Source organism: Clostridium sp. ATCC 25772, assembly GCF_001573875.1.
Classification (GTDB): Bacteria; Bacillota; Clostridia; order Clostridiales; family Clostridiaceae; genus Clostridium_J; species Clostridium_J senegalense.
In genome coordinates this window covers 1-46,277 of the sequence record NZ_LFRG01000032.1, presented here as the reverse complement: position 1 = coordinate 46,277, position 46,277 = coordinate 1, and the positions used below count along the sequence as shown (strand labels likewise).

General features: G+C 28.6%; 18 protein-coding genes. 16 read left to right on the top strand and 2 right to left on the bottom strand.

Translation table 11 applies throughout. From position 1 onward, the window contains the following. The first annotated feature begins 1,066 nt into the window (after positions 1-1,066). Both AZI32_RS11945 and AZI32_RS11940 read left to right on the top strand, forming a co-directional pair. On the top strand, positions 1,067-2,473 hold the full coding sequence (locus AZI32_RS11945; protein ID WP_061996059.1) for a cell wall-binding repeat-containing protein: 1,407 nt from the start codon (positions 1,067-1,069) through the stop codon (positions 2,471-2,473). 142 nt (positions 2,474-2,615) lie between these two features. Further along, positions 2,616-4,016: a cell wall-binding repeat-containing protein gene (locus tag AZI32_RS11940; protein WP_061996058.1), complete on the top strand. Its 1,401-nt coding sequence runs from the start codon at positions 2,616-2,618 to the stop codon at positions 4,014-4,016. Positions 4,017-4,049: 33 nt separating this feature from the next. Here the strand turns inward: AZI32_RS11940 and AZI32_RS18450 are convergent, their stop codons facing one another. Beyond that, positions 4,050-4,202 carry a hypothetical protein gene (locus AZI32_RS18450; RefSeq protein WP_010293700.1) on the bottom strand — a complete coding sequence of 51 codons (153 nt, stop codon included), beginning with the start codon at positions 4,200-4,202 and terminating at the stop codon, positions 4,050-4,052. Between the two features lie 447 nt (positions 4,203-4,649). On the opposite strand from AZI32_RS18450, the gene AZI32_RS18445 reads away from it, so the two are divergent. The 6 genes from AZI32_RS18445 (at position 4,650) to AZI32_RS18440 (ending at position 14,529) form a co-directional block, all read left to right on the top strand. Beyond that, positions 4,650-4,805, top strand: coding sequence for a hypothetical protein (locus AZI32_RS18445; RefSeq protein WP_157450902.1), 156 nt, complete (start codon positions 4,650-4,652; stop codon positions 4,803-4,805). 365 nt (positions 4,806-5,170) lie between these two features. After that, complete coding sequence (locus AZI32_RS11935) at positions 5,171-6,124, top strand: aromatic acid exporter family protein (protein ID WP_010293699.1); 954 nt, start codon at positions 5,171-5,173, stop codon at positions 6,122-6,124. A 1,232-nt stretch (positions 6,125-7,356) separates the two neighbouring features. Continuing rightward, complete coding sequence (locus tag AZI32_RS11930) at positions 7,357-9,360, top strand: aminopeptidase (RefSeq protein WP_061996057.1); 2,004 nt, start codon at positions 7,357-7,359, stop codon at positions 9,358-9,360. Between the two features lie 153 nt (positions 9,361-9,513). Then, the gene (locus AZI32_RS11925; RefSeq protein WP_061996056.1) at positions 9,514-10,920 is read left to right on the top strand and encodes a cell wall-binding repeat-containing protein; all 1,407 of its coding nucleotides are present in this window, start codon (positions 9,514-9,516) and stop codon (positions 10,918-10,920) included. Positions 10,921-11,516: 596 nt separating this feature from the next. After that, positions 11,517-13,544, top strand: a complete 2,028-nt coding sequence (locus tag AZI32_RS11920) for a urocanate hydratase (protein WP_010293691.1) — start codon at positions 11,517-11,519, stop codon at positions 13,542-13,544. An 841-nt stretch (positions 13,545-14,385) separates the two neighbouring features. Next, positions 14,386-14,529 carry a hypothetical protein gene (locus AZI32_RS18440; protein ID WP_157450901.1) on the top strand — a complete coding sequence of 48 codons (144 nt, stop codon included), beginning with the start codon at positions 14,386-14,388 and terminating at the stop codon, positions 14,527-14,529. Positions 14,530-16,037: 1,508 nt separating this feature from the next. Here the strand turns inward: AZI32_RS18440 and AZI32_RS11915 are convergent. Beyond that, positions 16,038-16,706 (bottom strand): sigma-70 family RNA polymerase sigma factor, encoded by a 669-nt coding sequence (locus AZI32_RS11915; RefSeq protein ID WP_061996055.1) that lies wholly within the window; start codon positions 16,704-16,706, stop codon positions 16,038-16,040. A 586-nt stretch (positions 16,707-17,292) separates the two neighbouring features. Here AZI32_RS11915 and AZI32_RS11910 point away from each other — a divergent pair. The 8 genes from AZI32_RS11910 to AZI32_RS11870 all read left to right on the top strand — a co-directional run bounded on the left by AZI32_RS11910 (position 17,293) and on the right by AZI32_RS11870 (position 45,929). After that, positions 17,293-18,150, top strand: coding sequence for a formate/nitrite transporter family protein (locus AZI32_RS11910; RefSeq protein ID WP_061996054.1), 858 nt, complete (start codon positions 17,293-17,295; stop codon positions 18,148-18,150). A gap of 376 nt (positions 18,151-18,526) precedes the next feature. Next, complete coding sequence (locus AZI32_RS11905; RefSeq protein ID WP_061996053.1) at positions 18,527-19,561, top strand: hypothetical protein; 1,035 nt, start codon at positions 18,527-18,529, stop codon at positions 19,559-19,561. A gap of 2,055 nt (positions 19,562-21,616) precedes the next feature. Next, positions 21,617-25,084 carry a cell wall-binding repeat-containing protein gene (locus AZI32_RS11900; protein WP_061996052.1) on the top strand — a complete coding sequence of 1,156 codons (3,468 nt, stop codon included), beginning with the start codon at positions 21,617-21,619 and terminating at the stop codon, positions 25,082-25,084. A gap of 1,715 nt (positions 25,085-26,799) precedes the next feature. Beyond that, complete coding sequence (locus AZI32_RS11890) at positions 26,800-30,207, top strand: cell wall-binding repeat-containing protein (RefSeq protein ID WP_061996050.1); 3,408 nt, start codon at positions 26,800-26,802, stop codon at positions 30,205-30,207. A 2,044-nt stretch (positions 30,208-32,251) separates the two neighbouring features. Continuing rightward, positions 32,252-36,262 carry a cell wall-binding repeat-containing protein gene (locus AZI32_RS11885; RefSeq protein ID WP_061996049.1) on the top strand — a complete coding sequence of 1,337 codons (4,011 nt, stop codon included), beginning with the start codon at positions 32,252-32,254 and terminating at the stop codon, positions 36,260-36,262. An 886-nt stretch (positions 36,263-37,148) separates the two neighbouring features. Then, a complete protein-coding gene (locus AZI32_RS11880; RefSeq protein WP_061996048.1) occupies positions 37,149-37,511 on the top strand; it encodes a four helix bundle protein in 363 nt (120 codons plus the stop codon). Between the two features lie 252 nt (positions 37,512-37,763). Further along, positions 37,764-40,748, top strand: coding sequence for a cell wall-binding repeat-containing protein (locus AZI32_RS11875; protein WP_061996047.1), 2,985 nt, complete (start codon positions 37,764-37,766; stop codon positions 40,746-40,748). 1,593 nt (positions 40,749-42,341) lie between these two features. After that, positions 42,342-45,929: a cell wall-binding repeat-containing protein gene (locus AZI32_RS11870; RefSeq protein ID WP_061996046.1), complete on the top strand. Its 3,588-nt coding sequence runs from the start codon at positions 42,342-42,344 to the stop codon at positions 45,927-45,929. Positions 45,930-46,277 lie beyond the last annotated feature (348 nt).

The window sequence follows — 46,277 nt, the reverse complement described above, 5'->3', positions numbered from 1 at the left end:
CCTATTATGTTTGATTAACAACTTCATAATACAAGGAGGTGCATTTTTTTGCAAACTCCGTTTTAAATAATAAACAGAAATGTTCTTAACTCTTAACTCTTAACTAGAAAAGTCCCTCTTGTGATGGAGGCAGAACTTTGAGTGATTGCTTGCTTAGTTGAGGTAGAGAGTTTGGAAAAATTGACAATGGACAAAGGACAATTGACAATGTTGGTTGAAACTGGACTACCAGTTTCTTTGAATTAGAGGGAGTAAATTTTGAGTTTGAGGGATAAAATTAGCCAAAGCTAAATTCAAGGTATACAGCCGTAACAAGAAGGACAGGCGTATCAAAGTATATTTTCCATAAGTGATTGTCACAGTGAAATCGAAAGGTTATCAATAAAATCTAAAGAAATCAAAGCCGGTCCTTAAGATAGTTAATAGTTAAGAATTAATAGTTAAGAGTTCAGGATGAAACTGGATCACCAGTTTCTTTGAAATAAAGTAGCTTTGCTACGTAGAGGTTAGGGACTGGCTTTGATTTATTAGTGGAAAAATAAAAAAAATAGGAGAGCATCAAGTGTTAGCGAAGAAAATAAATTTATCGTGCCTGTCCCATTTGTTATGGAGCTAAGATTATAATTTATTGCTTACTTAGATTTTGTTAGTAAAACTAGATTCAAAAATACGTTGAGAATTACTAGGAACGAAGTGAGTAGTAATAACCACAACTGTTAACTATTCACTCTTAACTCTTAACTGAAAAAGTCCCTCTTGTGATGGAGCCAACACTAGGGGTAATTGCTTGTTTGAAAATTTTACTAAAACCAAAATAGGGGTACTGGTTCTTTGATTATTTTGTTATGGGAATAAAATAAAAAAATTAAGGATTAAGAATTATGAATTAAGAATTCAGGATGAAAGTGGTAACCACTTTCTGAAAATGATTTAAAAAAGAATGTAATTTGTTTTATAATTTATACAAAAAGTTCTTTATTAAAGCTATCAATTTCATTTACATAAGTTGTAAATTTTGTTAACATATATTTATGATCATATAAGGTATAAAAGGGGTGGTTGAGTCATGAAGAAAAAGATAACTTGTTTATTGATAAGTGCTATGGTTGCAGGAGTTTGCTCTACACCTATCAATGCATATGCTGCTAATAATAGAGTTACTAGAATAAATGGTAGTGATAGATATGGAACATCTATTGAAATCGGAAAAAAATTTGTAGGAGATGAAAGTGTAGATGCCGTAATACTTGCAAGTGGAAAAGATTATCCAGATGCATTAACAGGTTCTATACTTTCTAAAAAATATAATGCTCCTATAATTTTAGTTGATTATGATCCTAAAACTAGTATGGAGCAAATAGCATTTATTCAATCAAGATTGAGCCCTAATGGAAAAGTATATCTATTAGGTGGAGAAAAAAATATAAACAATAATTATATTAACTATTTAAAACAAATAGGATATAAAAACATAGAAAGAATTGGTGGAGTAGATAGATATGAAACCAATACAAAAATAGTAGAAAAGGCTGAAGTAAAGGAAGGAACACCAGTTATAATAGCTAGTTCTAAAAGCTTTGCAGATGCATTAAGTATGTCACCAATATCAGGGGCTAAGCAATATCCAATATTGTTAACAGAAAAAGATACTTTGACAAGTAGTGCAATTAAACAAATAGAAGAAATAAAACCTAAAGAAGTATTCATAGCTGGTGGAGTAGGCGCTATAAGTGATGAAGTACAAAATGAAATTAAAGATATAATAGCCAATACAAAAGGAAATGAAGTTATACGTTTATCTGGAAAAGATAGATATGAAACATCTATGGAAATATTAAATCACTTTAGTAAAGAATTGAAAGATGACAGTATTTTTATAGCTAGTGGAAAAACTTTCCCAGATGCATTATCAGGAAGTGCATTAGCATCAAAAACAGAATCACCAATACTTCTATCTAATTCACAAACTATTGTTGATTCAAAACCAGAACTAGATAATTATAAATCAGTTAATATACTAGGTGGTAAATTTTCAGTAGAAAAATTTACAGAACAAAGATTAAATAATGAAGAAAGCTTCTTATTTTATATAAATTCCGCATCTAAAGAAGATGAAAAGAATTATATTGTTGGAAATTTTGAAAAGTTTAGCACAGATATAAAAGAAGTAGACGAGTATTGTAAGTATTATAAAATACCTACAGCTATAGTTAATGAAAAGGGTGGAAAAACCTATATACTTGATGGTGGACAAGATATACCAATTAGTACTTCAGCAAAAATAGAAGTTAGTGATGATGTAGATATAAATGTTATAGATTGGAATAAAATGGGTGATGGAAATGTAATGGCTACTAAAAAGATAACATTTGACAACCTAAAAAATAATCAAGGATTTAGAGGAAGTAGTATTTTCAATATAGAATTTAAAGATAATAAAATAGTAAAAATAACACAAGAATATAGACCTTAAATAAAAAAGAAAAGAACTAAAATGATTAGTTCTTTTCTTTTTTGCTTAAATTGCAAAATTATTACAAGATAGAAACATTTGTTACATAATTTTCTATATATGATAACATATAGATGAAACATAAATTAAAGGAGGTTTAGTCATGAAAAATAAAATAAATTATTTATTAATAGGTGCTGCAATCTTAGGAATATGTTTTACACCTATTGATGCTATGGCTGAAAACAATAGGGTTAATAGAATAGGGGGAACTGATAGGTATAAAACATCTATTGAAGTTGCTAAAAAATTTATATCTGATAAAAAAATGGATGCTGTAATACTTGTAAGTGGAGAAGATTATCCAGATGCTTTAAGTGGTGCAATACTTTCTAAAAAATATAATGCACCAATAATTTCACTTGATTTTAATCCTAAAGATAGTATGAAACAAATAGAATTTATCAAAGAGAATTTAAATACTAGTGGGAAAATATATTTATTAGGTGGAGATAGAATAATAAGTTATAGTTACGTTGAGGAATTTAAAAAACTTGGGTATGAAAATATAGAGAGAATTGGTGGAGGAGATAGATATGAAACTAACACAAAAATAGTAAGAAAAGCTGAAGTGAAAGAGGGAACACCAGTTATAATAGCAAGTTCTGAAAGTTTTGCAGATGCATTAAGTATGTCACCAATATCAGGGGCTAAGCAGTATCCTATATTGTTAACAGAAAAAGATACTTTAGAAATTAGTGCAATTAAGCAAATAGAGGAAATAAAGCCTAAAGAAGTATTTATAGCTGGAGGAGCAGAAGCTATAAGTGATAAGGTTGAAAATGAAATTAAAGATATTATAGCTAATACAAAAGGAAGTGAAGTTATACGCTTAGCTGGTAACAATAGATATGAAACATCTATGAAAGTGTTAAATCACTTTAAAGAAGATTTAAATGGTGAAAATATATTTGTTGTTGGTGGGAAAACTTTTCCTGATGTATTATCAGGAGCGGCTTTATCAGCAAAAACAGAATCGCCGATACTTTTATCAGAATCACAAGGTATAGTTGATTTAAAACCACAATTAGATGATTATAAATCAGTTAATATAATAGGTGGAAAGTTTTCAGTAGAAGTTTTTACAGAACAAAGATTAAACAATGAAAAGGAATTTTCATTTAATGTAATGACGTTTTATGAGAATGATGGTAAAAAAGGTATGTTTGGAAATTTCAATAAATTTAGTAATGACATCAAAGAAGTAGAAGAATATGCTAGATTTTATAAATTTGATTCAAACATAGTATATGAAGAAGGTAGAAAACCATGGATGCCAAATCTTGGTCAGGATATACCAATGAGTGAATTAGTAGATGTAGAAATTAGCGATGATGTGGAAATAAAAGTAATAGGGAATGAAAATTTAGATTCGAATGGCTTTCTTGGAACTAAACCAATAACTTTTGATGAATTAAGAACTAATTGGTCAGGAATACCAATATTTAGAGTTGAATTTGAAAACAATAAAATAGTAAAAATAACACAAGAATATAGACCTTAAAAAAATAGAGAAGATGGGGAAAACCCGTCTTCTCTATTTTTCAGTATAGCCTTTACCGCCACATTCAGGGCAAGCATGTTGACCAGAACCTCCGCAGCAAGTACAATGATTTTTAACACAATCAGTTGTGCAATCACATTTAACTAATTTTTTTCCAGCGCATAAAGAACAAACTTGTTTACTCATAAAAATACCTCCTTAAAATCAAAATAAAAGTACAGGTATATACTACTGTACTCTCTAATTAATATCCAAAAATAAAAATAATAAACATAAAATGAAAGAATACAAAGAAATTATTTAAAAAAATTAAAAATAAATAAAAAACAAAAGAAATAATAAATGATATAATACATAATATATAAATTGCATTAATTATTTAGGAATTGACAATGCACAAAGGATAAAGGACAATTAAAAAAATTAAGGATTAAGGATTATGAATTAAGAATTCAGGATGAAAGTGGTAACCACTTTCTGAAAATGATTTAAAAAAGTACGTTTAGCATTACTAGGAACGAAGTGATTAGTAATAACCATGACTGTTCACTTTTAACTTGAAATATGTAATATTTTCAAAATGTGCAGCCATAACAAATTATGTAATTGACAATGCACAAAGGACAATTGACAATGTCGGTTGAAACTGGACTGCCAGTTTCTTTAAAATTGTTCGGGACTGGCTTTGATTTATTAGTTAAAAAATATAAAACTAGGAGAGTATCAAGTGTTAGCGAAGAAAATAAACATACCGTGCCTGTCCCATTTGTAATGGAGTCAATACTGTAAGGAATTGATTGCTCAGGTGTGTTACTAAAACTGAATAATGGGGACCGACTTTGAGCATTATTGAAGAAAAGCTAAAATCAACAAAAGCATTTATACCAAAGTATAGAAAAGTAGCCAATTACGCGTCTGTCCCTCTTGTGATGGAGGTAGAACTTTAAGAGATTGCTTACTTAGAAGTTTTACTTTTGTAGATTCAAAATACGTTGAACATTACGATGAACGAAGCGAATAGTAATGTTCAACATATTTTTAACTAGCAAAGCGTTGCAACTATTCACTTTTAACTAAAGAATCCCATAACTATAAAAATATTTTTATTATGAAAATGAAATTATAATACATATGACTTAAAAGGTGGTGTTAATTTGAAAATAGGAAATAGAACATTAAAAACAGCTATAGGCACAGGAATTTCTATGTTAATTGCTCAATTCCTGGGGTTGAAATTTTATGCATCAGCAGGCATTATTACAATACTTAGTATACAAAATACAAAACGTAAATCTTTTAAAGTTGCTTTGCAAAGGATAGGGGCCTGTATTATAGGATTATTAATATCAGGAATATTAATGGAACTTCTAGGGTTTAATCCAGTAGTATTTGCTCTTTTTATGCTTATATTTATACCTGTTGCAGTAAAATTAAACATTTCAGAAGGTATTGTAATGAGTTCAGTTTTAGCTACACACTTTTTAGGTGAAGGAGCAATAACTAAAGAACTAATTATAAATGAATTAGGATTAATAGCTATAGGTGTTGGTGTAGCTTTATTATTGAATTTATATATGAAAAATATGGAAGAATACATAATAAGAGATAAAAAATACATAGAAGATGCATTAAAAGATATATTTATAGATATGTCTAGAGCATTAAGAGAGCTTTCAGTTTCGCTGCAAGAAGACAAAAAATTTAATGATTTAGAAAAAAAGTTATATGCAGCTAAAAAGAAAGCGTACATAAACTTAAACAACTATTTTATGTCTGATGAAAGTTATTATCTTGAGTATATGGAAATGCGAATAAAACAGTTTAAATGTGTAAAAAGAATGCGTTCACATTTTGAAAAATTCTTTATGACCTATGAACAGACTGAGATGATAGCAGATTTCACTAAAAAAGTAGGAGAAAATTTAGCAGAACAAAACTCCTGTGAAATGTTATTAAAAGACTTAAAAGAACTAAGAGAAAAATTTAAAGAAAGCGAATTACCAACAACAAGAGAAGAATTCGAAAATAGAGCTATGCTATATCAATTTTTAAATGACTTAGAACAATTTTTAGAAATAAAAAATGAATTTTACTATGAACAACCATAAATATATAGTTGTTTCATTGGAAGAACCAGTACTTGAGCAAATTTGTCAGGTACTGGTTCTTTGCTTATTTTGTTATGGGAATAAAATAAGAAAAAATTAAGGATTAAGAATTATGAATTAAGAATTTAGGAGGAAAGTGGCAACCACTTTCTTTGAAATTGTTGGGGACTGGCTTTGAGTTATTGTGTTAGTAATATAAAGTTAGGAGAGCATCAAGTGTTAGCGAAGAAAATAAACTTACCGTGCCTGTCCCATTTGTGATGGAGGTAGAACTTGGTATAATCGCTTACTTAGTTGAGGTAGTTCTTTGGAAATTGACAATGGACAATTGACATTTGACAATGTTGGTTGAAACTGGACTACCAGTTTCTTTGAATTAGAGGGAGTAAAATCTGAGTTTAGGATATAAAACAAACTAAAACTATATTCAAAATTCACAGCCGCAACAAATGGGACAGGCACGACTAATGTAGTTCCATAAAATAGATAGTAGCTCTTATAATTTAGTTATATAAATAAAAAAGTTAGCCAGTCCCCAGGTAGCTACTATGTAGCGTAGTTGTTCGGGACTGGCTTTGAACTTTTAGATATAAGTATAAAGTTAGAAGAGCATCAAGTGTTAGCGAAGAAAATAAACTTATCGTGCCTGTCCCATTTGTGATAGAGGTAGAACTTGGTATAATCGCTTACTTAGTTGAGGTAGTTCTTTGGAAATTGACAATGGACAATTGACATTTGACAATGTTGGTTGAAACTGGACTACCAGTTTCCTTTGAATTTAAAGGAGTAAAATTTGAGTTTAGGATATAAAACAAACTAAGGCTAAATTTAAGGTGTAGCGCCATAACAAGAAGGACAGGCGTACCTAAGTATATTTTCCATAAGTTATTTTCAAAGTGAAATCGAAAGGTTATCAATAAAACCTAAATTAATCAAAGCCGGTCCTTAAGATAGTTAATAGTTAAAAAGTACGTTTAGCATTACTAGGAACGAAGAGAGTAGTAATAACCATAACTATTAATTATTAACTCTTAACTCTTAACTGAAAATATATAATATTTTTAAAGTGTACAGCCGTAACAAATGGGACAAACTAATTTAGAATATGCAACTTTTTATAAAAAAATAGTTAATATTTTATAAAATTTTCTCTAAATATTGAAAGTGTTTTTTCACAGTGATACGATATATTTATAATTGTAAGATTATGCCTAATAAAAGGGGGAAGTTTTATGGAGTTCAAATTTGACAAAGAAAATTATAATTTTACGGTAAAAGAAGTATCTGAAATTGCTAATAAAAAGTATAAAGAAGAGCCAAAAAAATTTAAAAAGTTCTTACAGAGCCAAGCAAGGTTTGCAAGTAAAATGTGTAATTTAGAAAAACAACTAGATAACAAATATTTTAATAAACCATTTGAAGAGCTTTTAAAAGATAATCACAAGCTTTATGAAGATATAATAGGAGAAAAGTATAACACTAGTTTTTGTAACCCAGCTTATGCAGTAAAAGTTTTCGGTGAAGAATTAGGGAAAATAGCCACTTTTTTATACAATATATCTAAAAAATATATAACATATGCATTTTCTCACAACTTAAAAATGATGCATTTTTATAACGAACATTTTTTAAGTATTTATAATTTTGTTGAATATAACAATAATGAAAACCCAGAAGATATAAGAGAACTATTAAAAGAATTAAACTTAAATAATCAAGAGTTTTTATGTAAACACAACTTAAAAGACAGACTAATAAATAAAGAAAGTCATGTTAAAAATATAATAGAAACGTCTAACTTAGATGATTTAAGATATCTTTTTAAATATGGTTACTATATAAGTGATAACGAAATAAAAACAGCAGAGTTTTTAAATAAATATGAAAATATAGATTTAATTGCAGATACTGTATGTAATGGTTATATAGAAGGATTTAAAAGAGATAATAAAGATTATAACAACAAGTCTACCTCAAGAATTGTTGCTAACGTAGGACAAGAAAGAATTATAAAACTTCTTATAGAAAGACTAAGAAGATACTCATTAGAACCTATAATAGACCAACTTGTATATACATCACCAAATAAACAATTTGATTACGATCATAGATTCGATATAGGATTATTTTACGATGAAGAAATAGGACAATCTAAACTAAAAGCTAATGAAAAGCTATTTCAAAAATATAAAAAGGAGTTAAAAGATTATAGCGGAATACTTTATTTTGAAAAATTCGGAGAAACTCCTTTTGCACCAGAAAGCAAAAAAGAAGCACTAAAGTTAAATGAAGAACAAGGTAAAATATATCAAAAATATCAATCAGCAATGGCTATAAAACAAGATAAATATATTCCAATGTCAGAAGTTAGCTTTACAATCATAGCTTTCCCAACTCCAGAAATAGGAGATAATTTTGAGGAAATATTTGAAGATACATTAAAAATTAATTTGTTAGACAGCAAACAATATGAAAAAATACAAAAATGTATAATAGATGTCCTAGATAAAGGTGAATATATCCATGTAAAAGGCTTTGGAAATAACAAGACTGATATAAAAGTAAAAATGCATGAAATCAAAAATCCAGAAAAAGAAACTAATTTTGAAAACTGTGTAGCAGATGTAAATATACCAGTAGGTGAAGTATTTACATCACCAGTATTAAAAGGAACAAATGGATTACTTCATGTAGAAGAAGTATACTTAGATGATTTAAAGTATAAAAATTTAAGCTTGACATTTAAAGACGGATATGTAGAAAAATATAGTTGTACAAACTTTATAGATGAAGAAGAAAATAAAAAGTATATCGAAGAGAATCTACTTTTCCCACACAAAACATTACCATTAGGAGAATTTGCTATAGGAACAAACACTTTAGCGTATGTAATATCTAAAAAACATGAAATAGTTAATATATTACCCATTCTAATAGTAGAAAAAATGGGACCACACTTTGCAATAGGTGATACTTGCTTTAGCCAATGTGAAGATGTAAAAGTATATAACTCAGATAAAAAAGAAATAATAGCAAGAGATAATGAAAAGTCTATGTTAAGAAAAACTGATATAGAAAATGCCTATACTAGTTGTCACACGGACATAACACTTCCATATGATGACATTGAGTTAATATCTGTAATAACTAAAGAAGGAAAAACTATAGATATAATAAAAGATGGAAGATTTGTAGTAGAAGGAACAGAAGAATTAAATAGACCATTAGAAAACTAAATATAAATAAAAAAACTGGTTATTCCAGTTTTTTTATTTATTGTACTATAAAGATCACAATTAGAACCTAAAAATTTTTAAATTTATTGGAATAATTTATGAATTAAATTAATATATTTAAAATGATGAATAATAATTTAAGGATGGTTGATTGTGAATAAAAAAATAACATGTTTATTGATAGGTGCTATGGTTACAGGAATGTGCTTTGCACCTATAAATGCGTATGCTGCTAATGATAGAGTCACTAGGATAAGTGGTAGTAATAGATATGAAACATCTATTGAAATTGCTAAAAAATTTATATCTGATAAAAAAATGGATGCTGTAATACTTGTAAGTGGAGAAGATTATCCAGATGCACTAGCTGGTTCTATACTTTCTAAAAAATATAATGCTCCAATAATTTCACTTGATTTTAATCCTAAAGATAGTATAAAACAAATAGAATTTATCAAAGAGAATTTAAATACTAGTGGAAAAATATATTTATTAGGTGGAGATAGAATAATAAGTAATAGTTATGTTGATAAATTTAAAGAACTTGGATATGAAAATGTAGAGAGGATTAGTGGAGGAGATAGATATGAAACTAACACAAAAATAGTAAGAAAAGCTGAAGTGAAAGAGGGAACACCAGTTATAATAGCAAGTTCTGAAAGTTTTGCAGATGCATTAAGTATGTCACCTATATCAGGAGCTAAGCAATATCCTATATTATTAACAGAAAAAGATACTTTAGAAATTAGTGCAATTAAACAAATAGAGGAAATAAAGCCTAAAGAAGTATTTATAGCTGGAGGAGTAGAAGCTATAAGTGATAAAGTTCAAAATGAAATTAAAGATATGATAGCCAATACAAAAGGAAGTGAAGTTATACGTTTAGCTGGCAAAGATAGGTATGAAACATCTATGAAAGTGTTAAATCACTTTAAAGAAGAATTAAATGATGAAAATATCTTTGTTACTGGTGGAAAAACATTTCCAGATGTACTGTCAGGAGCAGCTTTATCAGCAAAAACAGAATCACCAATACTTTTATCAGAATCACAAAGTATAGTTGATTCAAAACCAGAATTAGATAATTATAAATCAGTTAATATATTAGGTGGAAAGTTTTCAGTAGAGGTTTTTACAGAGCAAAGGCTAAATAATGAAAAGAAATTCTCATTTGATGTAATGTCATTTTATAAGAGTAATGGAAAAAAATATATGATTGGAACTTTTAATAAGTTAAGCAGAGATATTCAAGAAGTAGAGGAATATTGTAACTTCTATAAATTAGAATCTAAGGTAATAAATAAAGGTGGTAAAAAACCATGGATGCCAGATGGATACCAAGATATACCGATGAGTACATTAATAACAGTAGAAATTAGTGATGATGTAGAAATAAAAGTAATAGAGGATGAAAAAATAAGTCCTGATAATTTACTTGGAACTAATCCAATAACTTTTGATGAATTGATGAATGGAATTAATTGGACAGGACGCCCGGTATTCCAAGTTGAATTTGAAAATAATAAAATATCAAAAATAACACAAGACTATAGACCTTAAAATAAATTATTAAGTAGAACCAGTACCTGAGATGCAAAGAAGCATATCAAGTACTGGTTCTTTCGTTATCTTAAGTTATAAGTTAAAACAATATCTTTAACTAAATTAAAATTTTTATTAAATATAAAAACCTAAATACATTTAAAATTAAAGTATTTAATTACAGAAAAATATTAACAAAACAGTTAATATTTTTTATAAAATTTAATTGTATATCCTATGATTTTTTAGATTCTGGCTTTATCGTGCTAATTTATTAACAAAAATAAATTGTTAACAAAATTTGAACTGAAAAGGAATTTTGAAAATTATAAAGAATATTTTTATATAGGGATATTAGTCATAAAATATAACATTTTTATTCAAAATGTGTGTTAAGTGTATTTTATAAAATAATATTTGCGTATTCTTGTCAAATTTTGCATAATACATAATTTTGAAAAAGACACTAAATATTATTCTTTATACAAAATATACTGAATCTTTTTAATATTAATTCGAATATGTCTTATAGTGGGGAAAGATTTTTACTTAAGGATATAATATTTAAATTTATTTATCATATACAGACTAAATTTTAAGGGGGTTATTTTATTATGATGGAAAATTTTAAAATAGAAGATGCAATGGTAATCAAATTAGATGACAAACTACCAGAAATGCCTAAATTTGTAGAAGGAATAAGAAGAGCTCCAGACAGAGGATTCGATTTAAACGAAGCAGATGCAAAACTTGCTGTTAAAAATGCTTTGAGATATATACCGGAGAAATACCATGAACAAATGGCTAAAGAATTCATGGAAGAGCTTGTTACAAGAGGAAGAATTTATGGATATAGATTCAGACCAGAAGGAAAACTTAGTGGTAAGCCTATAGATAACTATAAGGGTAAATGCTTACAAGGTAAGGCTTTCCAAGTAATGATAGATAATAACTTAGATTTTGATGTTGCATTATATCCATATGAACTTGTTACTTATGGAGAAACAGGACAAGTATGTCAAAACTGGATGCAATATAGATTAATAATGAAATACTTAGAAAATATTACAGAAGAGCAAACATTAGTAGTAGAAAGTGGACATCCATTAGGACTATTTAGAAGTTCAAAAAAAGCACCAAGAGTTATAACAACTAATGGACTTATGATAGGTATGTTTGATAACGCTGATGATTTCCACAGAGCAACTCAATTAGGAGTAGCAAACTATGGACAAATGACAGCTGGTGGTTGGATGTATATAGGACCACAAGGAATAGTTCATGGAACATTTAACACATTACTAAATGCAGGAAGACTAAAATTAGGTGTTGCTGATGATGGAGATTTAAGAGGAAAAATATTCGTAACATCAGGACTTGGTGGAATGAGTGGAGCTCAGCCAAAAGCTATAGAAATAGCTAATGGTGTAGGAATAGTTGCAGAAGTAGACTATTCAAGAATACAAACAAGATTAGATCAAGGTTGGGTTGCAATGGCATCAGATAACCTTGAAGAAGTAATAAAAGTAGCTCAAGAAAAAGCTGCAAAAGAAGAAACTATATCAATTGCATATCATGGTAACATAGTTGACTTACTACAATACATGGTAGATAACAATGTAAAAATAGATTTATTATCAGACCAAACATCTTGTCATGCCCCATATGATGGAGGGTATGCTCCAGTAGGAATAAGCTTTGAAGAAAGAACTAGACTATTAAAAGAGGATAGAGAAAAATTCAAAGAATTAGTAGATGAAACTTTATTAAAACACTACGAATTAATAAAAATATTAGTAGATAGAGGAGTTTACTTCTTTGACTATGGTAACTCATTTATGAAAGCTGTATATGATGCAGGTGGAAAAGACATAGCTAAAAATGGAGTAAATGAAAAAGACGGATTCATATATCCATCATATGTTGAAGATATAATGGGACCAATGTTATTTGATTATGGATATGGACCATTTAGATGGGTATGCTTAAGTGGTAAAGAAGAAGACTTAATAAAAACAGACCATAAAGCAATGGAATGTATAGATCCAAATAGAAGAGGACAAGACAGAGATAACTACATCTGGATAAGAGATGCAGAAAAGAATAAATTAGTAGTTGGAACTCAAGCAAGAATACTATACCAAGATGCTGGTGGAAGAATGAAAATTGCACTAGAATTCAACAAAATGGTAAGAGAAGGACTAGTAGGTCCAATAATGCTTGGACGTGATCACCATGACGTAAGTGGAACTGATTCTCCATTTAGAGAAACATCAAATATAAAAGATGGAAGTAATATAATGGCAGATATGGCAGTCCAATGTTTTGCAGGAAATGCAGCAAGAGGAATGAGCTTAATAGCACTTCACAACGGTGGTGGTGTAGGAATTGGTAAATCTATAAACGGTGGATTTGGACTTGTTCTTGACGGAAGTGAAGAAGTAGATGTAATAATAAAATCAGCTATGGCATGGGATGTAATGGGTGGCGTAGCAAGAAGAGCATGGGCAAGAAATGAACACTCAATAGAAACATCAATGGAATACAACCAAGACAACAAAGAAACTGACCATATAACAATACCATATATAGCAGATGAAGACTTAGTAACAAAAGTAGTAAAAGAAGCTTTAAACAAATAAACAAAGCTTTAAAATAAATTCTCACTATAAAAAAACTGGCTATTAGCCAGTTTTTTATTTAAATTATTAATGTTTATCTAAAATAGAGGTACTGGTTCTTTACTAATATTTTTGTGGAAATACTACTTTAAGTAGTTAAAAGTTAAGAGTTAATAGTTAAAAGTTCAGGAGGAAAGTGGCAAACACTTTCTTTTTTAATCTATAAATATAATTTGCCTTGCAAATTTATATAAAAATACGTTTAGCATTACTAGGAGCAAAGCGAGTAGTAATAACCACAACTCTTAACTCTTCACTGTTCACTTTTAACTTGAAATATGTAATATTTTTAAAATGTGCAGCCGTAACAAATTATGTAATTGACAATGGACATTTGACAATGATGGAGGAAACTGGGCTGCCAGTTTCTTTTAAATTTAAGGGAGTAAAATCTGAGTTTAGGATATAAAACCAAATAAAATCTATATTCAAAGTTTACAACCGTAACAAATGGGACAGGCACGGATAGTGTATTTCCATAAAATAAAAAGCAGCTCTTACAATTTAATTACCATAAATAAAAAAAGTTAGCCAGTCCCTTAAATAGTTAAAAGTTAAGAATTAATAGTTAAGAGTTCAGGATGAAACTGGAATACCAGTTTCTTTTGAATTTAAAGGAGCAAATTCTAATTTTGTGATATTAAATTAAACAAAGTTATATTCAAAGTGCACAACCATAACAAGAAGGACAGGCGTACCTAAGTATATTTTCCATAAGTTATTTTCACAGTGAAATCGAAAAGGTATTAACAAAACCTAAAGTAATTAAAGCCGGTCCTAAAATAGCAGCTTTGCTGCGTAGATGTTCGGGACTGGCTTTGATTTATTAGTTGAAAAATATAAAATTAAGAGAGCATCAAGTATTAGCGAAGAAAATAAACTTACCGTGCCTGTCCCATTTGTGATGGAGCCAACACTAGGGGTAATTGCTTGTTTGAAAATTTAACTAAAACCCAAATAGGGGTACTGGTTCTTTGCTTAACTTGTTATGGGAATACAGCAATTGTGGAATCTACAGTTTAAACTAAGAAAGTAGCCACAAATGAACCTGTCCCACTTGTTATGGAGCTAATACTGTAAGGATTTGATTGCTTAGGTGTGTTGCTAAAACTGAATAATGGGGACCGACTTCGAGCAGTATTGGAGAAAAGCTAAAATCAACAAAAGCATTTATACCAAAGTATATCAAAGTAGCCAATTACGCGTCTGTCCCTCTTGTGATGGCGTGAAAATTTTGGATAATTGCTTATTTAGATTTTTAGATAACTTTTTAAAAGATTGACAATGGACAATTAATTAGGAATTGACAATGGACAATTGACATTTGACAATGGTGGAGGAAACTGGATTCCAGTTTCTTTGAATTAGAGGGAGTAAAATTTGAGTTTGGGAGAGAAATCTAACTAAAGAGATATTCAAAGTTTACAACCGTAACAAATGGGACAGGCACGAATGGCTTATCTATATAAAATAAAAAGTAGCTATTACAATTTAGTTATATAAATAAAAGAAGTTAGCCAGTCCCTTAAATAGTTAAAAGTTAAGAATTAATAGTTAAGAGTTCAGGATGAAACTGGATTACCAGTTTCTTTTGAATTTAAAGGAGCAAATTCTAATTTTGTGATATTAAATTAAACAAAGTTATATTCAAAGTGCACAACCGTAACAAGAAGGACAGGCGTACCTAAGTATATTTTCCATAAGTTATTTTCACAGTGAAATCGAAAAGGTATTAACAAAACCTAAAGTAATTAAAGCCGGTCCTAAAATAGCAGCTTTGCTGCGTAGATGTTCGGGACTGGCTTTGATTTATTAGTTGAAAAATATAAAATTAAGAGAGCATCAAGTATTAGCGAAGAAAATAAACTTACCGTGCCTGTCCCATTTGTGATGGAGGTAGAATTTTGAGTGATTGCATACTTAGGAGTTTTACTTTTGTAGATTCAAAAATACTTATATAAATAGGTTTCAAAATTAAAGATACACAACAAAATAAAGTTAGATTTATGGTTCACATCCGTAACAAGAAGGACAGGCGTACCAAAGTATATTTTCCATAAGTTATTTTTACGGTGAAATCATAAGATTATCAATAAAACTTAAAGCAATCAAAGCCGGTCCTAAAAAAATACGTTGAGAATTACTAGGAGCGAAGTGAGTAGTAATAACCACAACTATTAATTATTAACTTTTAACTCTTAACTGACAAAGTCCCACTTGTTATGGAATAAAAACTTAGAGATATTTTTTACTTAAATTTTGTTAGCAAAATTAGATTCAAAAATACGTTCAGTATTACTATGAATGAAGTGATTAGTAATAACAATAACTATTAACTATTCACTTTTAACTCTTAATTGACAAAGTCCCACAACTATTCACTCTTAACTAAAGAGTCCCACAACTTTCAACTAATTTCTTATAAAAGCCAGTATTATCAACGTTAATAAACTTTTACATCAATAAATGTGACAATCTTCTAAAAATCCTATCTTTCCTTCTAAGCAAGGTTCTATAATTAACTCCTTTAATTTTAGCAAGGTCTTTTATTGTTGCTTGCTCTGTTACATAACAATAGTATATTAAATCTCTATCATCTTTAGGTAAATCATTTATCAAATCGACAAGCTGTTTACCTCTACATTTATTTAAAAAATTCTCTTCTAAATCAAAAGAATCAATAACAGTATCAACTAAAGTTACACCTTCACCAATTGGAGAAGATAAACTGCTTACAGAATTATTCTCAGCTTCCTTTTTTATTAGGGCATTAAAATTTAGTTTAATAGCTCTCATAGTATAGTTTAGGAAAGCCCCTTGGCATGGAGTGAAAAATTCAATACATTTAAGCACACTTTCATACCCAACCATGATTAAATCTTCAATTTCATAACCTCTTATAAAAACACCTTTAGCTAAAGTTATAATATAAGGTTTAAATCCTAATATTAGTGTTTCTTTTGCTTTTTCATCACCTTGTTGAGCAGATTCTAATAGCTTGTCCAATAATTCCTTGTTTTTTAACATATCTATACTTTTGTGATAGTTTGAAGAACCATTGTTTTCATTAGCTGCTTCCCTAAACACCTCCTTAGTTAGTAAATCTTTATCATTTTTAGTCATAACGAAATACCTCCAAGAATTATTTTAGTTAACTAACTAATAAATTAGAAACATTATAAAAGTTATTGTCAAATAAACCTTTATTGTGTTTCTTTATGTACACCTTATCACAACATAATCTAATACTTAATAAATAATTAATTAAAAAAGTGTAAATGAAAATTATTACACAATTATAAAGAACAATTAAAGAAAAATAAAAAGTTCAATGTGAAAATATATTTATTTTAAAAATACTACATAAAAATAAATCAAACTTAAAATAAATTGTAATTCTATAAAATATTAATTATAAAAATAAAAACCACATCAATAAATAGATTAAAATTGAATAAATGGAATAATAATGTAAACTTATAGCATTTATACAGTTGACTTTTATATAGCTGCTAAAATATAATGTTTTTTGTCGTGAAAACATTGAATATGACTAAATAATAAGATTAAGAAAATAATGTAAAACAATACTTATGAATGAATAATAAATAAAATTTGAACAATATAAATAAAGTGTTAAAAAAGTTGCAAAACTTAAAATAAAATACAAACAAATGGATAAAAATGTATTTAAAAAGGGGGCAAAGAAATGAGTAAAAATATGTTATCACCATTGGAAGTAACAGAATATGTTGAAGAAGTAGGGGTGAAAAAAGCTAAGAATAAATCAATACAAACTTTATTCTTAGGAATTTTAGCAGGTGCTTATATAGCACTAGGTGCTTTTGGTTCAGCAGTAGCTTCACATAGCGTTACTAATTTTGGGTTACAAAAGACTGTAGCAGGATTAGTTTTCCCAGTTGGATTATTACTAGTTTTAATTTGTGGTGCGGAATTATTTACAGGAAATTGTTTATTATCAGTTGCAGTGGCTCAGAAAAGAATATCAATAAAAGACATGGCTAAAAATCTACTTATAGTTTTTATAGGTAACTTTATAGGTACAGTATTAATAGCATTTCTTGTTTATGGAGCAGGACTATTAGATTTTAATTCAGGGGCAGTTGGAGGATATGCAATAAAGGTTGCAACAGGTAAAGTTAATCTTACAGTGAGCCAAGCTTTATTTAGTGGAATACTTTGTAACATAATAGTTTGCTTAGCAGTTTGGGGCTCTTATACAGCAAAAGATATTTCAGGAAAAGTGTTAATGGGGTTCATTCCTATATTTGTATTTATAATATCAGGGTTTGAACACTGTGTTGCTAATATGTACTACTTAACAATAGGTTTACTAGCAAAGGGAAACCCAGTATATGTAGAAGCATCACATCAAACAGCTGAAAAGTTAGCAAACTTAAATGTAATGGGAATAATTCATAACTTAATACCAGTAACAATAGGAAACATAATTGGTGGATCTGTTTTGATAGGATTAACATATTGGTTTATATATAAGAAATCTGAAAAAAATAAAGAAATAATAAAAGAAAATAAAGTAGCATAAAAAACTGGCATTAGCCAGTTTTTTCTTTAAATTTTTTTAGTTCTGTATCTATTTTGTAACAATACTGATATGTATATGAATTATAATTAATATAATGGGAATATAGATATAAAAATGTAAAAAAATTCAAAGATAAATATATGTAAAAAAGTTCAAAAAATACTAACATAAATTTCCTTAAAAAAATTGTAAAAAATGTTTTTTTCTTTATTGAATGTACAATACTAAAGGAGTATAATTATCTAGGTTATTCTCGTAATTTGGTAATTTATATATAGTATGAATAAGTTTTCATATGCCTAACATAATTACATATAAAGATATTAATCTTTAATTAAATAGGGTATTTTTAAAATCGTTTGTTCGGGGGTTGGAAGTGAGAATGAATATTGGAAAAGGACTTAGAAAAAGAATATTTTCAAAAGTTACATTGCTATTAATAGTGATGATAACATTGCTTTTAGTTGGGTGTAATAGTGCAAATGTAAGCCTTTCCGATAAAAAGCACTTAAAAGCAGTATTTGAAAGGCAAAATAAGATTTACTATTATGATGAAAAGAAACAAGAGATAAAAGAATTAGGTGAAAGTGGTACGCTTAAAGAATTATTATCAGTAAGCCCCAATAATGAAAAAATTGTTTATCAAATTAAAACAGACGATACTTCCAATAAACAGCCAGAAATTGTTGTAGAGAACTTAAAAAATGGAAAAATAGAAAAAATGCCAATAAACAATGAAGAATTTAAAATCATAACTGACATAAAGTGGATAAATGATGAAAGAATATTGATAAAATCACATATAAATCCGTCAGTACTTGCTTATGGCGTTTATGATATAAATACGAAAAAAGAAGTGAATTTTGTAAAAGGAAACTCGCTAAACACATATAATGATGGAGATAAACTGTTATATACTAAAGAAGTTAAAGATACAGAAGGTACTAAATCATATATATACATAAATGATAAACTTGTTTATGAATTAGAGAATGCAGATGAGCAAATACAAGAAACAGTTCTTTCAGAAGATTTTTCTAAACTTGCATTTAAAACATTTAAATTTGATATAACAACAGGGGAAGTAACAGATACTATTTACTTAGCTGATTTTGATAAAGAATATAAATTATCTAACATAAAATCAACTACAGTACCACAAATTATAGTAGGTTCATTAATGTTAGATAACAATCAGTTATATTTATCAAACCATGATGTGACTTATAAAGTAGAAAATGACCTGTTCACTGAAACAGATCTAAAAAAACCAGAACTAAATACAGAAAAACCAAAAGAAGAACGACTAGCAAAATTTAAAGAAATTTTAGCCAAACAATTTCCAAAGGAATTTGTGGCTGATTACTTAGAGTTAGAAGAATTACAAATATATAATATAAAATTTTTCTAAAATAAAATAAAAGAAGATAAAAGATAATTTAAAAATTACCTTTATAAAAACTGGCGTTAGCCAGTTTTTTTATTTGAAACAAAAACTGTTAACTGTTAACTGTTAACTAGAAAAGTCCCATTTGTGATGGAGGTAACATTAGGGGTAATTGCTTGTTTAAGTTTTTAGATAAAACTATTTACATTAAACATAAATTTTATGTTTTCAAAATAATCCACAAAAATAAAACAATTCTCCGAATTATCAACAAAAGACACATAAAACAAAAGCAAATTGGGGATAAAATTTCAAAAAATACAAATTGAGTGAAAAGTTATTAAATAACATGTGGATAGTTTTAAGTGGATTTTTAGAAATCCACAATGAACAAAGGACAATGGGCAATTAAAAAAATTAAGGATTAAGAATTAATAATTAAGAATTTAGGAGGAAACTGGATTAGTCCAGTTTCTTTCAACTTAAGGGAGTAAAAATTGAGTTTTAGAGACAAAACAAACTAAAACTATATTCAAAATGTACAGCCGTAACAAATGGGACAGGCACGACTAATGTAGTTCCATAAAATAAATAGTAGCTCTTATAATTTAGTTATATAAATAAAAAAAGGTTAGCCAGTCCCTTAGTTAGTTAAGAGTTAAGAATTAATAGTTAAGAGTTTAGGATGAAAGTGGCAACCACTTTCTTTTAAATCTAATCATATAATTTGCTTTGCAAATTTATATAAAAAAGTACGTTTAGCATTACTAGGAGCAAAGCGAATAGTAATAACCATAACTGTTAACTATTCACTATTAACTTTTAACTAAAAAAGTCCCATTTGTGATGGAGCCAACACTAGGGGTAATTGCTTGTTTGAAAATTTTACCAAAAACCAAATAGGGGTACTGGTTCTTTACTTATCTTATTATGGGAATAGAGTATTTGTGGAATCTATAGTTAAGCGAAGAAAATAGCCACAAATGAACCTGTCCCTCTTGTTATGGAGGTAGAACTTTTGGTGATTGCTTGCTTAGTTGAAGTAGAGAATTTGGAAAAATTGACAATTGACAATGGACAATCCGACAATTAAAAAATTAAGGATTAAGAATTATGAATTAAGAATTCAGGATGAAAGTGGTAACCACTTTCTGAAAATGATTTAAAAAAGTACGTTCAGTATTACTATGAACGAAGTGATTAGTAATAACCATAACTATTAATTATTAACTCTTAACTCTTAATTAAAGAAGTCCCTCTTGTGATGGAGGTAGAACTTTGAACGATTGCATACTTAATTGAGGTAGAGAGTTTGGAAAAATTGACAATGGACAAAGGACAATTGACAATGATGGAGGAAACTGGGCTGCCAGTTTCTTTTGAATTTAAGAGAGTAAATTCTAATTTTGTGATATTAAATTAAACAAAGTTATATTCAAAGTTTACAACCGTAACAAATGGGACAGGCACGAAAGGTGTATACCCATAAAATAAAGAGTAGCTCTTAAAATTTAATTACCATAAATAAAAAAAGTTAGCCAGTCCCTTAAATAGTTAAGAGTTAAAAATTATAGGTTAAAATTGAACTTCAATTTCTTTTGAAATTAATAGATTTTCATCAATTAATAGAAATAAGAAATATGTCGAATAATGTCTTGCAAAAACGAGTAAAATGTCGAAATGTATTAAAATATTAAAAAATAATTAAAAAACAATAATTAAATTTAAAATATTCTGTAAACATCATTGACAATAGATAAAAATTCTGCAAAAATACAAAATATACAAAAAAGTAGATAAATTTACGTATAAATATAAATTTTTATAAATAAATATTCATACAAAAAGATTCTAAATATTATAAAAAAAGAATTATAAAGTATATAAAATTTCCACTAGGCTATGGTATGGTTAATTAATTCTTAGGCATAACTATTAGAGTATAACTATATATTGTGTTAAAAATTTAAAATTCTAGGATATTGTTGTAAAGATTATTCAACATGAAAAATCATAAGGCTATATTCTATGTAATGCCAAGAATATTATATAAAATAACAGAAAAGGGGAGTAAAGAGAATGAAAAAAAGTTCAAGAGTAGTTTCAACTTTATTACTTGGTGCTACAGTTGCATCTGCAAGCACAGGAGTATTCGCAGTTGAATCAAACAAAGTAATTCAAGAAAAATTAGCTGGAGAAACTAGATTTGAGACAGCAGTTCAAGTTAGTGAGAAATTTGGAGAGGCAGAAACAGTAGTTTTAGTTAACTACACTGGAATAGCTGACGCATTAGCAGCAACACCACTTGCTAAAATGAAAAATGCTCCAATATTACTAACAGAAGCAGGAAGCTTAACAAAAGCTACAGCTGACCAAATAGAAAAATTAAAAGCTAAAAACATAATAATCATTGGAGGAACTACAGCAGTTTCAGAAAATGTAGAAAAGCAATTAAAAGAATCAGGAAAAACAGTTGAAAGAATTGCAGGGGAAGATAGATATACTACAGCAGTAGAAGTTGCTAAAAATATGGGTGATGTTGAAAAAGTTGCTGTTGTTAATGGAATAAATGGTCTAGCTGATGCACTATCAATAGCAGCACCAGCAGCAAAAGAGGACATGGCTATAATTTTATCTAATGGACAAAATGTAGAAGAAGGAAAAGAAATTGTAGACAAAGCAAAAACAAAATATGCTGTAGGTGGACAAACTGTTCTTTCAGATGAACTAGTTAATAAAATTGGTGCAGAAAGAATAGCAGGAGACAATAGAAACGACACTAATGCAGAAGTTTTAAATAAGTTTTATAGTGAAACTGAGTTAGATAAAGTATATGTTGCTAAAGACGGTGTAGGAAGTGCAAATCACACTAGTTCATTAGTTGATGCACTAGCAGCAGGTCCATTAGCAGGCAAAGAAGCAGCACCTGTAATGCTAGTTGGTTCTGAATTAGCTAATAGTCAAGAAGCATACTTAAAATTAAGAACAGCTCAAACATTAGTAGAAGTAGGTAATGGAATAAATCAAAATTCAGTACAGGCTATAATAAAAGCTCTAGAAGTTAAAGATGTAGAAGAAGAAGCAAAAATAGTATCTGCAAAAATTATAAATGCTGGACAAGTTCAAGTAAACTTTAATAAAAATGTGGATAAAGATTCAGCTGAAACAATAGATAAATATACTTTAAAAGGCAGTGAAGATGGAAATCTAGTAGTTAAATCAGCTAAAGTTAAAAATGATGGAAAAGCTGTTATACTTACTTTAGATGAAGGTAAAACTTATAAAAATCAACAAAATATTGATATAAAAGTTGAAAATATCTTAGCTGCTGATAAAGTAGAAAAGTTCCCTAAATTTGAAACAACAGAAAGACTACTTGATACAGAAGTACCAGTAATAAAAGAAGTTAAACAAGTAGGACCAAGACAATTTGATTTAGTATTTAATGAGCCAGTTAAAGAAGGAGCTAAATTCGATATACAAATAAAACAAGGAAACAATGTATACACAGTAGCAAATAAAGAATTTAATTATGCTGAAAACACTGTAACAATAAATACAGGAGTAGACTTAGCAGATGGAGCTTATAATTTACAAGTAGGTGAGGGATCCTTCGTAGATTTTGTAGGACTAAAATCAGATGCTATGGAAAAAGAATTAACAGTTAAAAAAGATACTTCAGAAGTAGTTATGAGTGAAGCAACTTCAATTGGAAACATAGCAACTATAAACTTCAATAAAAAAGTTAAAAACTTTACAAATGCTAATGTAAAATATTACTTAGATTATGTAAATGAAGCTAATGAATTTGTTGGACAAGTTCAAACAGCAGAAGGAACAACTGATAAAATAGATGTTAAATTTAATAAACTAATAACTCCAGGAAAGCATAAAGTTATTGTAAAATATGCAGATGAAAATGAAGTTAAAATAGAAGACTTATGGGGAAATAAATTAGCATCTGGAGAAATAGCATTTGAAGTTGAAAATGATACTAAAGCACCAACAGTATCAAAAGTTGAATATAAAGATAGTAATAAAATAGAAGTTGACTTTAGCAAAAATGTTAAAGGTGCAGATGATATTAGCGCTTATGAACTTAAAAACTCTAAAGGTGAAAAAATAGCTATATCAAATGTTAAGTATGATGCAAGTGCATATAAGGCAACTTTAACAGTTGGAAAAATTGAAGGAGTTCACAATTTAGTAGTAAAAGGTGACAAAATCATAGATACAACAATAAATGAAAATAAATTAGCAGAAGTTTCATTTGAAATAGTAGCTCCAGATAAAACACCAGCAACAATTAAAAAAGCTGTAATCGGTGGAGAAAATCAAAATAAAATGACTATAGAATATAGTGAAGCTATGAAAACTAGTGGATCAGGTTCAATACTTGATAAGTCACTATATGAAGTTAAAATTGGAGGACAGTGGATTAACTTAAATACAATAGATGATGCTAAAATCGAATTAATAGGTTCAGATTCATCTAAAGTTAAAGTAACATTACCAGAAGAAAAACAATTAGACGTTACAACACCAGTAAGAGTAGGACCAGTTCAAGACTTAGCTGGAAACACTGCGCCAATAGGTGAAACAGTAACAATAGAAGCTGTGGAGAAAGATGCAGTAACTATAGAAGATGAAGCTAATGTAGTAGATAAAAATAAATTAGAAATAATTACAGAAGCAACTATAAAAGACGTTTCAAAAATAAAAGTTACAAAAGATGACGATACACAATTAAATATAGCAAGCTATGATGTATCTAAAACTGACGAAGGAAAAACAAAATTAACTTTAACATTTACTAAGGTTGATAATAATGATAACTTTACAACTAATCCATCAGGAAACATAAAAGTTAAATTTGAGGACGGAGCAGCTATTACAGAGCTTGGAACAAGCAAAGGATTTGATGAATTTAAAGCATTAGCTTTAGTTGATAAAATATCTCCAGAGTATGTAAAAGATTCTGCAAAAGCTATTAAAAATGCTGAAGGAAAATTAGAAACAGTAGAATTATCATTCTCTGAAAAATTAAAAGGCGTAAATGAATTCTCTTTTGAAGTAGAAGGATTCAAAGTAAAAGAAGCTGCATGTGATGAAAATGGAAAAGTTATATTAACTTTAGACACTAAATCACAAGAAGAAGCAACTAATTTAGATAAAGTTGTTGTTAAGCAAGTTGCTAAGATAACTGATGCTAATGATAATGAAATAAAAGGATTTACAGCAGAAGCAAAAGTTGAAGCAAAAACTGAAGAAGCAGTAGTAACTACAGTAGAAGTTGCTGGACAAAGTAACATAACAATTCCAGAAGCAGATAATGTATCAGAAACATATATTGCTACAGTAAAAGATCAAAATGGAGTAACAATCTCTGGACAAAATGTAATATGGTCAGTAACTTCAGCTACTGGAGTAACAATTAATCCATCAACAGGAGAATTAACTGTAGATAATACAGCTATAGCTGGAACAATAACAGTAACAGCTACAGTAGGAACAGTTACAGGAACAATCACAGTGACTTTAGCATAAAAGCCTATAAACTTACCATAAATTTATCATAATTAAAGTTAACACAATATCCTATTAGGTTTTACTCCCTAAAGGGTAGTTATTAAATATAATAAATAAAAGGAAACTCAATGATTAAAAATCATTGGGTTTCTTTATGCTGAAAATAATTATGAAATAAATTAGAGGTTGATTAGTTAAAGGTTAAGAGTCCAGTTTCTTTTAAATTGTTCGGGACTGGCTTTGATGTTTTAGATAGAAGTATAAAATTGTGAGAGTATCAAGTGTTAGCGAAGAAAATAAACTTACCGTGCCTGTCCCATTTGTTATGGAGCTAAGGCTATAATTTATTGCTTACTTAGATTTTGTTAGTAAAACTAGATTTTAAAGATACGTTGAGAATTACTAGGAGCAAAGCGAATAGTAATAACTACAACTATTCACTATTAACTTTTAACTAAAAAAGTCACATTTGTGATGGAGCCAACACTAGGGGCAATTGCTTGTTTGAAAATTTTACTAAAACCCAAATAGGGGTACTGGTTCTTTACTTATCTTATTATGGGAATACAGCAATTGTGGAATCTACAGTTTAAACGAAGAAAATAGACACAAATGAACCTGTCCCACTTGTGATGGAGGTAGAACTTTGAACGATTGCATACTTAGAAGTTTTATTTTTATAGATTCAAAAATGTTTATATATATTAGAGTTTAAAGTTAAAGAGATAAAACAAACAAAAGATATATTCAAAATGTAGAGCCGTAACAAGAAGGACAGGCGTACCAAAGTATATTATCCATGAGTAATTTTTTCAGTGAAATCGAAAGGTTATCAATAAAACTTAAAGCAATCAAAGCCGGTCCTAAAATAGCAGCTTTGCTGCGTAGATGTTCGGGACCGACTTCGATTTCTATTGGAGAAAAACTAAAATTAACAAAAGCATCTATCCCAAAGTATAGCAAAGTAGCCAATTACGCGTCTGTCCCTCTTGTGATGGAGGTAGAATTTGGAGGAATTGATTGCTTGGAAGTTTTACTTTTATAGATTTAAAAAGTACGTTTAGCATTACTATGAACGAAGTGATTAGTAATAACCACAACTATTCACTATTCACTTTTAACTCTTAACTGAAAAAGTCCCTCTTGCGATGGCGTAAAAGTTTTGGATAATCACTTGCTTAGGTTTTTAGATGTCTTCTTAGAAATTAAAAATGATGGTTGAAACTGAACTTCAATTTCTTTGAACTTCAATAGATTTTCTTCAATTAATAGAAATAAGAAATATGTCGAATAATGACTTGCAAAAATAAATATATTGTCGAATAATAATATAAAAAGGAATAATTTGAAGAAAATAATAATTAAATTAAAATTAAATCAAAAATAATACGAAAAATCGTTGACAATGAAAAAAAAATCTGTGAAAATACAAAATATAGGAATGGTTAGCTATAAAATTTAGTTATAAAAGTAAAATTTTATAACTAATCCAATACGCAAAATAATATTCTAAATATTAAAACTTTGGAATAAAAAAATAAGTAAGTTTCATAATTTCAAAATTAGCTAACATAATTTCTAGGTATCAATATAGAACATAGCTAGATAAATCAGGTTTAGGGAGAATTAAATTCTAGGATATTGTGTTAACGAATAAATGTGAAGACTCTAGCCCTATGTTCTATATAATGCCAAGAGCATTATATAGAATAGTAGAAAAGGAAGTGAGCCTAGTGAAAAAAAGTTCAAGAGTTATCTCAACATTTTTAATAGGTGCTAGCTTAACAAGTATAAATGCTAACGTATTTGCACTTGAATCAAATAAAATTGTAAGAGAAAAATTAGCAGGAATAGATAGATTTGAGACAGCAGTTCAAATTAGTGAAAAATTTGGGAGTGCTGATACTGTCGTTTTAGTTAATTACACAGCTATAGCTGACGCATTAGCAGCAACACCACTTGCTAAAATGAAAAATGCTCCTATACTATTAACGGAAGCAGGAAGCTTAACAAAAGCTACAGCTGAGCAAATAAAGAAATTAAATGCTAAAAATATAATAATCGTTGGAGGAACTACAGTAGTTTCTGAAAACGTAGTAAAAGAATTAAATGCTATGGGAAAAACAGTTAAAAGAATATCAGGAACTGATAGATACACTACAGCTGAGGAAGTTGCTAAAAATATGGGTGATGTTGAAAAAGTTGCTGTTGTTAATGGAATAAATGGTTTAGCTGATGCACTATCAATAGCAGCACCAGCAGCAAAAGAAAACATGGCTATAATTTTAACTGATGGACAAACTATAGAAGCAGGAAAAAAAATTATAGATAACGCTTCAACAAAATATATAATCGGTGGAGAAACTGTTGTTTCTGAAAATTTGAAAAATCAAATAGACGGTGAAAGAATAGCAGGATTAAATAGAAATGAAACTAATGCAGAAGTATTAGAAAAATTTTATAACCAAAGTGAATTAGAAAAGATATATGTTGCTAAAGACGGTGTAGGAAGTGCAAATCACACTAGTTCATTAGTTGATGCACTAGCAGCAGGCCCATTAGCAGGTAAAGAGGAAGCCCTTGTAATGTTAGTTGGTTCTGAGTTAGATAATGGACAAGAAGCTTATTTAAAGGAAAGAACAGCTGAAAAATTAATAGAAGTAGGAAATGGAATTAATCAAAATGCTGTTGAAGATATAATAAAAGCTTTAGAAGTTAATGATATAGAAGAAGCTAAGATATTATCTGCAAAGGTTTTAAATGGTGGACAAGTTCAACTAAAATTTAATAAGAATGTAGATAAAGATTCAGCAGAATCTATAGATAGATATACTTTAAAAGGTAGTGAAAATGGAGAACTAACAATAAAATCAGCTAAAGTTAAAGAAGATAAAAAAACAGTTATACTAACTTTAGATGAGAAAAAGTATTATAAGAATCAACAAAATGTTGATATAAAGGTACAAAACGTATTAACAGAAGATAAAGCTGAAAGATTTCCTAAATTTGAGGCTACGGAAAAATTACTAGATACAGAAGTACCAATAATAAAAGAAATTAAACAAGTAGGTCCAAGACAATTTGATGTTATATTTAACGAACCAGTTAAAGAAGGTTCTAAATTTGATATAGAAATAAAAAAAGGTAGTAACATATACACAGTAGCTAATAAAAAGTTTAACTACGAAGATTGCACTGTAACTATAAGTACAGGAGTAGATTTAGAGGATGGAGTTTATAACCTAGAAATAGGGGAAGGATCTTTTGTAGACTTTGTAGGATTAAAATCCGATACTATGGAAAAAGAGTTAACAGTGAAAAAAGATACTTCACCAGTAATAATCAGTGAAGCTAAAGCAAATATGTATACTGGGAAAGTAAAATTCAATAAAAAGGTTAAAAACTTTACAGATCCTAATGTGAAATATTATTTAGACTATGTAAATGAAGCTAATGATTTTACTGGTGAAATAGAAACAGCAGAAGGCGTAGCAGATGTAATAGACATTAAATTTAATAAAATAATAACACCAGGAAAACATAAAATCATTATTAAATACCAATATGATAATGAAACTAAAATAGAAGACTTATGGGGTAACAAATTATCAGCTGGAGAAATAGAGTTTGAAGTTGAAAATGATACTACAGCTCCAAAAGTATGGGAAGTTGAATATAAAGATACTGATAAAATACATATTACATTTAGTAAAGATGTAAAAGGTGCTAATGATAAAAATGCCTATGAGTTAAAAAACTCTAAAGGTGAAAAAATAAATATATTAGATGCATCATATGATGATACTCAGTGTAAAGCAACTTTAACTGTTGGAAAAATCGAAGGAGATTACATTCTATTAATAAAAGGTAACAAAATTACAGATACCACTGTAAATGAAAATAAACTTTCAGAATGTACCTTTAAAATATCAGCTCCAGATAAAACTCCAGCAATAATTAATAAAGTTATACTTGGTGGAGAAAACCAAAACAAAATGATAATAGAATATAGTGAAGCTATGAAAACTAGTGGCTATGGTTCAATACTCGATAAATCATTGTATGAAGTACAAATAGGAAATAAATGGGTTAACTTAAATACCATAGAAAATGCAAAAATAGAGCTTATGTCAAAGGATAACTCTAAAATAAAAATAACATTACCAGAAGAAAAACAGTTAGACGCTACAACGCCACTAAGAGTAGGACCAGTTCAAGATTTAGCTGGAAACACTGCACCAATAGGTGAAACAGTGACAATAGATACAATAAAACAAGATGCAGTAACTATAGAAGATAGAACTAATGTAATAGATAGAAATAAAATAGAAATAGTTACAGAATCAACTATAAAAGACGTTTCTAAAATAAAAGTCAGAAAAGATGATAATAAAGATTTAAACATAGCAAGCTACGATATAACTAAAAATGATGATGGAAAAACAAAACTAACCTTAACATTTGCTAAAGTAGATAACAACGACAACTTTACAACTAACCCATCTGGAAACATAGAAATTAAATTTGAAGACGGGGCAGCTGTAACTGAACTTGGAACCAACAAAGGTTTTGATGATTATAAAAAAGTAGCAGTAATAGATAAAGTTGTACCACAGTATGAAAAAGATACAGCAAAAGCTATAAAAAATGAAGAAGGTAAACTAGAAAAAGTAGAATTCGCATTATCAGAAACTGTAAAAGGTGTAAATGAATTTGCATTTGAAGTAGAAGGTTATAAAGTAAAAGAAGCTAACTGTGATGAAAATGGAAAAATCACACTAACTTTAGATATTAACTCACAACAAGAAGAAACTAACGTAGATAAAGTTGTGATAAAACAAGTTGGAAAAATAACAGATAACAACGACAATGAATTGAAAAACTTCACAGTAGAAGCAAAAGTAATAAAAAAAGCAATAGAATCTATAACTAACCCAGAAAAAATAACAGGTAAAAAAGCAGAAATAAAACTGCCATCAGAAGTAGAAGTAACATACAACGATGGAACCATTGGAAAAGTAGATGTAGCATGGGATAAAACAATAGAAGAACTATTAAGTGGAGAAAACACACTAACTGGAACAATAAAAAACACAAGCAAACAAGCTAAACTAAAAGTTACCATAACCGATAAAAACTAAAGTAACTAATTCACATAAACTAAATAATATTAAAACGCAAGAACCAGTACTTGATTACATATCAGGTACTGGTTCTTTTCTTATTTTTACAATAAAATAAGAGAAAATTGACAATGGACAAAGGACAATTGACAATGTTGGTTGAAACTGGATTCCAGTTTCTTTTGAATTAGAAGGAGTAAAATCTGAGTTTAAGAGATGAAACAAACTAAAGCTATATTCAAGATTCACAGCCGTAACAAGAAGGACAGGTTCAGTTAGTTGTACCACCATAAAAAACTTTAGTACTCAATAAAAAGGCTAAATAAAATAAATTACTAAATAAAGAACCAGTACTTGAGCTGCAAAGCAGCGTACCTGTCAGGTACTGGTTCTTTGCTTATTTTGTTATGAGAGTACAGTAATTGTGGAATCTACAGTTAAGCGAAGAAAATAGCCACAAATGAACCTGTCCCACTTGTGATGGAGATAATACTACAAGGATTTGATTGTTTAGGTGTATTGCTAAAATTGGTGATGGGGACCGACTTTGAGTAGTATTGGAAAAAAACTAAAATCAACAAAAGTATCTAGTCCAAAGAATAGCAAAGTAGCCAACTACGCGTCTGTCCCTCTTGTGATGGAGGTAGAACTTGGAGGAATTGATTACTTAGAAGTTTTACTTTTGTAGATTCAAAAATGTTTATATAAATTACATTTTAAAGTTAAAGAAATAAATCTAATAAAAGCTATATTCAAGGTTCACAGCCGTAACAAGAAGGACAGGCATACCAAAGTGAATTTTCCATGAGTAATTTTTTCAGTGAAATCGAAAGATTATCAATAAAACCTAAATTAATCAAAGCCGGTCCTAAAAAAGTACGTTGAGAATTACTAGGAACGAAGCGAGTAGTAATAACCAAAACTATTCACTCTTAACTCTTAACTCTTAACTGAAAATATGTAATATTTTCAAAATGTACAGCCGTAACAAGGAGGACAGGTTCATTTAGTTGTACCACCATAAAAAACTCTAGTACTCAATAAAGAGGATAGATAAAAATAAATTACCGAGCAAAGAACCAGTACTTTAAAAAAAGTATTGGATAATTATGTAACACTTCTATTGGTATTTGCATACTATGTATTTTGTTTAGGGGATTTATTAAGTTTCAATTAATAATGTGATATTTCTGTTTAATTTTTAAATTTCATAGTTAAAAAATAGAGAAATGAAATGTTTGTAAAATTTTAAATATTTTAATAAAGAGTTAACCTGTCGAAATATAAGGTAAATAAATGTGAAAACTTATTTATTTTAAATGTTAATTTTAACTAAATTTAATAAAAAAAATAAATCAAAAAAATCTTTCAAAAACATGAAAAAAACTTAAAAAAACAGTGGTAAGGCTCTTAAAATATACAACAACTAAATGTATAATAAGAGAACAGATGGACAAGTTTTTTTATAGAATATTTTTAAGCATAAAAAATTATTACAAATATATTTATTAATATTAAAAAAATAAATATAGATACATAATAAAAAAACTATCATTAATTAAATATACTTATAAAGATAACATTATAAATTATTTACAAAAACAAAATGTATTAATTAAGTTATATTTTAATATTTTGTGAATATATTTAACTTAGACATTAATTAGACATTCAAATAAAATAAAAAAAATTAAATGATATTATCTAGTGTTCAAATCTCAGTATGATTATGGAACATATGTAATACAATTACCTAGATTAAGAATTGTTTGCTTAAAAATGCATGGAGCAGAAAAAACGAAGTACATTAGGTTCGGAAACTTCATAATAATTTGAAGATTGTGAATTGTCATGTGCTTAATTTAATTTGTTAACCAATATGGACAAGCGTTTATTTAGGCAGCTTTTATTAAGATAGGATTCAATAAGGAACTTTATAAGCTTTCTTAAAAACTAGGATATGTGTATTAATCTATGTTCTATGTTCTATAAAATGCTGAGATGCATTTAAGAACATTAGACTAATATTAGTTTTACTAAATAGAAAAGGGGAGTAAAAAGAATGAAAAAGAGTTCAAGAGTAGTTTCAACTTTATTACTTGGTGCTACAGTTGCATCTGCAAGCACAGGAGTATTCGCAGTTGAATCAAAAGAAATAATCCAAGACAAATTAGCTGGAGAAACTAGATTTGAAACAGCAGTAAAAGTTAGTGAGAAATTTGGAAAGACTGACACAGTAGTTTTAGTTAACTATACTGGAATAGCTGACGCATTAGCAGCTACACCACTTGCTAAAATGAAAAACGCTCCAATCTTATTAACAGAAGCAGGAAGCTTAACAAAAGCTACAGCTGATCAAATAGCTAAATTAGAAGCTAAAAAAGTTATAGTTATTGGTGGAGAAACTGCAGTTTCTAAAAACGTTGTTAAACAATTAGAAGAATTAAAATTAGACGTTGAAAGAGTTGCAGGAGAAGACAGATATGCAACATCTGAAGCAGTAGCTAACGAAATGGGAAAAGACGGAAAAGTTGAAAAAGTTGCTGTAGTTAACGGAATAAAAGGATTAGCTGACGCATTATCAGTAGCTGCACCAGCTGCTAAAGAAGGAATGGCTATAGTTTTATCTGATGGAACATCAGTAAGAGCTGGTCAAAAAGTTCTTGATGAAGCTAAAACAAAATATGTTATCGGTGGAGAAACAGTTGTTTCTAAAGAATTAACTGAAAAATTAGATGCAGAAAGATTAGCTGGAGCTAACAGAAATGCTACTAACGCAGAAGTTTTAAACAAATTCTACGATGCAAAAGAATTAGACAAAGTTTATGTTGCTAAAGATGGAGCAGCTAAAGAAAACCAATTAGTTGATGCATTAGCAGCAGGTCCACTAGCTGGAAAAGAAGGAAATCCACTAGTATTAGCAGGTTCTGAATTAGATAAAGCTCAAGAAGCTTACTTAAAAGACAGAATAGCTAAATCTTTAGTAGAAGTTGGAGAAGGAATCAACCAAAACACAGTTTCTGCTATAGTTAAAGCATTAACAGTTAAAGAAGAAACTCCAAGCGATAAAGCTGAAGTAACAGGCGTTACAGTATTAAATGCTGACCAAATAGAAGTTAAATTCAGCCAAAAGGTTGATAAAGATAGCGCTGAAATATCTGATAATTATACAATTAAAGATGATGACGGAAATGATATCAAAGATAAATATGTTAAAGATAAAGAAACTGGATTTAAAGTAGAAGTTTCAGAAGATAGTAAAACAGTAGTACTAACTTTAAATCAAAAATATCAAAAAACTGATTTCAGAAATCAAGAAACTATAAGAGTTAAAGTCGAAAATGTAATGACTGAAGATAAGAGTGAAGTATTTGAAAAATATGAAAACAAAAATGTTAGATTATTTGATAATACATTACCAGAATTAAAAGGAATTAAACAAGTTGGACCAAAAGATTTCGACTTAGTATTCTCTGAGCCAGTAACAGCTGAAAACAATTCAGAATTATTATCAGCTATAAGAATAAATAATGGTTCTTATAACTTTAATGCTGAAACAAGAATAGAGAATGAAGATTTAGCTCCTAATGTTGTAAGAATAAAAACAGCTACAGAGTTAAAAGATGGAGAATATGATTTCACTATAAAAGAAAACAAAATAATGGATTATGCAGGATTAAAACTTGAAGCTATAGATAGAAAGTTAAGCGTTAAAAAAGATGAAACTCCTTTAACTGCATCAGTTTATAAAGTTAACGGACATAAAGTTACTTTAAAATTCAATAAAGAAGTAGAAAATGCAGAGCATTATTTTGATGAAAATGATAAAGAAAAAGAAAATAAAAATGTAGATTATTATTTAGATTATGCTAACAATGATGCATTTAAAGCAATTGGTGCAAAAATGGTTGATGGTAAATTAGAAGTTGAATTTGATAAACCAATACCAACTGGAGATCATAAAATAGTAGTTGTATATGATAATGAAAATGATGATAAAGTTCAAGATTTATGGGAACAAGAATTATCTTCTAAAGAAATATCATTTAATGTTGCTAAAGATACAGTAGCTCCAACTGCTACAATTTCTTATGATAAAAAAGATAAAAATGTAATAGAAGTTAAATTCAGTGAAGAAGTAACAGGAGCAGATAAAGAAGCTGCTTATGAATTAAAAGATTCAAAAGGAAATTATGTTACTATCAAAACAATAGAGCAAAAGAAAGAAAATAAGTTAGTTTATAGATTATTCCTTGATAAAGATTTAGATGGAAATTATGATTTAAAAATTAAAGGAAATAAAATCTTTGATACAAGTGTAGAAAAAAATGAATTTAAAGAAAAAGTTTTTGATTTAGCTACATTAGATCAAACTCCAGCTACAGTTACATCAGTAACTTGTGGAGGAAAAGATAAAGATAAAAAAGATAAAATATATGTAGAATTTAGTGAAGAAATGAAAACTTCAGGAGAAGGTTCTATATTAGATAAAAAATTATATTCTATAAATGAAACAAATTTAGATGATATAGAGGATGCTAAAATTGAATTAAATAACAACTTAAGTGTCATAATAACAATGCCAGAAGACGACGTTGAAGATAGTTATAAAGTTGTCGTTGGTAGAGTATGTGATGCTAATGGAAACTTTGCAGGTGTAGGTGGTACTTTAGGTGTTAGAGAAGCTACTGATGATGCGAAAATTGAATTAATTAATGGTACTAAACTGAATGAAAAAGATGTTTTAGAAAAAAAATATTCAGCAAATATTATTTCTGATGAAGAAGTCGAAGTATTTATAAAAGGAAGAATAATTGCTGCAGATGCTTCAAAAATAACATTAGATACTCAAAAATGTGAGGAAGTAAATAGAGAAGTTCTTAATTTAGAACAGGCTTCTAGTGATGATAACGTAGATGGAAAAGATTTAATAGTTACAAAAGTAACATTAAAATTTGATGAAGATACATTTAATACACAAGGAGACCAAACTATAGCAAACTTAGTTTTTGATGATGATGCATTTACAACAGCGTTAGAAAGTAAAACTAGTAAACTAGAAATAGCTTCATCTAAAGAAATAGAAAGTTTAAAAGCTGATGATAAAGCAGAGGCAGATTATAAAGATGATTCTGCTGTTATAATAAAGGAAAAAAATGATGCTAAACAAATTAGAATTGAATTAACAGAAGCAGTTAAACCAGTTACTAAATCTACATTTAAAATAGAAGGATTTGAAGTAAATTCAGTAGATTCAGTAGATGATGGTTCAACTGGAGTAGTATTATTAAATGTTAAGAGCAGACAGTTTACTGAAGAAAAACCAAATGTAAGAGTAGAGCAAAAAGAAGCAATCTATGATTTAAAAGATAATAAAACAACTGGAATGAGTTTCTCAATTAAAAAGGTTGATACATTTGCTGGATTAGCATTAGCAAAAATTAATGCTGGAACTGCAACATTAGAAGATTATAAAACAGCAGGAGTAACTGGTGTTACAGATGCAAACCTAACAGAAGTAAATGCAAAAGTAAAAGAAGTTAAAGAAGCAGATAAAAAAGATTTAACATTAGACCAAGTTAAAGGTATAGTTGATGCAATAGAAAAAGATAAAGTAGAAGCAGAAGCAGAAGCAGCAGTAAAGGCTGCAGAAGAAGCAAGCTTAAAGTCTAAAACTGAAATAGAAACAGCAACTACTTTAGCAACAGAAGCAAAAACAGCAGTAGAAAAAGTAACTGATACAACTAACAATCAAGCATTTACAAAAAGAATAAATGCAGTTGAAGTTAAAATAGATACAGCTAAAGCTAACGCTAATTTAACTAAATTAACAGTTGATGGTAAAGAGGCAACTATTGGTGCTGATAAAACTGGAACTGTAAAAGCAGGAACTGGAATTGAATTAGAAACACAAATAGCTGGAGTAGCTAAAATAGTAAAAGTTAATGATGTTGTTATAGCTGAAAGTGATCTAGCTACAAAAGCAGTTGTAGAAAATGATGTTATAACAGTAATAGTAACAGCTATTGATGGAACAACAATAGGAACTTATACAATAACTGCACAAGCATAATAAATTAATCAAAGTTAACACAATATCCTAGTTAGGTTTACTCCCTAAACGGATAGTAGAATTAAATATAATAAATAGAGAAAAAGACCAAGCATTTTTGCTTGGCTTTTTTCCTTAAATATTTTTAAGTAATAATTTTGAAAAAATAGTTAACTTTTGAGAAATATATTGAAATATATTTACAAATTAGATAAAATATACTTATGAGGTAAACTTTTAATGGTGGCAAGTTAAAAATTTTTACAAAATTACTTTGCCAACTAACATTAATCTTAGATAGTTAAAAGTTAATAGTTAAAAGTTAATAGTTAAGGATGAAAGTGGCAACCACTTTCTGAAGAATGACTTTTATAATTTTTAAGTTCATAGCTATAAAGCTTTAGTCAGTTAATAATTAAGAGTTAAAAGTCTTTAAAAATTGACAATTGACAATGGTGGTTGAAACTGAATCAATCAGTTTCTTTGAAATGATAGTGTAATTTGCTTTGCAAATTGTAATGTGATAGAGAACTATGTTTTCATAACAAATTACATTAATTAGACTTTCAGTTTGGTAGAAAGTTATTTAGTTGAGAATTATGGTTAAAATTGTTAGGGACTGGCTTTGTGTTATTAGTTGAAAGATATAAAGCTAGGAGAGCATGAAATAGTTAAAAGTTAATAATTTTAGACAGTTAATAGTTAATAGTTAAAAGTTAATAGTTAAGGATGAAAGTGGCAACCACTTTCTGGAGAACTACTTTTAGGGTTTTTAAGTTCATAAGCTATAAAGCTTTAAAACTTTTAACTAGCAAAGTGTTAAAACTCTTAACTAGCAAAACGTTATATTAAAAGAAAATATGGACAAAATCTTGAATAAGTAAAGTTATTTTAATTAGGAGAGATTATGTTTAGTAATAGTATAATTGAAAAAAAGTCATTTGATTTTGCAATAGATGCTGTTGAAATCTATAAATTTTTAATAGGGAGAAAGAGGGAGTTTGTTTTATCTAAACAGTTTCTTCGTTCTGCTACAAGTATCGGTGCAAATGTAAATGAAGCTTTAAGAGGACAATCAAAAAAAGATTTTTTAGCAAAAATGTATATAGCATTTAAAGAAGCCAGTGAGAGTATATACTGGATAAAACTATTAACAGTTACCGATTATTTAGATGATGAATGTGGTGAGGAGTTACTTCTAAAATGTGAAGAATTATTTAAGATATTAAACTCAATAATTAAAACAACTAAAACCACATTAGATAGTTAACTGTTAGAAGTTAATAGTTAAAAGTTAAGGATGAAAGTGGAAGCCACTTTCTGAAAAATGATTTTAAAAATCTATAAGTATAATTTGCTTTGCAAATTATATAAAAATACGTTTAGTATTACTAGGAGTATAGCGAATAGTAATAACCACAACTATTAACTATTCACTATTAACTCTTAACTAAAAAAATTTTATAAATTTTAGTTTAAAAGATAAGTTTTATTTATGACTTTTATGAGGGAGGATGGTTTGATGAGAAGTTCGAGAGTGATTGCATCAGTACTTTTGGCTACTATGATATCAACATGTAGTAATTTTACTGTTTTGGCTGCTAATAACTCTGATGATGCTATTAGAGATAAGATAGTAAACATCTCAGGTCAAACAAGATATGAGACAGCAGTTGAAGTAAGTAAAGAGTGGGAAAAAGCAGATACAGTAGTTTTAGTTAATGGATATAATATAGTTGATGCTCTTCCAGCATCACCTTATGCATACGAAAATGATGCACCTATATTGTATACAGAAAGCAATAAGTTAACACCTGCAACAAGAAACCAAATTAAAAAGCTTAAGGCAAGTAAAGTTATAATAATTGGTGGTACAGGGGTTATAAGTTCATCTGTTGAAGGTGAGCTTAAATCTATGAGTCTTACTGTAGAACGTATCGGTGGTAATGATAGAATAGAGACAGCTGTGGCTATTGCAAATAAAATGGGCAAAAAAGATGAAGTAGCTATTGTTAATGGTGTAAATGGTATGGCAGATGCCTTATCTATGGCTGCACCAGCGGCTGTTAATAGCATTCCAATACTTTTAACCAATGAGAATGGTGATAGCCTAGGAGCAGGTAAGGAAATAGCAAATAGCAGCAAAATGCAATATATAATTGGTGGAGAAGGGGTTGTAAAATATTCTTTAGAGAATACCCTTCCAAATTCTGAAAGAATAGCAGGATCTGATAGAAATGAAACTAACGGAGAAGTGCTACAGCAGTTCTACGGAAATGGTGAGTTTGATAATTTATATTTAACTAAAGATGGAACTAAAAAGGATTCAGATTTAGTTGATGCTTTAACTGTATCACCATTAGCAGCTAAAAATGAAGGCCCTGTTATGATTGTAGGGAAATCACTATCACCTAAACAAGAAAAATTCTTAAAAAATGTTACATCAGAACAAATCACTACAGTTGGTGATGGAATAAATAAATTTAATGTTCTTAGGGTTTTTAAAATATTAGAAGAAAATAGAATTATATCTAATGTAAAACCTATATTCCCAGATTTGGATGATGTAGAAGCTCCAACAATTGAAAGTGTTCAATACGGTGGAGAAGATTTAAATAAAATATTTATAAACTATGATGAGATGATGAGAACTTCTGGTAAAGGTTCTATAACAGATAAAAGCCTTTATGAAATAAATGTAGATGGACAAGGATTTAAACCTGTAAGTAAAATATCAGGAGCTAAAATTTCGAGTAGTATAGGTAGTAGAAAAGTTACTATAACATTACCTCAATCAGTAAGCAAAACTATTACAGGAAGTAATGAAAAAAGTAACTCAGGTAATTTACAATTAAAAGTTGGTAAGGTTAAAAATGCTAAAGGCAAAACACTAGATACTAGTGCTTTAGATAAATCAATATTAGTTGAAAGAGACGGAAAAATAACTATAAATTCAAGACAACCAGAAGTTATGGATTCTAGAACTATAGATATTTATATAAATGGTGAATTTATAGGTGTTAACAAAGTTGATTTATCTAAGATATATTTTGATTTAAATAATGAAAATATAACAAGTGGAATAATTGGCGATAGCAACAAACCAGAAATCTTAACAGCGTTTACTAGAGGGGTTAGTAGTGATGTATGTAAACTAACTATAATCTTTAAAAATAGAGTTTTTGATGATGAAGGTAAGAGTGCTGTACTAAAAGGTATAGAACTTAAAGAAGGTGCTATAAAAACCAAATTAGGTACACCATGTGATGGAATTAAGGTAGATATAGAAGAAGGTGTAGCACCAGAAAAACCAGATTTACCAATAGGTGATATAGAAACTGAACAAATTCCATTTAAAGATGGTGTTGATGCAGCAGAAAAAGCTAATTATCAAACAAAATTAAAAAATGGATTAAGTAGATTTGCTATAACATCTAAAATACCTAACTTCACTTCAGAACCAATAGATGTAGGGTTTGGAGAAGATGAAAAATATAAAGATTATACTATAAATGTGGATAATAAAATACCTGAGTTTATAGTGGAAGTTAAAGGCATAGAGCAAACTTTAGGAAGTTTAACAGATGAACAAAAAGCAATAATTATGAAGGCTTTAACCAATAAATTAACTCCAGAAGATATGAAAAGACCTGAAGTAACTGCTGTATTGACAGCTTTGAGTGAGTTAAAGGCTGAAATGGGAAAAATACTTCAAGAAGTAAATGTTCCTATTACTTCAAAGGTTAATGAAGATTCAAAAACAATAGATTTAACTATCGTTTCACCAGTTTGTCCTAAAGATAAACCAATTACACCTGAAATGTTAATGGGTATCATAATGCAGAAAAAAGAAGATGGAACAATAGACACAGATAAAATAATAGCTTTATTAAATGTCATTGGACCGAAAGATGTTCAAAAAGCATTAGGTGAAGGTGTAGATGTATCTTATAATAATGGATTTAAACAACCTTCAAGTTTAGGTGAAGCATTAAATAATGTTAATAGTAAGCAACTTAAAGAGATTATTGGAAAATTAGAGTTAACTCAAGATGATAAAGATGCTATTAAAAAGGATAAAAGCCAAATTTCAACTATTATAAAAGGTAAAATAAATAAATTAGATTTAAAAGATATAATTACACTTATAAAAGCTGCGAATAATTGTCCACCGATATTATTCTGTTCAGGAGCAACAAATCCAATAGTAACAGAAGATATATCAACAAAAGCAGAAGGTGGTATTAGGTTTACTTCGGGAACACTTTTCCAACAAACAATAACTGTAGTTGTTGAATTGGATGGTAAAAAAGAGGAAACTCAAGTAGTAGTACCAGGCAAATCAATATCAACAAGTGTAGCATCAGTTGTTAGAAAAACATTAAACAAAAGTGATGCAAATTGGACAAAAAAATATGAAGTAAAAGAAACAAAAAATAAAGATGTAATATTACAAGCAAAGAAACCTGGTAAAACAGGTGATAACCTTAAAGTAACAGTGAAATAAAATTAAATAATTAAGACTTGACTGCTTTAGGTAGAAAAAATTCTACCTAGAAGCAGTCTTTTTTTTTGGAAAAAAGAAACTGGAGTTTAGATAGTTAAGAGTTAATAGTTAAAAGTTAATAGTTCAGGATGAAACTGGACTGCCAGTTTCTTTTGAATTAGAGGAAGTAAAATTTGAGTTTGGGAGATAAAGAAATAAGGCTAGATTTAAGGTGTAGCGCCGTAACAAGAAGGACAGGTTCATTTATTTGTACCACCATAAAAAGCTTTAGTACTCAATAAAAAAGAATAGATAAAAAAAATACCGAGGAAAGAACCAGTACTTGAGCTGCAAAGCAGCGTACCTGTTAGGTACTGGTTCTTTGTTTATTTTGTTATGGGAATAAAATATTTGTGGAATCTATAATTAAGCGAAGAAAATAGCCAAAAATGAACCTGTCCCACTTGTTATGGAGTATAAATTTAGAAAAATTGCTTATTCAGGTGTTCGGGACTGGCTTTGAGCTATTAGTGGAAAAATAAAAAATTAGGAGAGCATCATGTGTTAGCGAAGAAAATAAATTTATCGTGCCTGTCCCATTTGTAATGGAAGTAAAACTTTGAGTGATTGATTTCTTAGATTTTTAGATGATTTTTAGAAAGTGACAATGGACAATTTATTTAGGAATTGACATTTGACAATGGACAATTGACAATGATGGAGGAAACTAGAGTTAAATTAAGGATTAAGAATTATGAATTAAGAATTCAGGATGAAAGTGGCAACCACTTTCTTTTAATCTAATCATATAATTTGCTTTGCAAATTTATATAAAAATACGTTGAGAATTACTAGGAGCAAAGTGAGTAGTAATAACTACAACTATTAACTATTCACTCTTAACTTTTAACTAGAAAAGTCCCAGTTTCTTTGGAATTGGCTTTTCTTTCTTTATCACAAACAAAGAAAATTATCTAGTAGAGAATAGTAATTTATATGTAATTTTTATACAAACTTTGTAAATATATTTTAAATAATTTCCGTGGATTATTAAAATTCTAAGAATGATATTGACAGTATTTAGAAGAAATGATAATATTCTCAATGAAAACAATATTTGGTAAATTAAGATAATTTAGAAAAATGAAATAATTTATTTTTAAGTTGTAAAAATATAAGAATATATCAGCATGCTAAATTATATAATATTAATATCTAAATTTTAAAAATATATGATTTAGTGAAACTTTGGAAAATCATGGGCTATTTTTGTACAAATTAGAATATTTATGTAGGTTATAATTAAAATTTGTAAAAAAAGTTAGAATTATATAAATTTATTACAGATTTTAAGTAAATTGTTATATTTATAGCATGAAAGAAAATGATTTCTAAATTGCAAAAATATTTAGGAAATTATATTTATTTTGTATTTGTATTTTTAAATATTTATAGGATAAAATTTGAAAATAATATTTAAAATGTAAATAAATCAAGTTACTCGTTTTTTTACTATGAAAAACTTATAAAATTAGGAAATTAAGTTAAATGGTAAGTTGGGGTATTTTTATAAGTTTGAATAGGGGGATTTAAATAAAAGGGGGATTTTAGTTTATGGGAAAAAAATCGATGGTGATTTCTACATTGTTGATAGGTGCTACACTTTCAACAATGGGACATAGTGTATTTGCAGTTGAGTCTAAGGAAACTATAGAAAGAAAAATGTTGGCTGGAGAAGATAGATATGAAACAGCAGTAAAAGTTAGTAAGCATGGTTGGACTAGTGCTAAAAATGTAGTTTTAGTTAATTCTACAGCTATTTCAGATGCTCTAGCAGCAACACCTTTTGCAAAGCTTAAGGATGCTCCAATTCTTTTAACAACTAGTAAGGCTCTAACAGATTCTACAAAAGATGAGCTTAAAAGACTACAAACAGAAAATGTTTATATAGTTGGCGGTGGCTCCGTTATTTCTAAAGATGTTGTTAAAGAGTTAAATGATATGGGAATAAAGACAGAAAGAATTTTTGGTAGTAATAGAGAAGAAACTGCAATAGCCATAGCAAAAAATATTGATAGCAAAGAAGTAGCTGTGGTAAATGGATATACTGGTCTTGCTGATGCATTGTCTATAGCACCAGTGGCAGCAGATAAGCAAATGCCAATTTTAATTTCTTCTAAAGATGACTTAGGTAAAACTGGAGAATATATAAAGGAAAAGAATATAGAAAGTTCTTATGTTTTAGGTGAAAAAGGAGTTATTTCAGAAGAAGTTGAAAAATCTCTTCCAAAGGCTGAAAGAATCGGTGGGGAAAATAGAAGAGAAACTAATAGTAAGGTTTTAGAAAAGTTCTATAGTGAAAAAGAATTTTCAAACATATATGTTGCAAAAGATGGTAGTAAAGATGTAGGTCAGTTAGTTGATGCACTATCTATTTCAACTGTAGCTGGAAAAGAAAAAAGTCCATTAGTTTTAGTTGGAAAAGATATTAGTGGTGGCCAAAAAACTTATTTAGAAAGTAAAACTGTTAAAACTTTATATGAGGTAGGTAATGGTATAAATGCTAATACTGTTGAAAATATAATTAAAGCTTTAAGCATTAAAGAAGTTACACCGGAGCCAGATCCAGATCCAAATGAGGCAGCTAAAGTTCATTCAGTAAAGGCTATAAATGGTATTCAATTAGAGGTTAAATTTAATAAACCGGTAGACGAGGATAGTGCTACAGATTTATTTAATTATGAAATAAAAGATGAAGATAATAAGGATGTTTTAAATGATAGTAAGAATACTTCTTTAATTGAATTAAAGGAAGATAAGAAAACAGCTATTATAACTTTAAGACAGGATTATGGAATAAAATATAATCAAGTAGATTTAGATGTGGAAGTTAGTAATGTGTATACTGAGGATAAAAAAGAGAAAGTTGCTGATTTTAAAAGTGAGGTAAGAGTTTTATCTACTGGATTACCAGAACTTTTAGACATTAAGCAAGTGGGACCAAAAGAATATAACTTAACATTCTCAGAACCAGTTACAGCTAAAAATAGCAATGAAATTAGAAATGCTTTAAGAGTTAATAAGGAATATCCATCAAGTATTGAAACAAGAATAGATAATCCTGGTTTAGATGCTAATGTAGTAAGAATGATAACTTCATCTGAATTAAAAGATGGCGAGCATGAGTTAAGTATTAAAGATGGAATATATAATTATGGTGGATTTAAGTGTGAAGAAGGAAGTAAAAACTTTACTGTGGTAAAAGATGAAAGCAATATTACTGCTACAGTAGATAAAGTTAAATCTGAGGAGCTTACACTTAAATTTAATAAAAGTTTAGATATAGATACTGTTGAAGATGATAATGTGGAATTTTATTTAGATTATGTAAATAAAGATTATAAACTAAAGGTTAAAAAAGTAGAAGATAATAAAGTAACTCTTAGTTATGGCGGATTCCCTTTAGGTGACCATAAAATTGTTATTAAATATAAAAATAAGAAAGATGATAAAATAAAAGATTTGTGGGGTAAAGAACTTGAAGAAACTTCTATAAGTTATAATCTTCAGGGGGAAACTGCGCCTACTGTAAAAGCTGAATACAATAGATTTAATAAAACTATAGATTTGAAATTTAGTAAGGCAGTTACAGGTGCTGATGATTATGAATCTTATATTTTGACAAATGCTGATGGTGATGAAGAAGATTTAGAGGAAGTTGAAATAAAATGTAAAGACGATGGTAAAAAAGAATACACTATAGATGCATCTGATTTTGAAGGAAAGTATACTTTAGAAATAGTGAAAAATAAAATTAGAGATACTACTGTTGCTAGAGTACCAGTAGAGGAAACATCCCTAGAAATAGAAGTTGCAGATACCACTGAAGCAAAGGTAAAGATGGTAACTTACGGTGGCGAGCATGGTGACCAAATATTTGTAAGATTTAGTGAAGCTATGAGAACTGAAGGTACAGGTTCAGTGCTAGATAAGAAAAATTATCTTGTAACTTATAATGGAGGAGAACCTAAACAATTAGACGAAATAGATGATGCTAAAATTGATATAAAAGGGGATAATGATTTAGTTCAAATAACATTACCAGATAAAATAGATACAGAGAAAGAAGTAAAAATTCACATTGGTTCAGTAGCAGATGCTAATGGTAAGTTTACTGGATTAGGTGGGAATAGCTTTGATACCGTTGGCGATGATAGGGAACTAAAAATACTTGCAATAAACTCTGTAGAAGATTTAGATGTAGAGCAACAAGGTAACATAGCAGTAAAAGACGATAGTACAATAGAGTTTTATGTTGATAGAGAAATACTGTTATTAAATCAAAAAAATGTAGAATTTAAATTAGGCAGTGAAACATTAAATCCAAGTTCACAAGAAATAGAGGAAGATGAAGATTTAGATGGAAATATCGTTTATAAAGTAACTTTAGAATTTGATGAAGAGATATTTAATACTGATGGGAAAATAGATTATAAAGATATTAAAACAGGAACAATTCAGTTTAAAGAAGAAGCATTTACAACAATAAATGAGTCAGTATCTAAAAAAATAGAATTCGACATAGATAATAATAAGCCGGGTATAATTGTGGATAAAGCTGCACCAATAATAAAAACAGCAACGATATTAGGAGATAAAAAAATACAATTGGATTTTTCAGAAGAAGTAAACAGTAATCATATATCAGCCTCAACTTTTGAGATTGAAGATTATGATGTAGAGAAAATAGAAAAAGGTGAATCTGAGAAAACTATTATACTTGTTTTAGATAAAGAAATTACAGAAAATTCAATTAAAGTAAAGCAAGTACAACCAATAAGAGATAAATTTAAAAATAAAACAACGGACATGGAAAAACCTACAGCGAAATATCATGGTCCAATAGTGGAAAAGGCAGAGATAGATGATACTAAGAATAATATAATTATAACATTTAAAGAAGAAATAGACGAAGTTAGTGACATAAGTTTAAAAGAAGCTATAACTATGCAAGAGAACAGTGTAGGTTCAGTAAAAGTAGATGGCAAAACATTAACTATAACATTAACTAGTGAATATATTAATTCTACAGATAAAGATGTTGAAAAAACTGTAAAAATAAATGCAGGAGCATTAAAAAATTCTAAGGATGATTTTAAGTCAAGGGAAATAAATGAAAAAATAACTATAAAAGCAAAGTAAATTTGAGCTAAATTAACTCCCTAATTTGGTTTAGTAAAACTAATCTATTATAAATACACATAAAATTTATAAATAAAAAATTAGCAAACCCCTAAATAGTTAAAAGTTAAAATTATAAGAATTGAGAGTTAAAAAATTACATTTGGTAGTGGAGAATTGACAATAAGAGATGAAATTGGACTTTAATTAGTTAAGAGTCTTTGAAAAATTGACAATTGACAATGCACAAAGGACAATTTATTTAGGAATGGACAATTAAAAAGATTAAGGATTAAGAACATTCCTGTTTATTATTTAAAACGGAGTTTGCAAAAAAATGCACCTCCTTGTATTATGAAGTTGTTAATC

What these genes read in the sequence shown, in the direction of transcription:
- AZI32_RS11945 (WP_061996059.1), top strand. Translation starts at nt 1,067, where the DNA reads ATGAAGAAAAAGATAACTTGTTTATTGATAAGTGCTATGGTTGCAGGA.
- AZI32_RS11940 (WP_061996058.1), top strand. Translation starts at nt 2,616, where the DNA reads ATGAAAAATAAAATAAATTATTTATTAATAGGTGCTGCAATCTTAGGA.
- AZI32_RS18450 (WP_010293700.1), bottom strand. Translation starts at nt 4,202, where the DNA reads ATGAGTAAACAAGTTTGTTCTTTATGCGCTGGAAAAAAATTAGTTAAA.
- AZI32_RS18445 (WP_157450902.1), top strand. Translation starts at nt 4,650, where the DNA reads ATGTCGGTTGAAACTGGACTGCCAGTTTCTTTAAAATTGTTCGGGACT.
- AZI32_RS11930 (WP_061996057.1), top strand. Translation starts at nt 7,357, where the DNA reads ATGGAGTTCAAATTTGACAAAGAAAATTATAATTTTACGGTAAAAGAA.
- AZI32_RS11920 (WP_010293691.1), top strand. Translation starts at nt 11,517, where the DNA reads ATGATGGAAAATTTTAAAATAGAAGATGCAATGGTAATCAAATTAGAT.
- AZI32_RS18440 (WP_157450901.1), top strand. Translation starts at nt 14,386, where the DNA reads ATGTTCGGGACTGGCTTTGATTTATTAGTTGAAAAATATAAAATTAAG.
- AZI32_RS11915 (WP_061996055.1), bottom strand. Translation starts at nt 16,706, where the DNA reads ATGACTAAAAATGATAAAGATTTACTAACTAAGGAGGTGTTTAGGGAA.
- AZI32_RS11910 (WP_061996054.1), top strand. Translation starts at nt 17,293, where the DNA reads ATGAGTAAAAATATGTTATCACCATTGGAAGTAACAGAATATGTTGAA.
- AZI32_RS11900 (WP_061996052.1), top strand. Translation starts at nt 21,617, where the DNA reads ATGAAAAAAAGTTCAAGAGTAGTTTCAACTTTATTACTTGGTGCTACA.
- AZI32_RS11885 (WP_061996049.1), top strand. Translation starts at nt 32,252, where the DNA reads ATGAAAAAGAGTTCAAGAGTAGTTTCAACTTTATTACTTGGTGCTACA.
- AZI32_RS11880 (WP_061996048.1), top strand. Translation starts at nt 37,149, where the DNA reads ATGTTTAGTAATAGTATAATTGAAAAAAAGTCATTTGATTTTGCAATA.
- AZI32_RS11875 (WP_061996047.1), top strand. Translation starts at nt 37,764, where the DNA reads ATGAGAAGTTCGAGAGTGATTGCATCAGTACTTTTGGCTACTATGATA.
- AZI32_RS11870 (WP_061996046.1), top strand. Translation starts at nt 42,342, where the DNA reads ATGGGAAAAAAATCGATGGTGATTTCTACATTGTTGATAGGTGCTACA.